The sequence below is a fragment of the Pseudorhodoplanes sp. genome (genome assembly GCF_035565795.1).
Classification (GTDB): Bacteria; Pseudomonadota; Alphaproteobacteria; order Rhizobiales; family Xanthobacteraceae; genus Pseudorhodoplanes.
This window is the reverse complement of sequence record NZ_DATMRV010000156.1, coordinates 1-57,671: the sequence shown is the minus strand read 5'-3', so window position 1 is coordinate 57,671 and position 57,671 is coordinate 1. Positions and strand designations below refer to the sequence as shown.

Here is a 57,671-nt window from a genome sequence, read left to right as displayed (position 1 = left end):
CTCGCGCAGCACCGTGAGTTCCTTCTCGGTCGGCGCGGGCGTCTCCGCGACCTTGTCGGCGTATCTGACGGTCCAGCCGGTATTTTCCTGGATCTGCTCGCGCGTCACGCCCGGATGGATCGATGTCACGATCATCTCCTTGGTCACCGGATCCGGCTCGAAGATGCAGAGGTCGGTCACGAGCTTGGTCGGACCCTTGGTCTTGACGCCGAGACGCTCGCGATGATCGCCACCCTCGCCGTGGCCAAGCGAGGTCACGAAATCGAGCTTGTTTACGAACGAGCGCTTGCCCTGCGCCATGATGATGAAGATCTCACCGCAGGACGTCGCGATCTCCGGCGCACCACCGCCACCGGGGAGACGCACCTTCGGCTTGTCGTAGGGACCGACAACCGTGGTGTTGAGATTGGCGTATTTGTCGATCTGTGCGCCACCAAGGAAGCCGACGGTGATGCGTCCACCCTGCAGCCAGTAGCGGAACATCTCCGGCACCGACACCGTCGTCAGCGCGGTCTCGCACAATTCGCCGTCACCGATCGAAAGCGGCAGCACGGTCGGCTTGGTCGCGAGCGTGCCGGACTCATAGATCAGCGTGATGTCCGGAGCATGGGTCAGGCGCGCAAGGTTCGCAGCGGCCGACGGCATGCCGATGCCGACGAACGTCACGTCGCTGTTCTTGAGCGCACGTGCGGCGGCGATGGTCATCATTTCATTGGGCTTGTAATTCATCGCACTTACTCCGCTGCCGTCCGCAAACCTTCGACGTGACGGGCGAAATCCTCCGGCTTCTTGTCGAGGACGTTATCCTTCATCCAGGCAAGGAAGCTGTCGCGATCGCGCGCGATGCCGTCCCATTGCTTGTAGAAAGCGTTGAAGCGCTTGTAATAGCCCTGCGCATAGGACGGGAACGCGCCACCCGGTACGACCGCAATCGCACCCAAAGCCCAACCCGGAATGATCACCGCGTTTAGGTTGCGCGGACCGAAATCGTCGACGATCTCTTCGACCGTCACGATCGATTTCTTCGCGGCCAGCACCGCTTCCTTCTGCACGCCGAGAATGCCTTCGAGCAGCACATTGCCTTCCTTGTCGGCGCGCAGGGCGTGAATCACCGCAACGTCCGGACGATGCGCGGGCACGGTCGCGAGCTTCTCTCCGGTGTAGGGGCATTCGATGAACTTGATCGCCGGGTTCACCTTCGGCAGATCGGTACCGATGTAACCGCGGAAGACGGTGAAGGGCAGGCCGGCCGCGCCGGCCGCATAGGCATTCGCCATCGCAGCATGCGAATGCTCGACGATCTCGATCTTGTTGGGCCAGCCATTCTCGACCGCGTCGCGCAACCGGTGCAGCGAGCCGACGCCGGGGTTGCCACCCCAGGAGAAGATGACCTTGTCGGCGCAGCCCATGCCGATCATCTGGTCGTAAATCAGATCCGGCGTCATGCGCAGAAGCGTCAGATGCTTCTTGCCCTGCCGGATGATCTCGTGGCCCGCGGCATGCGGGATCAGGTGAGTGAAGCCTTCCATCGAAACCGTGTCGCCATCCTTGATGGTCGATGACACAGCTTCTGCGAGCGACATAACACGCGACATATCGGACGATTCCCCTTGCACGCTCAGGCGTGCAACCTTCCACTTTTCAATTTACGGAGCCGGTTTCGGAGGTTCAAATGCCAGCGAATCCGCGCCAAGTCCAATATTTTTGGCCGCGGATCGTCCGCCCACACCGAATGCCCGCCACCCGGATTTAACATGGACCTGATCTCCCGCGACCCGATCCTGCACGTCCACGCCGAGCTTGCCGACATCCTGCAATTCGGGGCCACCCCGATCGGGGAACGGCGCGTCATCAATATTCTTGGTGGCACGGTAACCGGAAAGTTGACCGGCAAAATTTTGCCCGGCGGGGCCGATTGGCAATTCATCCGCGCCGACGGCGCCGCCCATGTCGAGGCCCGCTACACCATCCAGAGCGACAGCGGCGCGCTGGTCCTAGTCTACAGCGAGGGCATCCGCCATGGGCCACCGGACGTCCTGGCCCGGCTGCTGACCGGCGAGGCGGTCGACCCCTCTCTTTATTATTTTCGGACCTGCATGCGGTTCGAAACCGGCGACAAGGGCCTGGACTGGCTGAATCGTGTCATCACCATCGCGCGTGGGCAGCGCGAAAAGAACGCCGTGAAACTGGACGTGCACGAGATATTGTGAGGCCCCGTTGGGCGGGCGCAACGGCTGTCCAGCCGCTTGCGGGCGATGGGAGGTAAATGCGTCCGACGGGCAGAAGCCCTGCATTTTCGCGCTTTTTTGGTCCATACCTGTAAGGATGGGGATTGACCGCGGGCGGGTTTTCGGGAATTTGTTGTCAACGACAACAATTAAGCCAAAGGCCGGAGAGGCCGTCTCGGGGACCGATGCCAAGGACCAAGATCGACATTCCGAACCTGCCCGCCTCCATCACCGCCGAACGCGACGGTGAGATCGGATTCCTGCGCCTGTCGCGCCCGGAAAAGCGCAACGCACTGAATGACACCCTCGTGATGGGCATCGAGGCGTACTTCAACGGCCTGCCTTCGGACATCCGGGCGGTTGTGCTCAGCGGCGATGGCGACCACTTCTCCGCGGGCCTCGATCTGTCCGAATTGACCGTGCGAGGAACGGTCGAATCGGTCCATCACTCGCGCAACTGGCATCGCGTGTTCGATGCGTTCGAATTCGGCAAGGTGCCGGTGATCGCGGTGCTGCACGGTGCGGTCGTCGGCGGCGGACTTGAGCTTGCGTCCGCCTGCCATGTGCGCGTGTCCGAAAAGTCCACCTATTTCGCGCTGCCGGAGGGCGTGCGCGGCATCTATGTCGGCGGCGGCGGCTCGGTGCGCATCCCGCGCCTGATCGGCGCATCGCGCATGATGGACATGATGCTCACCGGTCGCACCTATGGCGCCGAAGATGGGCTGGCGATGGGCCTGTCCCACTACCTCGTCGACAACGGAACCGGCCTCGACAAGGCGATCGAGCTTGCCAAGCGCGTCGCCGCCAACACGCCGATGACGAATTACGCCGTCATGCACGCGCTGCCACGAATTGCGGACATCGACCGTCCGGGCGGCTATATGATGGAAGCGCTGATGGCTGCGATTTCCTCCGGAAGCGAGGAAGCGCAGACTCGGCTGAAAGACTTCTTGGAAAAGCGGGCGCCCAAGGCTCTGCACAAGGGCTGAACAAAAAGCGCCGCGCAGGGTGGAAGCAAACCAATGGCGCAAGCGCCTCAGATCAAACATTCCGACATGTCGGCCCCGACCCGACCGGTAAAGCTCGAAAAGCCGGAGATCGACATCGAACGGCGGCCAGACGGCACCTTGCTGATCCGGTCGCGTTATCCGCTCGACGATTATCCGCGACGCATCACCGACCGCCTCGTGCATTGGGCGAACAAGACACCCGACCGCACGTTCATGGCGGCACGTGACGAGAAGGGCGAATGGCGCCACATCACCTATGCGCAGGCGCTGCAATACGCCAGGTGCATCGGTCAGGCCCTGTTGTCGCGCAATCTGTCCGCCGAGCGGCCGGTCGCAATCCTGTCCGGCAACGATCTCGAACACGCAATGCTCGCGCTCGGGTGCCTCTATGTCGGCATTCCCTATGCGCCGATTTCGCCAGCCTATTCGCTGATCTCCTCGGATTTCGGCAAGCTGCGTTACATCGTCGATCTGCTCACGCCCGGACTGGTCTTCGCCTGCGACGGCCAGCAATATGGCAAGGCGATCGAAGCCATCATTCCAGAAGACGTCGAGCTCGTCTTCACGCGCAACCCGATGCAGGGGCGAAAGACGGTCTCCTTCGATGACCTCGCAGCAACTGTGCCGACCGACGCCGTTGAAGACGCGCATGACAAGGTAGGCCCCGACACGATCGCGAAGTTCCTGTTCACCTCCGGCTCAACCGGCATGCCGAAGGGCGTGATCAATACCCAGCGCATGTGGTGTTCGAACCAGATCATGGTGCGCTCGGCGTTGCAGTATCTGCAGGACGAGCCGCCGACGATCCTCGACTGGGCGCCATGGCATCATACGGCAGGCGGCAACCACGACGTCGGCCTCGTGCTCTATAACGGCGGCACCTTCTATATCGATGAAGGCAAGCCGCTGCCGGGCGCGATCGAGCACACGGTCCGCAACCTCAAGGACGTCGCGCCGACCTGGTATTTCAACGTGCCAAAGGGCTTCGAGGCGCTGCTCCCCTTCTTCCGGACCGACGAACAGCTCCGCCGCAACTTCTTCTCGCGTCTGAAAGTGCTGTGGTACGCGGGCGCCGCGATCGCACAGCACGTGTACGACGAGTACCAGCAACTCGCAGTGCAGACGTCGGGAGAACGCGTGCTGTTCCTGACCGGCCTCGGCTCGACCGAAACAGCGCCCTTCGCGATGAGCCGCATGTGGGAGAGCGCTCACGGCGTCAATCTCGGCCTGCCCGCGCGTGGCTCGACGCTGAAGCTTGTACCCGTCGACGGCAAGCTGGAAGCGCGGTTCAAGGGGCCGCACATCACGCCGGGTTACTGGCGCCAGCCGGAGCTGACCGAAAAGGCGTTCGACGAGGAAGGCTACTACAAGATCGGCGACGCGCTGAAATTCGAGGACGAGAACGACCCCATCAAGGGCCTGATGTTCGATGGCCGCATCGCCGAGGACTTCAAGCTTGCCACCGGGACCTGGGTCAGCGTCGGTCCGTTGCGCGCTTCGTTCATCTCGCACTTCGCTCCCTTCGTCCGCGACGTCGTGATCGGCGGCGCCGACCGTGATTACATCGCCGTCCTCGTCGTTCCGGACGTCGACGCGCTGCGTCCCTTCGCGCCAGACGTCGCGAACGACGCTTCCGCCGCGGACGTCCTGGACCATCCGGGCGTGAAAGCGAAGTTCAAGGAACTGCTTTCAAGCTTTGCGCAAACGTCGACCGGTTCATCCAACCGCGTGCTGCGCGCGATGCTGCTCGCCGAGCCTCCTTCGCTCGATGTAGGCGAAATCACCGATAAGGGCTCGATCAACCAGCGAGCCGTGCTAAGCCATCGCAAGGCGCTGGTGGAGGAAATGTATTCCGACCCGCCATCCGCACGAGTTATCACTACCGACAAGAAGGCTTGATATGTCCGACAAAATCCCCGGCATTGGCGCAACATTCACCGACGCGTGGCTCGTCGAGGGAGTGCGGACCCCGTTCGTCGACTACAATGGTGCGCTTGCTGCGATCTCTCCGACCGATCTCGGCATCAAGGTCGGTCGCGAAGTGCTCAAGCGCGCCGGTGCGAAGGGCGAAGACATCGACACCGTCATCACCGGCAACATGGCGCAGGCAAGCTTCGACGTTTTCTGTCTGCCGCGCCATGTCGCGCTTTACTCGGGCGCACCGATCGACACCCCGGCGCACCATGTGCAGCGCGTCTGCGGTACCGGAATCGAGGTTCTGTCGCAGGGCGCCGACTCGGTCTCGCTGGGCCGCGCCGATCTCGCGCTTTGCGTCGGCACCGAATCGATGAGCCGCAATCCGGTTGCCTCCTACACCGCCCGCGGCGGCTTCCGGCTGGGACAGGTGGAGTTCAAGGATTTCCTCTGGGAGGCGTTGCTCGATCCCGCCGCGAAGGTGACCATGGGCGACACCGCCGAAAACCTCGCGCGGCAGTATCAGATCACCCGGAAGGAAGTGGACGAGTTCGCCGAACGCTCCTTCGATCGCGCGCTTGCCGCGCAGAAGGAGGGCTTCCTCGACGGCGAGATCGTTCCGGTCACGACCGAGACCTTCGAACTGGAAGGCTATGAGCCGCGCGGGATCAAAATGTCGCGCAAGACCCCCGAGGTGAAGACCGACACGCATGTGCGCCCCTCACCGATCGACACGCTCTCGAAGATTCCGCCGGCCTTTGGCGGCGTGCAAACCGGCGGCAATTCCTCGGCCATTGTCGACGGCGCAGCAGCGGCGCTGGTCGCGAACTCGAACTACCTTAAGAAGAACGGCAAGAAGCCTCTCGCCCGTATTGTGGCGTCGGCTGCCGTCGGCGTGCCGCCGGAGGTGATGGGTATTGGCCCCGTGCCGGCGATCAAGGCTGTGCTGGAACGTGCCGGTCTGAAGCTGTCCGACATCGACCGGATCGAGATCAACGAAGCCTTCGGCGCACAGGTCATGGCCTGCGCACGCGAACTCGGCATCGACGAGGACAAGCTGAACGTCAACGGAGGCGCGATCGCCATCGGACACCCGCTTGGCGCGACCGGCATCCGCATCACCACAACTCTGGCGCGCGAGCTCAAGCGCAAGGGTCTGCGCTACGGCATCTCCTCGGCCTGCATCGGAGGCGGCCAGGGCATCGCGATGCTGATCGAAAATCCGGACGCAGCGAAGAACTAGTTTTTCCGTTCGTCCCGGCGAAGGCGGGGACCCAGCACGATAGGTGGCTGGATTCCCGCTTTCGCGGGAGTGAGCGGAGGAGAGAACGAGACAGGCGCATGGATATCAACGGACAGGTTGCAGTCATCACCGGCGGCGCGTCGGGCCTCGGCGCGGCGACCGCGCAGGCTTTCGCCAATGCGGGCGCGAAGGTCGCTCTGCTCGACGTCAATCTTCCGGTCGCGCAGCAAACCGCGGACAAGATCGGCGGCATCGCAGTGAAATGCGATGTCACCGACGAGCAGAGCGCGACCGATGCGCTGTCGGAAGTGCAGAAGAAATATGGGGTCGGCCGCGTACTGGTGAATTGCGCGGGCGTCGGGCCGCCCAAGCGCATCGTCGGCCGCGACGGTCCGATGCCGCTCGCCGACTACAAGAAGGTGATCGACATCAACCTGATCGGCACCTTCAACATGATGCGGCTGTTCGCAGCGGCGCTGTCGAAGGCCGAGCCGCTGGACGGCGGCGAACGCGGCGTCATCATCTCGACCGCGTCGGTCGCGGCGTTCGAGGGCCAGATTGGGCAAGCCGCCTATTCGTCATCCAAGGGTGGTGTTGTGGCACTGACCATGCCCGCGGCACGCGAATTTGCCCAGTTCGGCATTCGGGTGATGACGATCGCGCCCGGCATCTTCTTCACGCCGATGCTGTCAGCACTTCCGGAAGAGGCGCAGAAGAGCCTCGGTGCCTCGGTGCCCTTCCCGCCGCGGCTGGGACGCCCCGAGGAATACGCCGATCTCGCGATGTTCATCGTGCGGAACGGCTACATGAACGGCGAGACGATCCGCATCGACGGAGCGCTCAGGATGGCGCCCCGCTGACGGCATCGCGCGGGCTTGACCCGCGCGACCATCGCAGGAATAGCTCTCCTCGAAAGAGTTGATTTGCCGTGTCACGCCGTCAGCGGCGCCTCGGCAATTGCGAGGTCAAGGTCAAGGAATGCTCAGTAACAGTCGCAGCGTCAGGATCGAGTGGGGTGATTGCGACCCCGCAGGCATCATTTTCTATCCGCGCTATTTCGCCATGTTCGACCATTCGGTGACGATGCTGATCACGGCGGCCTCCGGCGTCAGCAAGGCTGAATTACTGAAAAGATTCGACTTCGACGGCTATCCGCTGGTGGCTACGCAGGCCAAGTTCATCACGCCGACCCGATTCGGCGATGACGTAATCATCCAGTCGACATTCATGCGGGTCGGCCGGTCGAGCTTCGAGATCAAGCATCAGATCAGGAAGAACAACCAGATCGCGGTCGAGGGCCAGGAAACGCGAGCCTGGGTGAAGCGCGACCCGAACGACCGGACCAAGATCAAGTCGCATCCGCTGCCGGAGGAACTGGCGGCACGCTTCCGCGGCGAATTCTAGCTCACCCGAGCGCCGCCGATATCTTTCTCAGCGTCTTGACGAATTGCGCGCGCTCGCGCGGTCCGACGATCGCGTCGAGTTCGCTCTCGTGACGCTGCGCCAATTCCTGCATCGCCCGGACCGCGCGCCGTCCCTCGTCCGTAAGGGACAATTCGTAAAGCCTGCGGTCGCTGCGTGTCCTCACACGACTGATCAGGCCGCGCCTGACCAGATTGTCGAGCACCGGCGTGAGCGTCGACTTGTCGCTGCCGATCGCACGCGCGAGCGCGGTCTGGCTAATGCCCGGATTGCGATCGATCAGGATAAGTGCAGCAAAGCGTCCGGGACTTAAGCCCACAGACTGCGTGTGACGCGCGAACGACTGGAAGGACGCGATCTGCGCCATGCGCAGGCGGAACCCGATCCAGTCATCGAACGGACCGAAGTCGAGCGCGTCGTCTGACGAGACGCGCGTGGTGGCTTCGCGTTCCTCGCTGCGCAGTGCGGCAGTATCGCGCGCCACTTCGGCCCCCATTGACCGGTCAGAAGATCAATCGAAAATTGTTTTATCTCCAACTATTCTCCCCTACAATGGTCGCAAGCCTTTCGCAGTTGCGAAATAAAGGCATCAGATTCCAAATAATGTCAGGGAGAAATCGTCGACATGATCCGCCCCACTTCCATTCGTGCAATTGCCGCCGCGAGCGCTCTCGCGGTCCTGGCGCTTCCCGCGTTCGCGCAGGACAAGACCTTTGACCTGAAGCTTGCCCACTGGGTCCCGCCGTCCCACCCGCTGCAGAAAGCCCTTGAGGACTGGGGCTCGTCGGTGGAGAAAGCGTCGGGCGGCACGATCAAGTTCAAGGTCTATCCGTCACAGCAGCTCGGCAAAGCGTTCGACCATTACGACATGGCGCGCGACGGCATTGCCGATCTCACCTACGTCAATCCCGGATACCAGCCCGGCCGCTTCCCGATCATCGGCGCCGGCGAATTGCCGTTCCTCGTGTCGAACGCCAAGGGCGGCTCGCAGGCGTTTGACGCCTGGTACCGGAAATACGCCGCGAAGGAGATGAAGGACGTCAAGTTCTGCCTCGCCTTCTTCCACGATCCCGGCTCCTTCCACTCCGTGAAAAAGAAGATCACCGTGCCCGGCGACATCAAGGGCATGAAGATCCGCCCCGCCCACGCGACCATGGCGACCTTCGTGTCCCAGCTTGGTGGATCGAACGTGCAATCGAGCGCGCCCGAGGTGCGGGATATTCTCGAGAAGGGCGTGGCCGAAGCGGTCACCTTCCCCTGGGGTTCGGTTCCGCTTTTCGGCATCGACAAGGTGACGAAATATCACATCGACGCGCCGCTCTATGCGACCACCTTCGCCTTCGTGTTCAGCCCGGTGACCTACAACCAGATGTCGGCTGCGCAGAAGAAGGTGATCGACGACCACTGCACCAACGAGTGGGCCTTGCGTGTCGCAACGCCGTGGGCAGACTACGAGCATGCCGGCATCGGGAAGCTGAAGGCCGATCCCGCCCACGAGGTTTATCCGCTGACGGCGGATCAACTCGCGGAGTGGAAGAAAGCCGCCGAGCCGCTGCATAAGGCTTGGGCCGCCAACGTCAAAAAGGCCGGTGGCGATCCGGATGCGATCATGAAAGAGCTGAAAGAGTCTCTTGCAAAGTTCAACGCGGCCTATTGATCGCGTCGAGGCAAGAGGTTGAAATGCAAATGACGGCGGGAGAAACATTTCTCCCGCCGTCATGCCAAAAAGACCAAGAAATTTACGCGCTCTTTATACGGCGCCGTGAGGTTGGGGGATGAGCAGAACAACGCGATGGATGGACGGATTCATCGATTCGATCGAATGGATCGCGGCCTTCTTCATTGGCATCGTTGCGTTCGACGTGTTCGTGTCGGTGCTGCTTCGCTACTTCTTCGGCTACACCATCCCGGACGCCTATGACTTCGGCCAGCTGCTGCTCGGCATCCTGATCTTCTGGGGCATCGCCGCAACGAGCTATCGCGGCACGCACATCACGGTGGACCTCGTCTGGGCCAACGCGAATGCCTACTGGAAGCGTGTGATCGACGTGTTCGCGACACTCGTGCTGCTGTTTGTCGTATCGGTGCAGACCTATACGCTGTTCGACAAGGTCTCGACCACATACACAGCCAACGTCCAGACCTTCGACATGCGCATTCCGGTGTGGCCGTTCTTCGCGATCGCCTGGATCGGCGATGTCGCCGCGGTGCTGCTGATCGCGGTCCGCACCTACCGGCTGATTTTCCATCCTGAATTGATCAAGCCCGTCGACGAAGCGTCGAAGTCGGGCGAGTGAGAGAAATCCAATGTCTACCGACGCAGTCGCCGTAATTGGGTTCGTCTCGCTCTTCACGCTGATGCTGCTGCGGGTGCCGATCGGGATGGCGCTCGGCCTCGTCGGCGTCACCGGCTTCGGCTATCTCACCAGCATGGGGCCGGCCCTCAAGATCGTCGGCCACACCACGATGCGCACGGTGACCGACTTCAACTATGCCGTCGTGCCGCTGTTCCTGCTGATGGGTTCGTTCGCGACCAGCTCAGGCATGAGCCGCGAACTGTTCCGCGCCGCCAATGCTTTCATCGGTCATCTGCGGGGCGGCCTCGGCATCGCGACCATCCTCGCATGCGGCGGCTTCGCCGCGATCTGCGGTTCCTCCGTCGCGACCGCCGCCACCTTCTCTCGCGTGGCCTATCCGGAGATGCGCCGGTTCAACTATCCGGAGAGCTTCTCCGCTGGAGTCATCGCCGCAGGCGGCACGCTCGGCATCATGATTCCGCCAAGTACGGTGCTTGCGATCTACGGCATCATTACCGAGCAGGACATCGGCAAATTGTTCATCGCGGGCGTCATTCCCGGTATTCTCGCGGTGTTCATGTATGTCGCCACCGTGTCGATCATCGGCTGGACGCGACCTGGCTTTCTCCCGGCCGGTCCACGCGCAAGCTGGGCTGAGCGGGTCGACAGCCTGAAGCACGTCTGGGCGACGCTGCTGCTGTTCGCTTTCGTGATCGGCGGCCTCTATGGCGGCATGTTCACGGCGACCGAAGCTGCGGGCGCAGGCGCAGGCGGCGCCTTCATCATCGGCATCGCCCGCCGGCGGCTGTCCGGCAAGCAGATCCTGGAATGCCTGCTGGAGACCACGCGCACCACGGCCGCCGTGTTCACCATCCTGATCGGCGCGCTGCTGTTCGGTTACTTCCTGACCATCACCCAGACCCCGCAGAAGGTCACCGCGTTCCTGACCGGGCTCGGCATCGGCAATTACGGCGTGCTGACGCTGATCCTGATCATGTACCTGCTGCTGGGCTGCCTGATGGACGCGCTGGCCATCGTCATCCTGACCGTGCCCATCATCTTCCCCCTGATCAAGGAAATGGGCTTCGACCCAATCTGGTTCGGCATCATCATTGTGATGACGGTGGAACTCGGCCTCATCCATCCGCCGGTGGGCATGAATATCTTCGTCATCAAGAGCGTGCTCGAGGACATCAAGATATCGACCATCTTCGCCGGCGTGATCCCCTTCATCGTCACGGACATCATCCGGCTGATTATCCTGGTCCTCTTCCCGATTCTGGCGACCTGGCTGCCGTCGCATATGTAGGCTCGCGATCAGCCCCTCCATTGCATATGTAACCGGATTGCAATTGTTGTAGACTGAGACCGGCCGGGGGTTCCGGCCGGACAGGAAGCTCATGGAACGTTCATTCAAAAAGGAAGTGCAGTCCCTGCGTCTCGGTGACGGCGAGACCTTCCACGGCGAAGGCATTCTCGCGGTGACCAAGGCGTTGCTGCAATCCGGGGTGTCCTATGTCGGCGGCTATCAGGGCGCGCCGGTTTCACATCTGCTCGACGTGATGGTCGACGCGGAGGACTACCTCAAGGAACTCGGCGTCCATGTCGAGGCCTGCACCAATGAAGCCTCCGCCGCGGCCATGCTCGGCGCCTCGATCAATTACCCGATCCGCGGCGCGGTCACCTGGAAGGCGATCGTCGGCACCAATGTCGCATCGGACGCGCTGTCCAACCTCGCCTCGCCCGGCGTCATGGGCGGCGCCATGATCATCGTCGGCGAGGATTATGGTGAAGGCGGTGCCGTCATCCAGGAGCGCTCGCACGCCTATGCGCTGAAGTCCTCAATCTGGCTTCTCGATCCCCGGCCCAACCTGCCAAGCATCGTGCGCACCGTGGAAAAGGGCTTCGAGCTTTCGGAAGCAAGCCAGGCGCCGGTGATGCTCGAATTGCGCATTCGCGCCTGCCATGTCACCGGCTCCTTCGAGGCAAAGAACAACATCAAGCCCGCGATCTCGGAACTCAGCCGCACCTCGCCTGCCCCGCATAACTTCGCCCGCCTGTCGCACCCGCCCGTCACCTTCGTGCACGAGAAGCTGAAGATCGATCAGCGCATGCCGGCGGCGCGCGATTTCATCCTGCGCGAGAAGCTTAACGAAATCTTCGGGGGCGACCTCAACGATATCGGCATCATCGTGCAGGGCGGCCTGTTCAACGGCACGCTGCGCGCGCTGGAACGGTTCGGCTTGGCCGACACGTTCGGCGAGACCCGTGTGCCGATATTGTGTCTCAACGTCACCTATCCGCTCGTACCGGAGGAGATCCGCTCCTTCTGCGCCGACAAGAAGGCGGTGCTGATCGTCGAGGAAGGCTTCCCTGAATATATCGAGCAGATGGTTGCAACCGATCTGCGCCGCGGGGACATCCAGACCAGGCTCTACGGCAAGGATGTGCTTCCGCCGGCCGGCGAATATACGCAGGAAGTGCTGATGCGCGGCATCGCGCAGTTCCTGATCGAGGCAAAGCCCGCAAGTATCGACACCGCGGCAATCAGCGATCGCCTCAACAAGCTCACCGCGCACCTGCCTGCCGTCCAGCAGTCGCTGCGCGATCTGCCGCCGCGTCCGCCGACATTCTGCACCGGCTGCCCCGAGCGGCCGGTCTTCTCCGCACTCAAGCTGACGCAGGCCGATACGGGCAACCGGCACATCTCCGCCGATATCGGCTGTCATTGCTTCGGTCTGTTCGCGCCCTTCAGCATGGGCAACTCGGTCCTCGGCTATGGCATGTCGCTCGCGAGCGCGGCTGCGGTCGGTCCGAATATCGAGAAGCGTCCGATCGCTGTGATGGGCGATGGCGGATTCTGGCATAACGGCTTGATTACCGGCGTCACCTCGAACCTGTTCAACAAGGGCGACGGGCTGCTGATTGTCTTTCAGAACGGCTACACCTCCGCGACGGGGCTGCAATACATGCCGTCCTCGAAGGCGAGTCGTGCCGGAGAGGGCCAGACCGCCGATATCGAGCAGACGCTGAAGACCATGGGCGTCAAATGGCTGCGCAAGGTGCGCACCTACTCGGTCGGCAAGATGATGGCGACCGTGAAAGAGGCCCTGGCCAGCGCCGAGCACGGCCTGAAGGTCATCATTGCCGACGGCGAGTGCCAGCTTGCACGCCAGCGCCGCGTGCGCGCGGAAGACGCCGGCAAGCTGGCGCGCGGCGAGCGCGTGGTGCGGACCAAATTCGGCGTCGATGACGAGATCTGTACCGGCGACCATTCCTGCATCCGGCTTTCCGGTTGCCCGTCGCTGTCGGTGAAGCCCTCGCCCGATCCGCTGCGCACCGATCCGGTGGCGACCGTGATCGAATCCTGTGTCGGCTGCGGATTGTGCGGCGAGGTCGCGCATGCGGCGGTGCTTTGCCCGTCCTTCTACAAGGCCGAGATCGTACGCAACGCCACCTGGTGGGATCGCACGCTGTTCAGGATTCGCAAGACGGTGATCGGCTGGTTCGGCGGCCGTGCGCGCGACAGCGCGATCCCCGCAGGCGCAGTGCCCGCTGCCGCACGCGAACAGGTGACGGCATGAGCACACAGCAGCGTCCCGTCACCATGCTGATCGCCGCGCTTGGCGGCGAAGGCGGCGGTGTTCTCACCAACTGGATCATGGCGGCTGCGGCCGATCTCGGCCTGCCGGCGCAATCGACGTCGATTCCGGGTGTCGCGCAGCGCACCGGCGGCACCACCTATTATATCGAGATCTATCCGACGCCATGGCGCGACCTCGGCACGCGGCGTCCGGTGCTGGCGCTCGCGCCGGGCATCGGCGACATTGATGTGCTGGTCTCGTCGGAATTCATGGAAGCCGGACGCTGCATCGCGAACGGATTCTGCACGCCCGACCGCACGCTCCTCATTTCCTCGACCAGCCGCTTCTTTGTCATCAACGAAAAGATGGCGATGGGCGACGGTCGTTTCGACGAAGCCCGGCTGCTCGACGTCGCGGAAAAGAATGCGAAGGCGCGTATCCTGTTCGACATGGAGGTGGTCGCAAAGGAAGCCGGCGCCATGATCAACGCGGTCATGCTCGGCGCCATCGCCGGCTGCGGCAAGCTACCGATCCCTGTTGAAGCCTTTGAGAAGGCTATCCGCGCCGAGGGCAAGGCGGCAGAAGCGAATCTGCGCGGCTTTCGCGCCGGGCTCGCAGCCGCGCGTTCCGAAACCACGACGCTCCGCCGGCCGGTCGAAGCCAAGCGCCGAGAGAAGCCGCGCAACGACCTTGCTAGCCTCGAACGCGAAATTCGCGAGACCATGCCGCAACAGTCGCAGGACGTGCTGATTGAAGGCGTGCGCCGGCTGGCGCGGTTCCAGGACGACAATTATGCGCGCATGTTGCTCGATCGTGTCGCACCGATCCGCGATCTCGAAGCGCAACTGCACGGCGATGGAAAATTGCTGCGCGAGACCGCGCGGCATCTCGCCGTCCGCATGTCCTTCGAAGACCTGATCCGTGTCGCGCAGGCCAAGATCGATCCGGCCCGCATGCAGCGCATCGAGCAGGAGCTTAATGCCAAGGACGGCGAACCCTATACGGTCACCGAGTTCCTGAAGCCCGGCATCGAAGAGATGTGCCAGGTACTGCCGCCCGCTCTGGCGCGACGCATCATTGCGTTTTCCGAAAAGCGCGGCTGGCTCGATAGCGTGCACGTAGGGATGTACGTGAAGACCACATCGGTCACGGGCTATCTGCGCTTCTGGATACTCGCGAAGCTCCGGCCGCTGCGGCGCTTCATGCATCGTTATGTCGAAGAACAGGCGCAGATCGAGTCCTGGCTCGGCATGATCATGCAGGCGGCCCGCTTCTCGCCGGCGCTCGGGCTTGAGGTTGCCGAATGCGCGCGGCTGATCAAAGGATACGGTTCGACGCACAAGCGCGGAACCCAGAATTTTCAGACTATCGAAACACGTCTGATCCGGCCGGCGCTGCAAGGCCAGATCCCTGTGCAGGACGCGATCGATGGTATCGCCAGCGCGCGTACCGCAGCGTTGCTCGATCCCGAGGGCAATTCGCTTGCGAAGTGCCTCGACGAATTCGACGCGCGCCTGTCATTCCGCATCGCGGCGGAATAGCCCGCATTCCCGCCCGGCATTGTAAGCGCCGGGCTGGTCCGCTATGCGTTTGCTCGACTGAAATCCCGGAAAAAGTGTCCGTTCGTCCCTGCAAAAGCAGGGACCCAGAAAGGGCTGGTTCCCGCTTACGCGGGAAGAACCAGAAAAGTGCGAGGAAACGTGATGTCAGTGCCATCCGGCGCCAAGCAAAGCACCCGCTCGCCGATCGCGGCCGAGATCTTTCTGAAGACGCTGGCCGAGCACGGCGTCGATTACTTCTTCTGCAATCCGGGCACTGACTTTCCTCCTATCGTCGAAGCTTTCACGCGTGCGCAGGGCAGCAACGCCAGGCTGCCGCAGCCGGTGCTGGTTCCGCACGAGAACCTCGCAGTCGCGATGGCGCACGGCGCCTATCTGATGACCGGCCGGCCCCAGGCGGTGATGGTTCATGTCAATGTCGGGACGGGCAACACGATCAATAACATCACCAATGCCGCGCGTGACCGCGCGCCGCTGATCCTCGCCGCCGGCCGGACACCCTTTACCGAAAAAGGCAGCTTCGGATCGCGCAGCCGATCGATCCATTGGGCGCAGGAGATGTTCGACCAGGCCGGCATGCTCCGCGAATTGGTGAAATGGGACTACGAGATGAAAGTCCCGGAGCAGGCGGCCGACGTCGCCGCGCGCGCCTACGAGATGACCATGACCAGCCCGCGCGGACCGGTTTATCTCGTGCTGCCGCGTGAGCCGCTGTCCGCGCCGGTGTCGGAAACCTTGTCGTCTGCGCCTCGTGAACTGCCGTCTCTCGGATATCCCGATCCGCGAGCAATCGAAACGCTCGCTGAATGGATCGCAGCGTCGCAATCGCCGCTCATCATCACCTCGTCGGATGGCGATCCGCGCGCCGTCGCCGCGCTCGCCAAGCTCGCAGAGGCTTACGCGCTGCCGGTCGTCAACCACAACCCGCGCGTCGTGACTCTGCCGTCGAGCCACCCGATGCATGCCGGATACGATTCCGGCCCGCTGGTGCCGGAGGCCGACCTGATCATCAATGCCGAATGCGACGTGCCGTGGTATCCACATCTCGACAAGGTGAAGAGCGGCTGCAAGGTCGCGCATATCGGCGAAGATCCCGTCTATCAGCGCTATCCGATGCGCACATTCCCGAGCGACCTGTCGCTTGCGGCGCGCTCGGCAGATGCCTTCGAAGCGCTATATGCGGCGTTGGAGAAGCATCGCTCTCGCATGACACCGGCGATTGAAGCGCGGCGCAAGCACGCCGCCGAGCGCCGCAAGGCGCGAACCGAAAAGGCGGCGAAAGAATCCCGCGGCGCCACTGACAAGATCACGCCGCATTATCTCAGCCACTGCATCGGCGAGGCGTTCGGCACCGATGCCGTGATCTTCAACGAATATCCGCTCTCTCTCGAACATTGCCCGCGCGAGAAGGCGGAGACGTTTTATTCGCTCGGACCGGCAGGCGGACTCGGCTGGGGCCTTGGCGCCGCAATCGGCGCGAAGCTGGCCGCGCCGGAGAAGCTGATCGTCGCCACGCTCGGAGACGGCAGCTACATGTTCGGCAATCCGACCGTCAGCCACTGGGTGCAGCAGAAGTTCAGCTTGCCGATCCTGTCCATCGTCTTCAACAACAGCCGCTACGGCGCGGTGCGCAGGGCCACATTGTCGATGTTCAAGGACGGCGTCGCCGGAGAAACCGATGGCCGCTTCCTGGCCGATCTCGACCCTTCTCCGCCCTTCGACGAATTCGTGACGTCGCAGGGCGGCCACGGCGAGCGTGTCGAGCGTCCCGAGGATGTTCCTGCAGCCCTGAAGCGCGCGCTGGACGCCGTGCGCTCCGGCAAGCAGGTCCTGCTCAACGTCATCACGCCTTACTGACTTCCTGAGTCCCGTCGCGACAACGAGGTTTGATCCGCATGCGTATCGACGCCTTCAACCACTTCTTCCCGAAAAAGTATTTCGACAAGCTGCTCACCAGCGGCTTGCCGGACATCGGCAAGCGCGTGACCGAACTGCCGGCCCTGCATGACGTGGACTTCCGCCGCAAGATCATCGGCTCCTTTCCCGACTACAAGCAGGTGATCTCGCTCGCGGCACCCTCGCTCGAACTCCTGTCGAAGGGCGACCCCGATCTCGCGGTGGAATACGCCAGGATCGGCAACGACGGCATGGCCGAGCTGTGCCAGAAATATCCCGATGAGTTTTGCGGCTTCGTCGCGCAGACGCCGCTGACCGCGAAGGATGCCGGCGTTGCCGAGACCGAGCGCGCCATCAAGGAGCTCGGCGCTTGCGGCACGCAGATCTTCACCAATGTCGGCGGCAAGCCCCTCGACGCGCCGGAATTCCGGCCGTTCTTTGCGGCAATGGAAAAGCTCGACAAGCCGATCTGGACGCATCCGGCGCGCGCCGCCAACTTCCCGGATTATCTCACCGAGAAGAAGTCGCTATACGAAATCTGGTGGACCTTCGGCTGGGCCTACGAGACCGCCGCGATGATGTCGCGCCTCGTGTTCTCGAAGATCATGGACGATCATCCGAAGCTGAAGGTGATCGTGCATCATTTCGGCTCGATCGTGCCGACGCTTGAAGGGCGCGTCGGCCCCGGCTGGGACCAGCTCGGCTCGCGCACCTCGGATGAGGATTACGGCGCGCTGCTGAAGAGTCTGAAGAAGCGGCCGCTCGATTACTTCAAGCACGACTTCTATCCGGACACCGCGACCTTCACCTCGGAAGGCGCGATGAAAATCGGCTTCGGCTTTTTCGACCTCGACAAGGTCATCTTCGCGTCGGACTGCCCGTTCGACCCCGAAAAGGGCACGATGTATATCCGGGAGACTCTGCGCATTCTCGACGATTACGGCATGCCGAAGGCCGATCTCGACAAGGTGTATTACAAGAATCTGGAACGGATCACCGGAATGAAATTTGTCTGATTACCGGCTCGTCCGGGATCGGAGGCGGCCGCAGAAGCTGCTCTGTTGAAGACTCGCCGGGGTTCGCCCCGGCGATTTCTTTTTCCGCGGACGGTTTGGTAGTTTGCGCCCGATGGATGCCGAACTCACCCGCCCGCCGCACAAGCCTGCCGACGAGACCGCCCGCGCCACGCCCAAAGCGACCGACGACGCCGTTCGCGTGACGCCGATGATGGAACAATTCATCGAGATCAAGGCGGCCAATCCGGATTGCCTGCTGTTCTACCGGATGGGCGATTTCTATGAATTGTTCTTTGAAGACGCTGAAATAGCCTCGCGTGCGCTCGGCATCGTCCTGACCAAGCGCGGCAAGCATCTCGGCAACGACATCCCGATGTGCGGTGTCCCGGTCGAACGGTCGGACGAGTACCTGCACAAGCTGATTGCGCTCGGGCATCGGGTCGCGGTCTGCGAGCAGCTTGAAGACCCGGCGGAAGCGAAGAAGCGCGGCGGCAAGAGCGTGGTCCAGCGCGGCGTGGTGCGCCTGGTCACTCCCGGCACGCTGACCGAAGACACCCTGCTCGACGCGAAACGCAACAATTATCTCCTCGCGCTCGCGCGCGCCCGCACGTCGTCGGACGACGCGCAGGCCCGTTTCGCGCTCGCCTGGATCGACATCTCGACCGGCGAATTCCGCGTCACCGAAAGCGAGGCCGGTCAGCTGGCCGCCGAGATTGCCCGCATCGAGCCGGGCGAAATCATCGTACCGGACGCGTTATATGCGGACATTGCGCCGATGTTGCGCGGCTTCGAGCATGTGGTGCCGCTCACGCGAGACATCTTCGATGGGGCGACCGCCGAACGCCGGCTGTCCGATTACTTCAAGGTCGCGACCACAGAAAGTTTCGGGCCGTTGTCGCGACTTGAGCTGACCGCCGCCGCGGCCTGCGTCACCTATGTCGAGCGCACCCAATTCGGCAAGCGCCCGGCGCTGTCGCCACCTTTGCGGGAGGACGCCGGCGCGGCACTCGGCATCGACGCCGCAACGCGCGCAAATCTCGAACTGATCCGCACGCTCTCGGGCGATCGCCGCGGCTCGCTGCTCGCCGCTATCGACCGTACCGTGACGTCGGCCGGCTCGCGCTTGCTGGCGCAGCGGCTAGCCGCTCCGCTGACCGATGCTGCCGCAATCGGACGACGGCTCGATACGGTGACACTTTTCGTGGACGATCCGGCTGCACGCGGCGACATACGCGCAAACCTGAAGGCAGCACCCGATCTGGCGCGAGCGCTGTCACGCCTCGTCATCGGACGCGGCGGCCCGCGAGACCTCGCCGCGATCCGCGATGGCCTCGCCGCCGCGTCTGCGCTTGCAGGCAGGCTCTCCGCGCTCGACGCGCCGCCACACGACATCATCGCCATCGCCAGCGCACTGAAGCGTCCGTCGGTGAACCTGCTCAACGAACTCACAGCGGCGCTCGCCGACGAATTGCCGGCATGGAAGCGCGATGGCGGCTTCATCCGTGAAGGCTACGACGCAGCACTCGACGAGACGCGCGCGCTGCGGGACCGCTCACGTAAAGTGATCGCGGAATTGCAGGCGCGCTATGCCGAAGATACCGGCATCCGCATCCTCAAGATCCGGCACAACAACGTGATCGGATATTTCGTCGAGGTCACGGCGCAGCACGGCGACAAGCTCATGGCACCGCCGCTCAATGCTCGCTTTATCCATCGCCAGACGCTGGCCGGGCAGGTCCGCTTCACAACCATGGAACTCGGCGAACTCGAGGCGAAGATCGTCAGCGCTGCTGACCGCGCGCTCGGCCTGGAAGGCGAGATCTTCGATCGATTGGCGTCTCAGGTCCAAGCGGCAAGCGCGGACATCATGGCCGCTGCCGAGGCGCTGGCGGCCCTCGACGTCGCCTCGGCACTGGCAGCGCTCGCGGTCGAACGCGACTACGTTCGCCCGGTCATTGATCGATCGCTTGCCTTCGTGATCGAAGGCGGCCGCCATCCCGTCGTCGAACAATCGTTGAGCGAACCGTTCATTGCCAACGATTGCGACCTCTCCGCCCCGGCCCCGTCACCGGCAACGACCAAGAAAGCGACGAGCGATAGCGGCGCTGCCGGACGGATCTGGCTACTGACCGGACCCAACATGGCCGGCAAATCGACGTTTCTTCGTCAGAACGCTCTGATCGCCATCCTCGCGCAGACAGGCAGCTTCGTGCCGGCCCGGCGCGCCGAAATCGGCATCGTGGATCGTCTGTTCTCACGCGTCGGCGCTGCGGACGACCTCGCGCGCGGACGCTCAACCTTCATGGTCGAGATGGTCGAAACCGCGGCGATCCTCAATCAGGCAACCGAGCGCTCGCTCGTGATTCTGGACGAGATCGGACGCGGCACGGCGACCTTCGACGGACTATCGATCGCATGGGCGAGCGTCGAGCACCTGCATCAAGTCAATCGCTGCCGGTCGCTGTTCGCGACGCACTTCCACGAACTGACGGCACTGGCCGCCAAGCTGCCCCGCATCCATAACGCAACCATGCGGGTCAAGGAATGGCAGGGTGAGGTCGTGTTTCTGCACGAAGTCGTGCCGGGCGCTGCCGACCGCTCATACGGCATCCAGGTCGCAAAGCTCGCCGGTCTTCCGGCCAGCGTGATCGAGCGGGCAAAGGTGGTGCTGGCTGAGCTGGAAGCCGATGACCGTGGCAAGCCGATGCGCGGCTTTGAGGATTTGCCGCTATTCCGATCGGCACGGCCAGTGCCTGCTCCCGCTGAACCCTCGCCGCTCGACGCAGTGATCGCGGCGCTTGAAGCTCTGCACCCCGACGAAATGTCCCCGCGGGAAGCAATGGAGGCGCTGTACGCACTCAAGGAGAAACTTGCTGCAACTCGCTGACTACAAGCTCAACCTTATTCCATCGGCAGTCTTGCCGCGAGTTGCGTGCGCCAGGTCCAGAGGACGATGTTCCAGACGATCGAGGCCATGAGTGCGATCAAAAGCGCCCACCATACCCCAAGCGGTATCGTGAGCAGGTAGACCGCAATAAAGGCCGGGATCAAACCGAGCATCGGCACCTGCGCGTGAGCGATCACGTTGGACGTCGCCGGCCCACCGATGCGGTTATGCAGAATAACAATGAAGCTGGACATCGCGATGGGAAAAACCGCGAACACACCCGACGCGAATGCTCCGATCGAGTGGCTCAGCGTGGTGACGATGATGACGAATGCGGATACGGCTGCCGCACGCAAGGGAATATCGTAAGCACGCCGTACGATGGCCGCCTTGGGAAAGCTCGCCGCTCTCGCCTTCGCCGTCGCCCAGATTGCAACAGCGGCCACCGCGAGGTTGAGCGCAATCGCGGACGACAGCGTGAAGTCGATCTGCCGCAATGCCGTGGCGCAAGCCAACCAGATCAGGAGCGCCCCGCCAAGACCGACGAGCAACGAGTTTTTCCGGGCGAGCAGCGCATAGGCGGCCGCGAAGGTGACACCGGCCGCATTTGCGGTCAGGCTGCCAAGAGCGGAGTTCGAGATGAAGTCCGGCGAATGCTCGATCGCCATGACGATGTAGGCCGCACCGACCGATGTCGGCAGCGACGCAATCATCGCGCCAAGAAACGGCCCGCCACGCTCGACGATCAGCGACGCCGTCACAATGATCGTGGACGTCAGCGCTGCCTTGAGCAGAAGCGAGAGCCAGAAATAGTCGGGAGGGGACATGCGGCGGCTTGTAACCGGAAGTTGTTGTTGTGTACCGGAGTCGCGGCACCCGCGCCAGCCCTTGTTCGCCGGCTGGCATGGATATGGACATAGTGTGGGCTTACGGAAACTCAATTCGGCGCGAGCACGACGCGACCGATGACGTTGCCGTCTTTCAGATCGTTAAGACTTGCGTTCACGCTATCGAGCGGGCGAACGTCCACGGGCATGTAGGGCATCGGCGTTTTGCGCAGCAGCGCAATGAGCTCATGAAGCTCTGGTAAGCTGCCCGTATACGATCCCTGGATCGTCATGGCCCGCATCGGGATATACGGCGTCGGCATCGTGATCTCGCCGCCGAACAAGCCGACCACGACAAGGTGCCCACCCTTGGTTAACAGATCGGTGCCGAGGCTTACTGTGGAGCCCGATCCCACAAAGTCGACCACCGCCCATATCCGATCGTTCACAATCGCCTGGACTTGCGCCACCGCGTCGACGGCACGGCCGTCGACCACCGCGAGCGCGCCGGCCTTCATCGCCGCTTCGCGCTTCTTCGCGTCAATATCGATGACGATTGCGCCCTTCGCCTCCATCGCCCGGAGGATCGCAAGCGCCATGAGTCCGAGGCCGCCCGCACCGATGATCACCACCGGCTCGGCTTTCAGAAGATCGCCGAATTTCTTGAGGGCGCCATAGGCCGTCACGCCGGAACAGGCGAGCGGCGCGGCCTGCTCCGGCGCGAGATCCCCGTAGTCGATCAGATAGCGCGGATGCGGCACCAGGATGTGGTCGCTGAACCCACCGGGGCGGAAGGCGCCGACAAATTGCGGCTTGAGGCACAGCTGTTCGTCACCTCGCCGACAAACGGCACACTCGCCGCAGCCGATCCAGGGATAGACCAGCCGGAGATCGCCTACATTCACGCCTCTGGCCTCGGGTCCGGCCTTGACCACGCGCCCGACATTCTCATGCCCAAGCCTCAGGGGCAGTTTCAGCCCGCGATCGGCGAGCTTCATCACCTTTCCGCCGCCGATATCGTAAACGCCCTCCCAGAAATGAATGTCGCTGTGGCAGATGCCGGCCGCGGTAACTTCCAGCAGCACTTCCGTTCCAGCCGGCTCCGGGGTGGGCTGCTCGCGCAATTGCAGCGGCGCTCCGCATTCGCAAACTTCGTATGATTTCATTGTTGCCTCCCTTGGCCGGAAGCTTACCCACTTCGGAGCGCATTTCATCCAGTTACGTTAACCATTGAAAAAACAGGACTTTTCAACCTCCCCCGGGTTGATGCGCCGAATTAAACTTCGGCAATCGGCGCGCCGGGGGCCGTGACAGGCGCGATGGGCTCGGCTATCCCCATTCGCCATGCTCTCGCCCGACCAGACGCCACGAGCCGCAAGCGAGCTTTTCGACGCCGACGCCGCGGCGCAGGAGCTCGAAGCGCTGGCCGCTGCCTATTCGGGTCGGGACAGGGAATTGCGGACCGCCGTCGCCCAGTTCATGAAAGGCGAGCTGACGCGCGGGCGCGAAAAGGCCGAGCAACTCCTTCTCAAGGAGCGACAGGGCCGCCGCTGCGCAGAGCGCATTTGCGCGATGCAGGACGAAATTATCCGCGTCCTGTTCGAATTCGCCGGCAAGCGGCTTTATCCGTCCGACAACCCTTCCGAAGCCGAGCGCATGGCCGTCGTCGCGACCGGCGGCTATGGTCGGGGCCTGCTCGCACCGGGCTCGGATATCGATCTGCTGTTCCTGCTCCCGTACAAGCAGACCGCCTGGGGTGAATCGGTTGCCGAAGCCATTCTCTATTGCCTCTGGGACATGGGGCTGAAGGTCGGGCACGCGACGCGTTCTGTCGACGAGTGCATCCGGCAGGCCAAAGCCGACATGACGATCCGGACCGCGATCCTGGAATCGCGTTTCCTGAAAGGCGATCTCGCACTGTTCAATGAACTCGTCGATCGCTTCGACCGGAATGTCGTTCAGGGTACCGGCGCCGAATTCGTTTCTGCGAAACTTGCCGAACGTGAGGAGCGGCTACGCCGTACCGGTCAGTCGCGGTATCTCGTCGAACCCAACGTCAAGGACGGCAAGGGCGGCCTGCGCGACCTGCACACGCTGTTCTGGATCGGCAAATACGTCTATCGCGTCCGCAACGTCGAGGAACTCGTCGATCACGGCGTGTTCGACAAGGACGAACTGAAGTTGTTTCGACGCTGCGAGGATTTCCTGTGGTCCGTTCGCTGCCACATGCACTTCCTCACCGGACGACCCGAGGAACGCTTGTCGTTCGACATCCAGCGCGAGATCGCGGTCCGGCTCGGCTATACCGAGCATCCCGGCATGCGCGACGTCGAACGCTTCATGAAGCACTACTTCCTGACCGCAAAGAATGTCGGCGACCTCACCGCCATCCTGTGCGCAGCGCTCGAAGCCAATCACACCAAATCCGCGCCGATGCTTGGACGGATCGTCGCGCGCTTTCGACCGAATACGGGCCGGCGCGCTTTCGCGGAATCGGACGATTTCATCGTCGACAATAACCGCATCAACATCGTGAAACCGGATGTGTTCGAGCGCGATCCGGTCAACCTGATCCGGATCTTCTATCTCGCACAGAAACACAACCTCGCCTTCCATCCGGATGCGATGAGGACGGCGAGCCGCTCGCTGCCGCTGATCGACAAGGGCGTGCGCGAAAGCGAGGAGGCCAACAGGCTGTTCTTCGAAATCCTCACGTCGCACCACGATGTCGAAACGGTGCTGCGGCGCATGAACGAGGCCGGCGTGCTCGGCGCTTTCGTGCGCGCATTTGGCCGCGTCGTCGCGATGATGCAGTTCAATATGTATCATCACTACACGGTCGACGAGCACCTGATCCGGTGCATGGGCGTGATCTCGGAGATCGAGACCGGCACCAACGATGAATACGGGCTCGCCAACGACCTGGTGAAGAAGCTGACGCCGCGGCAGCGCGCCCTGCTGCGGATCACGATGTTCCTGCACGACATCGCCAAGGGACGCGTCGAGGATCACTCGATCGCCGGGGCGCGCGTGGCGCGTCGCTTCTGTCCGCGGCTCGGGCTGACCAATGCCGAGACCGAGACCGTCGCCTGGCTGATCGAAAACCATCTGGTGATGTCGACGGTCGCGCAGTCACGCGACCTGTCGGACCGCAAGACGATCGAGAACTTCGCGAACATCGTCCAGTCGCTCGACCGGCTGAAGCTGCTCTCGATCCTGACCACCGCCGATATCCGCGCAGTCGGCCCCGGCGTCTGGAATGGCTGGAAGGCGCAGCTGTTGCGCACGCTCTATTACGAAACCGAGCCTGTGCTGACCGGCGGCTTCTCCGAGGTCAATCGCGAACGGCGCGTGGCGATGGCGCAGGCCGAATTCCGTGAAGCGATGAAGGACTGGTCCGAAGCCGACCTCAACAATTACATCGCACGGCACTATCCGGCTTATTGGCTCAAGGTCGATCTGCCGCACAAGATCGCGCATGCACGATTCCTGCGTGAGGCCTGGAGCGCAGGCAAGACGCTCGCGACGCAGGTTTCTTTCGACCCGGCGCGCGGCGTGACGGAACTGACCGTCATCGCACCGGACCATCCCCGGCTCCTGTCGATTATCGCCGGTGCGTGTGCTGCTGCCCTTGGTAACATCGTGGACGCGCAAATCTACACGACCACGGACGGACTTGCGCTCGATACCATCGCGCTGACGCGCGAATTTGAGCGTGACGAGGACGAGGGACGCCGGGCCGGCCGGATCGCCGACACAATTGAGAAGGCGCTACAGGGCGAGATCAAGATGCCCGAGATCGTGGCGCGCAAGGCTGGACCGAAAGGCCGCTTCAAGGCTTTCGCGCTCGAGCCGGAGGTCAATATCAATAACGAATGGTCGAACCGCTACACCGTGGTGGAAGTCACCGGGCTCGACCGGCCAGGTCTGCTGTATGAATTGACCGCGACCATCTCCAAGCTGTCGCTCAACATCACCTCGGCGCATGTCGCCACCTTCGGCGAGCGCGTCGTCGACGTGTTCTACGTCACCGACCTCCTGGGGGCGAAAATTGCCTCGCCGACGCGGCAGGCCGCGATCAAACGCGCCTTGCTTGCACTATTTTCCCGGCCCGCGGACCACGCCGGAAAATAGACCGGCGTAACGGACACAACCGGAAACATTCAAAGAAAGAGGCGCCGAAGCCTTGCCTCGGCGCCTTGAACGTCCTGCCAAGCGGCCGATTACTTCTTCTTCGCCGGCGCGACGACCCAGATGCTCTGCCAAGCATAATAGGGCTGCATGAACGCGTTGTAGACGAACTTCTTGCCGGCTGCATTCGGGTCAGCCGGAGCCTTGGCCTTGGCGGCGAGAGCAGCGGTCGGAGCGGCAGCGATCATGACGGCCGCGAGCAGAAGAGCGCTTTTGCGCATTGTTCAATCCCCAGAGTTAGAACCGCCGGTTAACCCGGCCGGGCGCGGATCATGCACAAAACCAGCCGATTGAAAATGGCAAGAACCCTTATTCCATAAGCCTTTTTCAGTCATTGCGCCGATGCGTCGCAGCCTCGCAACAGCCGCCCTCCCTTAACCGCGCCTTAAACCGCCTCCCGTAGCGTCACTCCTCGACCCCGCGCGCCTGCGCCCGATGCGCGCGGTGTCCGGCGGGGGAGCGCTTTGGGACGGCGAAGCAAGTCCGTACGCCGCGAGCCAAACTTCGACGTCGGCGTTCCCAACCGCGAGTTGCGCGCTGATTCTCGGGACCGGCTTGCTGGCACCGACAATGACGAGCGCCGCGTTACCAAGGGTGCGCGCAAGCGAACCCGTGCCGCCAATCCGGCGCCGGAGAAGCCCCAACCACGAACCGCCGAGAAGAAGGGCCGACGCCGCTCCGTGTTCGGCCGCATGGTCTACTGGAGCGCCGTGCTCGCGCTTTGGGGGGTCATCGCCGGGATCGCCCTGGTCGCCTGGGTCGGCGCCCATCTTCCCGCGATCCAGTCGCTGGAAGTCCCCAAGCGCCCACCCTCGATTCAGATCGCCGGTACCGACGGACGCATTCTCGCGGTCCGCGGCGACAGCGGCGTATCGGCCAAGGTCAAGGACCTGCCGCGATATGTGGCGCAGGCCTTCATCGCGATCGAAGACCGCCGCTTCCATTCGCATTTCGGCGTCGACCCCATCGGCATCGCGCGCGCGGCAATAGCCAACCTGCTTCGCCGCGGCGTGTCGCAGGGCGGTTCAACCCTGACACAACAGCTCGCCAAGAACCTGTTCCTGACGCAGGACCGCACCTTCACCCGCAAGCTGCAGGAACTGGTGCTGGCGCTTTGGCTGGAGCGCAAATTCACCAAGGACGAGATCCTCGAACTCTATCTCAACCGTGTGTATTTCGGCGCAGGCGCCTATGGCGTTGAGGCCGCAGCGCAGCGCTATTTCGGCAAGCACGCGCGCGACATGAACCTGCAGGAAGCGGCCATGCTGGCGGGCCTCGTGCGCTCGCCGTCACGGCTTGCGCCAACACGCAATCCGAACGGTGCGGAACGGCGCGCGCAGGTCGTGATTTCGGCAATGGCCGATGCGGGCTTTATCAGCGACAAGGCGGCCAAGGTCGCGATCGCGCAGCCGGCCCATGCGCTGAAGCAGAAGACTACAGGTTCGATCAACTATGTCGCCGACTGGATCATGGACGTGCTCGACGACATGGTCGGCCGGGTCGAGGACGATATTGTGGTCGAGACCTCCATCGACCCCGCCCTGCAACTTCTCGCCGAACAGGCGCTTTCGGAAGAACTTGCGATGCGGGGCGGGAAATTCGGCGTCGAACAAGGCGCGATCGTTGCCATGTCTCCCGATGGCGCGATCCGCGCCATGATCGGTGGGCGAGACTATTCGGAAAGCCAGTTCAATCGGGCGGTCGCGGCCAAGCGGCAGCCCGGCTCTGCTTTCAAGCCGTTCGTCTATCTGACGGCGCTTGAGCGCGGCCTGACGCCGGAAACAGTGCGCGAAGACAAACCGATCGTGATCAAGGGATGGCGGCCGGAAAATTACACGCGCGAATATTATGGGCCGGTGACGCTCACGCAGGCGCTGGCGATGTCGCTCAACACCGTCGCGGTGCGGCTCGCACTGGAGTTCGGCCCGACTGCGGTGATGCGCACGGCGCATCGCCTCGGCATCGCCTCGAAGCTCGAGCCCAACGCATCGCTCGCACTTGGCACGTCGGAAGTATCCGTTCTCGAAATGGCGTCGGCCTTCGCGACCTTCGCCAATAACGGCATGGCGATCGCCCCTCATGTTGTGGAAAGCGTTCGCGGCAAGGACGGCAAGGTGCGTTATCAGCGCCGGCCGCAGAGCCTCGGACAAGTGATCGAGCCGCGCTACGTCGCGATGATGAATGTCATGATGCAGGAGACGCTGCTCACCGGCACAGGACGCAAGGCCGATCTTGCAGGCCGCCCGGCTGCCGGCAAGACGGGCACGAGCCAGGACTTCCGCGACGGCTGGTTCGTTGGCTACACCGCGCAACTCGTCACAGCGGTCTGGCTCGGCAATGACGATTCCTCGCCAACCAAGAAGATGACGGGCGGCGGACTGCCATCGGAGATCTGGGCGCGCTTCATGAAAAACGCGCACCGCAACGTGCCGGTCGCCAGTCTGCCGGGCGTACACGGCGGCATCGCCCTGCCCTATCCGGGCTCGCAGACGCAGAGCTATGGACAGGGCGCTCCGATCCCGCCGGGCTCAATCGAAAAGCCCGTCCCGCCAGGTTCGATTCCCGGACGCGCAACGCCGGCATCCGCTACGCGCAACGATGGCATGGACAGCTGGCTGCTGGATCGCCTGCTCGGGCGACGATGACTCCTAGCGCGCGCGCTTGAAGCGCAGCGGCAGCCACAATACGAGCGCCAGCACCGCAGTCGCCAATACCGCAAGCGCAGCCGGCCACGCGTCTGACGTGATCTTCGATACGACCCATGCGCTGAGTATTGCAGCGCTGACCTGCGGTGCAAATCCAAGGAGCGACGATGCTGCGCCGGCGCGTTCGGCCGAGCAGGATAATCCGCCCGCAATGGTTTGCGGAAACAGGAGACCGAACCCGGCCAGATTGAGCGCAACCGCAGCCGTGACCCAGATGACCGACTCCGGGTCGAGCGCAACAGTGGCGCAAATCGCGAGCGCGCCTGCGAGCATCACCGCGGCGCCAATTCCCATTGTCGATACGATCCCGGTGCGGACCACGATGCGGGTCGCGATCGAAGTGCCGATCAGATAGCCCGTCGCGCTCGCCGAAATCGAGAACGACAGCATGAGCGGCGTGAGTCCGAAGCGGCTTTGATAGATGAATGGCACCGCTGCCAGCCACCCGATGAGCCCCGTATAGGATGCAGCGCCGATCAGCAGAAACAGATTGAAGTCGCGGATGCGGACAAGATCACGATAGCCGGTCATCAGCGACGACAGCGACATGCGCTCGTCGGGTTTTTCGGACAACGTCTCCGGCAATTTGCGGGCTACCGTCACCGCAAGCACCAGCCCGAATGCAAGCAGCGCGGCGAAAGCGGAGCGCCAGCCAAACAATGCGTGCAACAGGCCACCGATCAGTGGCGCGGATACCGGGCCGAACGCCATGACGAGGCCCATCATCGACAATTCCCTGCCGGCGCGCGCCCCGCTGTAGAAATCGCGCACCACCGCCCGCGCCAGCACGATCGCGCCCGATCCGCCGAACGCCTGCAACACCCGCGCGCCGATCAGGACTTCGATGGACGGCGCGAGCAGGCAAATCAGACTGCCGGCGCAATAGCAGCACAAAGCGACGAGCAGCCCGGATCGCCGGCCATACCAGTCCGAGATCGGGCCGTAGCCGATCTGCCCAAGCGCGAATCCGACGAGGTAGGCGGCCATCGTCAATTGCACCTGCGACGGAGAGACGCCAAAGGCGCGACCGATATCGGGCAGCGTCGGGAGATAGAGATCGGTTGACAGCGGCGCCAACGCGGTCAGCGCGGCGAGCAGCGCTGTGAGCGCGAACGTGTTGGGCTTTAACATGGACTATTGCGGCGGTCTCAACGCCGCGATGGGCGCCTTCCATTGACCGGCACGTCCGGCTCGGTCCGGGTGCGCGGCAGACCGTAGCGGTGAAGCTCGGTGCCATGCATGTCAAGCCACGCTTTTGCACGCCTCACATTCGGGCAGAGCCGATCCACGAGCCGCCAGAAGCGCACCGAGTGGTTCATCTCGACAAGGTGGGCGACCTCATGGGCGGCAAGGTAATCGAGCACGAAGGGCGGCGCGAGAATGAGCCGCCAGGAATAGGACAGAACCCCGGTCGTGGAGCAGGATCCCCAGCGGCTCGACGGATCGCGGATCGATACGCGTCCGATGGAAACGCCCAGGCGCTCGGCAAAGGCACGGCTCGCGCTCTCGAGGTCGCGCCTCGCCTCCCTGCGCAGAAAATCGCCGATCCGCCGATCGATGTGCGGCGTATCGCCGGCGACGCAGAGCTTGCGCTCGCCGTCGTCAGTACCCTCGACCCACACGGTGCCGCGCTCGCCCTTGCGATGGACGATCCGGTGCGGATGGCCCCGGAGCGGAACGATGGTGCCGTGCTCGAACGGCTGCGCCTTGGGCAAATGGTGGAGGCGGGACGCAATCCAGCCGCCGTGCTTCTGGGCGAACTCCTTCGCCTCCTTCAGGCAGCCGCGCGGCGGCATGGTCAGCACGACCTCGCGCGTCGCCGCCTGGATCCGCAACGTGTAGCGGCGCGCCTGCCGGTGCCGGCGCACGCGCACCAGATAGATGTGCTTGTCGTGGACGACCTGGATCGCCTTTGGTTCGGTCGGCCGCCGGTACAGGAGCGCGCGGAGCGGCATGGCTACCTCGACTGCTTCGGCCTCCCATACTGCCATAGTCCGGTTTCCGAACATCACCTTTCAGAAAATAAAGTGCCTACACAATCTGTTGGGGTACGGTGGACGGCAGACCACTACCAAAGCCACTGAACAAATGAACCTATAATCATTTGTTTGCGACACCGCTTTACGGAGGGCCAATCATCGCGCCCCCCGCAAGTGGAAAAACGGAAGAAAAATCAGATAGTTGAGATCAAACCGGCGTAGTTTCCGGGCTTTATCACCGCGGACTGATTCGCGCGTCCGATCCCTAGGCCACTGCCCTTGGAACCGGGCGCACCCCCTTGGCGCGGCCGGTCTGGCTGGTCAGCACGAAATCCGAGATGCGCGGCGCGATCTCGGACCGGAAGCGCGAGCCGTTGAACACCCCGTAATGGCCGACGCCCGGCTGGACATAGTGCGCCTTGCGATCCGGCGGGATATTCGTGCAGAGCCGATGCGCGGCCTCGGTCTGGCCGAGCCCGGAGATGTCGTCCTTTTCACCCTCGATGGTGAGCAACGCGACGTTCCGGATGGCCGACGGATCGACCTTCAAATCGCGATGCATCATCTCGCCCTTCGGGAGAGAGTGCTTCACGAACACGGTGTCGACCGTCTGCAGATAGAACTCTGCGGTCAGGTCCATGACGGCGAGATACTCGTCGTAGAATTCGCGGTGCTTCTGGGCGGAGTCGCCGTCGCCCTTCACAAGGTTGAAGAACAGCTCCTTGTGCGCATCCAGGTGACGGTCAAGATTCATGCTCACGAAGCCGTTGAGCTGCAAGAAGCCCGGATAGACATCGCGCATCACGCCGGGATGCGGGAACGGCACCTTGGTGATCACATTGCGCCGGAACCAGTCGACGCCCCGGTATTCGGCGAGCTTGTTGACCGCGGTCGGATTGACGCGTGTGTCAATGGGACCTCCCATCAACACCATCGAATGCGGCACATAAGGATCGCGCTCGGCTTCCATGCGCGCGACGGCCGCCAGCACCGGCACCGAAGGCTGACAGACCGCGACGAGGTGACAATCGCCGCCCAGCGCATGCAGGATGGAAATAACGTAGTCGATGTAATCGTCGAGATCGAAGCGGCCTTCCGACAACGGCACCAGACGCGCGTCCGTCCATTCGGTGATGTAGACGTCGTGGTTCGGCAGAAACGCCTCGACCGTGCCGCGCAGCAGCGTCGCGTAGTGTCCGGACATCGGCGCAACGATCACGACCTTCGGCTGCGCCCGGCGCGGCGGCGTCTTCAGCACGCGCTCGAAATGGAGAAGCCGGCAGAACGGTCGTTCCCAGACCGGCGTGATGTGCACATCGACCCGCTCGCCACCGACCATGGTCTCGTGAATGCCCCACTCCGGCTTGCTGTAACGGCGCGTGAAACGTTCGAACATTTCTGCGGAGGCCGCGAGCGTCTTGCCGACCGTGGTGTGCGACCACGGATTGAGCGGGTTCTTCATGTAGAGGCGCGTCACATCGGCAAAGGCGCGCGCCGGATTGAGGGCTGCGTGGCTCATCTCGTAGAGCCAATACATGCCGTTGGAGAGGACCGGCCCGCCTTCAGTCGGCAGGGCGGGTGCACCACCAAATTCGCCAATTGCCATTTTGTCGCGTTCCGGCATCCTATTGCAACGCAACATCAAGCCTTTTGTTCGCGCCGTCAATATAGGCGAAAGTCCTTCTCAACTGATTAGATAACCGTCACTCGCCCGTCTGCATCAGCGATCCCACTGTCCGGGCGCTGCGCAGCAGGGCCAAAAAGGCAATAACAGCGGCGAAAAAGTAGGCTGCATTGAGCCCGAAGGCCCAGACCATCAGGTCGCCGCGGAAGGTATGATCGATCAGCAAAGCCCGCATGCCCTCGAAAACATAGGTCGGCGGCAACGCCCAGGCGACCGGCTGCAACCAGACCGGCAGGACCGAAACGGGATAGTAAACGCAGGTCAGCGGCAGCAGCAGGAACATGATCGTCCAGGCCATGCTCTCGGCGCCCATGCCGTTGCGCAGCACTATTCCCGACACAAAAATACCGACGGCCCAACTCGTCAGGATCAGGTTCATGAAGAACACCGCGAGCGCGAAGCCAAAGCTGTAGAGATTGAAGTTGAAGAAACCGATGGCGAGGATCGTCACCGGAACCATGCCGATGGCAAGACGCACGATGCTCATGATCATCAGCGCGCAGATGAATTCACCCGGTCGCAGCGGGCTCATCATCAGATTGCCCATGTTTCGGGCCCACATCTCTTCAAGAAACGAGATCGAAAAGCCCAGCTGACCGCGGAACAGGATATCCCAAAGCAGCACCGCGCCGATGAAAGTGCCGCCAGCCTTCGCGAAGAAACCGGCATTCTCCGATACGTAGAGCTGCAGGAAGCCCCACATCAGCATCTGCACGGCCGGCCAGTAGATCAGCTCAAGCAATCGCGGCCACGAAGAGCGCAGAAGATACCAATAGCGGAGGACCATCGCGAAGATGCGGTTCGGTGAGAACGCAATCGCCTCGGGCGCCGGGTGTTGACGGGACTGGAGATTCACGGTGCGACCTCGGACACGTCTTGCGCCGTTCTTCGGCCGCGCGCGATATCGAGAAACACGTCCTCCAGATTTTCGCGACCGTAGCGCGCAAGCAACCTGTCAGGCGCCGCATCGTCGACGATTTCGCCGCGCTTCATCATGATGACGCGATCGCACAGCCGTTCGACCTCAGCCATATTGTGGGACGCAAGGAGAATGGTGGCGCTGCGCTCGGCGCGATAGCGCTCCAGCTCGGCGCGCACCCAGTCCGCTGTGTCGGGATCGAGCGAGGCGGTCGGCTCGTCCAGTAGAAGAATCTCCGGATGGTTGAGCAAAGCCTTGGCGAGCGAGACGCGAGTCTTTTGTCCCGACGAAAGCTTGCCGGTCGGACGGTCGAGGAAATCCTTGAGGTCGAATTGCGCGCCAAGCTCCCGGATGCGCTCATCAAGATCGGACACGCCGTAGAGCTTGCCGAACACCGTGAGGTTCTGCCGCACCGTGAGCCGCATCGGCATGTCGACATACGGGCTTTCAAAATTCATGCGGTGCAGGACACGATGGCGCCGGCGCGGCATCTCCGCGCCCAGCACAGCCACCCGTCCGGAGGTCGGCGTTACCAGTCCCATGATCATGGCAATGGTAGTGGTCTTGCCTGCGCCATTGCCGCCGAGCAGCGCCGTGACGGAGCCAGCCGCAAGCGCGAACGAAATGCCGTTCACCGCCATGCCGCCCTTGTAGATCTTGACGGCGCGATCGAGCGAAATGGCAGGTTCGGTAGCGGGCATGGATAGTCCGGCAGGATCAGGCCGCCGGTTTTGCGCTTCCCCTCCCGGAAGCGCAAGCCCGGCCCCCTCCGGCCGTTTGACGCTGCGCGCAAAAGCGCAGTTTCATGTGACGCCCCACCTGACTAGAACCTGAGGCATGTCAGCGATGGATCTCGACCGCCTGCCAATGCCGCGCCGCAACCTGCGGCTCGATACGCTTGTGCGCCTGCGGTGGCTTTCGATCATCGGCCAGACCGTTGCCGTGCTGGTGGTCTATTTCGGGCTGGAATTCGACCTGCCGATCTACGCGTGCCTTGCCGCGATCGTGCTGTCGGCCTGGCTGAACATTGCCCTGCGGATCCGGTTCCAGCAGGCGCGACGACTGGAACCCAGCCGCGCGGCATGGCTGCTCGCGTTCGATATCGGCCAGCTCGGCGTACTCATGTATCTCACCGGCGGCCTCGATAACCCGTTCTCGTTCTTCTTCCTCGGCCCGGTGCTTCTGTCTGCGACCGCGCTGCCGGCGCGCATGACCATGCTGCTCGGGCTGTTCGCGATTGCATGCATGACCATGCTGATCTTCTTTCACGAGCCGCTGCCATGGTCGGAGGATTACGGGCCGATGCCCGTTCTTCCCAACACTTACATGCTCGCAGTCTGGTTCTCGATCCTGCTCGCGATCCTGTTCATCAGCCTCTACGCGTGGCAGGTCAGCGAAGAATCGCGGCAACTGGTCAACGCCCTTGCCGCAACCGAACTCGTGCTGGCGCGCGAGCAGCACATCACGCAGATCGACGGACTTGCCGCTGCGGCCGCGCACGCACTCGGCACGCCTTTGTCGACGATCACGCTGATCGCCAGCGAACTCGAACGTGAAATCGATCCGAAATCGCCGCATGCCGACGACGTCCGTCTGTTGCGCGAGCAGGCGCAACGTTGCCGCGATATTCTCGCCAAGTTCAATGAACTGCAGGCCGAAGGCGTGCCCTTCGACGGACTGCCCCTGTCTTCCCTGCTGCAGGAGGTCGCCGAACCACACAGGCATTTCGGCATCGCCATCGACGTGAAGATGCCGCCGGGACAATCGTCACCGGTGGCCCCGCGCAATCCCGCGATACTGTATGGGCTCGGTAATCTGGTCGAGAACGCCGTGGATTTTGCGCGCGAGAAGGTCGAGATCACCGCGGAGTGGACGGCCGATACCGTGTCGATCGTGATCAGCGACGACGGACCGGGCTTCGCGCCGGAGATTATCAGCCGGATCGGGGAACCTTATGTCCGCAGCCGCAAGTTGCGCCGGATGTACGCAACAGGCGACACCGGCATGGGGCTGGGCTTCTTCATCGCGAAAACTTTGCTGGAGCGAACCGGCGCAAAGTTAACTTTTGTCAACAAAGCCTTCCCGGAGTCCGGTGCCGTGGTTGCGGTTCGCTGGCCACGCGAGGATTTCGAGTTCAAGGGCCCGTCCGAGCTTGAGCCCAAGGCTGCGAACGCATAGTTAGGGGCGAACAGGCGTCTTTGGAGAGTTCCATGACCTTGCAACCGGCCATACCCAGCGAGCGCTCGCTGCTCATCGTCGAGGACGACAAGTCCTTCCTGATGCGGCTCGCCCGCGCCATGGAGGGCCGCGGATTTGCCGTCACTACCGCAGAGTCGGTTTCGGAAGGTCTGATGCAGGTGGAGCGCTCGGCGCCCGCCTTCGCGGTCGTCGACATGCGCCTCGGCGACGGCAATGGCCTCGACGTCATCTCGGCCCTGAAGCGCCGACGCCCCGAAGCGCGCGGTATCGTTCTCACAGGCTACGGCAACATCGCCACTGCAGTGAACGCCGTGAAGCTTGGCGCGGTCGACTACCTTGCCAAGCCCGCCGATGCCGACGACGTGGTCAACGCGCTTCTCTCTGTCGAAGGCAAGAAGCCCGAACCGCCGGAAAATCCGATGTCCGCGGACCGCGTTCGCTGGGAGCATATCCAGCGCATTTACGAATTGTGCGGGCGCAACGTGTCGGAGACCGCACGGCAGCTCAACATGCATCGCCGTACGTTGCAGCGGATCCTGGCCAAGCGCGCGCCGCGGTAAACGTCCCGCCGGCGCGTCGGCTACATCTCGTTGCCGTAAGGCCCTGCTGGATCGATCAGCGACTGCAGTCGCAACGACGCACATTGCGCGATCCGCAATGTCATCACCTTGCGCGTCGGCGCCGGCAAGCGGTGCTCGGGAGCGTCACAGACAAACTCTCCGCCGAAGCCATCGGCAACGATCAGCCCGGTATCCTTCGGGAAGATGTTGCACGGCACCTCGACCGTCGTCGCGAAGAACAGACGGTCGCAATGCATCCGGTAATCCATCCATTTCTGGTCGGCGCGGAAATCCGCAATCGATGACTTGATCTCCACGATCCAGATCTCACCGCTGCGCCCGATGGCGACAAGATCCGCGCGCCGGCCTGACGGCAGCGGCAATTCGCTGACGCAGGTGAACCCGTGGGACAGAAGAAGCCGCATCGTGCCCCGCGCGATTGTCAGCGCGGTCTGAGACTGCCGGCCGTCGACCGGCATCTCCGCGATGCGACGGATCAACTCGCTCATTCGGCCGCCTCACGCTTGTGCCGCCGCGAGGCGTGATCCGGGAACGTGCGCTCCAGCGCTTCGCGCGATGCCTCGATCACTCCGCGTTCGGTGATGAGGCCGGTGACGAGACGCGCCGGTGTCACGTCGAAGGCGGGGTTCGCAGCAGGTGATCCGTCCGGAACGATCGTCACGGTCCCGATCCGGCCGTCCGGGGTGCGGCCGGACATGGCAGTCACTTCAATTGCGCTGCGCTGTTCGATGGGAATCTCGGCAACGCCATCATCGAGCGCAAAGTCAATCGTCGGCGAAGGCAGCCCGACGTAGAACGGCACGCCATTGTCGCGCGCCGCAAGCGCCTTCAGATAGGTCCCGATCTTGTTACAGACGTCGCCACGTCCGGTCGTCCGATCGGTTCCGACGATGACCATGTCCACCTGACCATGCTGCATCAGATGCCCGCCGGCATTGTCCGCGATCACGGTATGCGGCACGCCGTGTTGGCCCAGTTCGAACGCCGTGAGCGAGGCCCCCTGATTGCGCGGTCGCGTTTCGTCGACAAAGACATGGACGGGAATGCCGCCGTCATGAGCCGTGTATATCGGCGCCGTCGCAGTCCCAAGATCGACGGTCGCAAGCCATCCGGCATTGCAATGCGTGAGGATGTTGACGGGCTCGCCCGGCGCCTTGCGCGTGGCAATGGCTTCGATCAGCGGCAGCCCATGCCGTCCGATCGCTTCGTTGATCGCGACATCCTCGTCGCAGATCGCAGCAGCGCGCCGGTAAGCCGCTTCGACACGGTCGCTCCGCGAATGCTGGCGGACAAAGGCCGACACATCGTCCAGCGCCCACCGCAGATTGACTGCCGTCGGGCGCGCCGCGAGCAGCATGTCATAGGCGCTGGCGAGGTTATCGTCCGAGGCATCCGCCCGCAGCGCCAGCGCGAGCCCGTAGGCAGCGACCGCACCGATCAGTGGCGCACCGCGCGTCTGCATGCTGGCAATCACATGCGCCGCGTCGGCGGCGCTGAGCAATTGCAGCCGCACGACCTGCCAGGGCAGCAATGTCTGGTCGATTATCCCGACCGACCAGCCGTCGGGTTCGAGCCAGACGCTCCGGGTTGCGACGCCGTTGAGCTTCATGGATGACAGATAAGCCGGTTTGTCAGCACCGCGAAAGCGAATTTGCAACGCTGCCATGAACCGCCGATCCGCCCCTGCCGATCAAGCCCTGATCGCTTGCGCTTGGAGCGCGGCTGACGCAATGTCCGGCCGGTTTTTTCAGGGGTCCGGCGAGGGTACCATAATGTCGACCGACAACAGCGCAGCCTACAACAACCGTGCGGCCGTTGCGGACTTCCCGATCATCGTCGCCCAGTGGCAGCGCGACGCGGCGGCCTATCGCGACATGATGGCCAAGGAGGGCCGCGCGGAGCTCGACATCCGTTTCGGGCCGAGCGAGCGGCAATATATCGACCTGTTCAAGTCGAATGACGCCGATGCCCCGCTCGCCCTGTTCATCCACGGCGGCTATTGGCGCGCCATGAGCCCGAAGGAGCACAGCCATCTGGCGCGCGGGCTGACGGCGAATGGCGTCTCGGTTGCGGTTGCGGGCTATGACCTCACTCCGCAGGTCTCGATCGCAGAGATCATCGAGCAGATGCGCGCGGCGGTGCTGTTTCTGTGGAAGCGCTTCGGCAAACGCATCATGGTCTATGGCCACTCGGCCGGTGGACACCTCACAGCCTGCATGATGGCGACCGACTGGCCAAGCCTCGACAAGACAGCGCCCGCGGACCTGGTCCCGGCCGGCTACGCGATATCCGGCGTGTTCGACCTCGCCGGGCTCGTGAACACGGACATGAACGTCGACTTCAAGCTCGACGACGCCTCGGCTCATGCGATTTCGCCGCTGTTCTGGCCCGCTCCCAAGGGCCGCGTGCTGGACCTCGTGGTCGGCGGAGACGAACTGCCGGAATTCATCCGGCTGTCCCATGTCATGGCCGATACCTGGGGCGCCGCCGGCGTAAAGACACGCTACGAAGCCATCCCTGGGACACACCACTTCAATGTCGTGGCGCCGCTTGCCGATCCGCTGAGCGCGATGACCGGACGGGTCGTGGAATTGTGCGAACTGACGCGGGCCTGAGGCGCCGCGCGCCTCAGAACCAGTAGCGCCACGCATAGACTGCGGTGAGGATCACACCGATCGCAGTCACCACCCATCGCATGATCTCTTTCGGCGCGTAACGTGCGATCCGCGCGCCGATGAACGAGCCGATCAGTGCGCCGCCCATCATGCTGAGTGCGGCCGGCCAATTGATGCTTCCGTCAATCGCGAACACCGCCATCGCGACGGACCCGTTCAACGCCGCGACCAGGTTCTTGGTGGCGTTGGCCGGCCGGTACTGGCCCGATGTCGCGAGCTGCAGAACGGCCACCAGCAACACACCGACGCCCGCAGCGAAATAGCCGCCATAGACCGAAACCGGCAGCAGCATCGGAATGGACGTGAGCTTGATCTCGGGCTCGCGACCATGCTTGGCGAGCGAGCGGGCGCGCAGCGCGTTGCTGATCTGCTCGCCGAACGCGAACAGCACCGTGGCAAAGCCAATCAGCAACGGCACCAGAATTTCGAAGGTCCGGCTTGGCGTGAGCATCAGCAGGACCGCGCCGATGCCTGCGCCAACCACCGATGCGAACACCAATCCGACGAACCCGCGATCGAATGGCGGCAATTGCGAGCGGTCGGACAGCGCGGCCGTAAAACTGCCCGGAGTCAGCGCTGCGATATTGGTCGCAATCGCTGCGACCGGAGTAAGTCCGACCGCCATGAGGCTCGGAAAGGTGATCAAGGCCGCACCGCCGGCAAGGCTTGCGATCGTGCCGCCCGCAAGTCCGGCAGCAATCAGCAATGCTACGGCTGCAAAATCCATTGTTCCCCAGCACCCGCCGCGATCCCGACGCTCGCGCCAGAGCGGCGCGGCAGCATCAGCCAGTGCCACGGGCATCCAACCAGCCTGCGTGACCCTGTAAAGACGTTGATGCCCGGCACCAAGGCCGGGCATCACAGACGAGCTATGCGCTCACAAGCAGGCAGCAGGCGATCAGAAGAACGCCTGGATCCCGGTCTGTGCGCGTCCGAGGATCAGCGCATGAATATCGTGCGTGCCCTCGTAGGTGTTGACCGTCTCGAGATTGGCAACATGGCGCATCACGTGGAACTCGTCGGCAATGCCGTTGCCGCCGTGCATGTCACGGGCGACTCGGGCGATGTCGAGCGCCTTGCCGCAATTGTTGCGCTTCATCAGCGAAATCGACGGCGGGGCCGCACGGCCCTCCTCGATCAGACGGCCGAGGCGCAGCGCGCCCTGCAGGCCAAGCGCGATCTCGGTCTGCATGTCGGCGAGCTTCTTCTGCACGAGCTGGTTGGCGGCGAGCGGCCGGCCGAACTGCTTGCGGTCGAGCGTATATTGACGCGCGGCGTGCCAGCAGAACTCGGCGGCGCCCATGGCGCCCCAGGCAATGCCGTAGCGCGCGTTGTTGAGACAGCCGAATGGACCCGCGAGGCCGGACACATTCGGCAGCAGCGCATCTTCCGGCACGAAGGCATTGTCGAGCACGATTTCGCCGGTCACAGACGCACGCAACGACAGCTTGCCTTCGATCTTCGGGGTGGAGAACCCTTCGGTCCCGCGCTCGACGACGAAGCCGCGGATCTTGCCATCGAGCTTCGCCCAGACGATCGCGATGTCGGCGATCGGGGAGTTCGAAATCCACATCTTGGCGCCGGTCAGCCGATAGCCGTTCGGCACCTTCTCCGCGCGCGTCACCATCGATCCGGGATCGGAACCGTGGTCCGGCTCGGTGAGGCCGAAGCAGCCGACCATCTCGCCCGAGGCGAGCTTCGGCAGATATTTCTTCTTCTGCGCCTCGGTGCCGTAGGCGTAGATCGGGTACATCACGAGCGAGGACTGCACCGACAGGGTCGAGCGATAGCCCGAATCGACCCGCTCGATTTCGCGTGTGATCAATCCGTAGGCAACGTAGCCAAGGCCGGCGCCACCATATTCTTCCGGGATGGTCGGGCCGAGCAGCCCGAGCGCGCCCATTTCCGGCAGCAGCGCGCGGTCGACCTTCTCGTCACGGTAGGCCTCGATCACCCGAGGCATCAACTTATCTTGTGCGTATCCGCGCGCGGTGTCGCGGACCATACGCTCCTCTTCGGTCAATTCTCCTTCGAGGTTGAGCGGATCTTCCCAATCAAAGTGGGCGTCCTTGATGGACCCCGGGCGCTGGACGTTAAGTTTTTCTGCGGCTTGACTCATGGTGCTCTCCCTGCAGGAGCCGATCTGCCCGCTATCGGTCAGATATTTTCCGTAAATGCAACACTAACGATCCGAATGCTGGCGTCCGGGCGGGCTCGGATGACCGCAGAAGTTGCATCCACTAACATTATGTTCGGATTCGGGACCTAGAATGCGGGTTTCCGGTGGCGGGGATTTAGACCGTGTATAGCCAGAGTTCGGTTTTCGGCGTGTTGAAAGCAGCGCAGTTCACGGGCGTCAGCCTGATCGCTCTGGTTGCGGTGGCGGGGTCAGCCCGGGACGCGGCGGCCCAGAGCGGCTTCTTCGGCCGGGATCCCTTCTTCCAGCGCTTCGACGAACCGCCGCCGCCACCGCGGATCGAGCCCCAGCGGCCGGACCGCGCGCGCCGCGCGCCGCGTCAGCCCCAGAAACATGACATCAAGCCGGTGGAGCGGATCAAGGACGCGCCGCCGCCCCCCGGACCGCACATGCTGATCGTATCGGTCAAATCCCAGAACGTGTCGTTCTATGCCAACGGCAAGCTGGTCTCGCAGTCTCCTGTTTCGACCGGCAAGGCCACGAACCCGACCCCGCACGGCGTCTTCAGCGTGATTCAGCGCAACCGGCACCATCGCTCCAATATCTACAGTGGCGCGCCGATGCCCTACATGCAGCGCCTTACCTGGTCGGGCATCGCCCTGCATCAGGGCGCGTTGCCCGGCTATCCCGCCTCGCATGGTTGCATCCGTCTGCCGGAGCAATACGCTCACTATCTCTGGCGCACGATCAGGATGAACACACGCGTGATCGTCTCGCGCGAGGACGTTGCGCCGGTCGACATCACGCACGCGATGCTGTTCCAGCCGAAAGCGGCGCCGACCGTCGAATCCGTGCCTGAACTGCGCAAGACATTCGATACGACCACGCCACCTGTCCGCACCGCTCTTGCGGAAACCTTCGCGACCGACGGTGCGGGCGACCGCCCGGAGGGTGACGCGGCAAAGCCGGCGATGCGCGACCTCACCTCCTCGGTCGAGCAGATCAATTCAAGCGATGCCCCGAAAGCCGACATCGCCGCGCCTGTGCAGGCCGAACAACGCGTCCAGTCCGAACCGGCGAAATCGCAACTTGCCGAACCATTGCAACAGCCGAGCCTGCCATCGGGTCCCGAACTCGCTGGAGACAAGAGCGACACCACCGCCTCCGTCTATCCGCAGCCGGCAGATATCCCGGAACCGATCCTTGCGAGTTTCGCTCAGTCGCTTGAGGCCAAGCAGAAGAGGACGGTCCCCAGCGGGGCGATCACGGTGTTCATCAGCAAGAAGGAAAAGCGGCTTTATGTCCGCCAGCACTTCATTCCGCTGTTCAGCGCACCGGTCACTTTCAAGGACGAGACGGCAAATTTCGGCACGCATGTCTTCTCCGCCCTCGCGACGGACGGCAGCAAGGACCTGCGCTGGACGGTGGTCAGCATGCCGCAGGAATTGCCCAGGACCGAAAAGGTCCAGACGCGGATCGAGCTCGATCGCCGCGGCCGCCAGATCGAAGTCCCGGTGAAGCCGCATGGCAAGGCGCCATCGCCGATTCCGAGCCTCGGCGCTGCCGCCGTCCTCGATCGGATCGAGATTGCGCCCGAAGTCGTCGAGCGCATCTCCGAATATGTCTCCGCCGGGGCGTCGCTGATCGTATCCGATCATGGTCTCGGCAACGAGACCGGGCTCTATACCGATTTCATTGTTGTGACGCGGTAAGCGAGATCAGCCGAATTCCGGCCACGCTCGATCTGCGTCAGACATCAACCCGCACATCCGCACCGACAAGCCCGCGATCCTTCGCGAGCTTTGCGGCAATCGCGGCCACCGTATCGAGCGTCGGTGTCGAGAGCTTTGCGGCACGCGCAAATGCGAGCGGCGCAAGCATGATCTCGGCGATTTCCATCGGCCGTCCCTGCTCGTAATCCTGCAGCATCGACGCCTTGTGATGGAGCAGCTTGGCGATCAGTTGCTCGGGATCAAGCCCAAGCTCGTAGCCATGGGCGGAGGCAATCGCCATCATCTCGCGCGCAAGCCGCCGGTAGATTTCCGACATGGCCCTGTCCTTGCGCGCACCATCCGACGGACTGGAGGTGACAAATCCGAGACCAGATCCGCTGACATTGGTGACGAGTTTCGTCCAGACCGCGGTGCGGATGTCGCCTGGATCGGGAGAGAGGATTCTGGCGCGCTCGAATTCCTGCCGAAGCGCAGACAGTGCCGGCACCTCGCGTCCGGCGATCGCAGCGACTTCCAGCCTGTTGTGTTCGGGCGAGTTGTTCTTGATGACACCCGACGCCTCGACCTCGTTCGCCGAGTAGATGATCCCGCCGATCACCTGATCCGGCCTCATCGCCGCGAGGAACGTCTTTGCCAGATCGAAAATCGGAAGCGCGGGCGGCGTCGGATGCGACGCCGGCAAGCCGACCGGATACCACCACGTCATCCCGTTCTGCGGGAAAATGACCAGCGTGTCCTTACCGACAAGCGGCGCGATCTGAGTAGCGATCGCAGGCAGCGCGGTCGCTTTGGTCGCGACAATCACGACGTCCTGCGGACCGAAATCACCCGGTGTGTCGCTGGCAGCGACATTGGCGGACAATTCCTCGCCGCCCGTCCGAAGTTTCAGGCCGCGGTCGCGGATGGCCGCAAGATGGGGGCCGCGTGCGAGCACCGACACATCGTGGCCGGCGCGCGCAAGGCGAACGGCGAAATGCCCGCCACTCGCACCGGCTCCGAAAATGCAGACTCGCACGGTCCGTCCCTATTGCTTCTCGATCTTCGCCGTCTCGACCGCACCACGCCAGAATTTCAGATCTTCGGCAATCACGCGGTCGAATTCGGCCGGTCCCTGCGGCACCGGGACCATTCCGAGCGCAATCATCTTTTCTTTCACGTCCGGCATGCGCAGGGCGTCATCAAGGATCTTGTAGAGACGTTCGAGGATGTCTTTCGGCGTGCCGGCCGGTGCAAACATGCCCACCCAGGCCGTCGACACGACACCCGGCACGGTCTCGCTGATCGTCGGCAAATCTGGCATGCCGTCGTAGCGCTTCGGCTCTGCGAGCGCGACGAGACGCAGGCGACCGTCCTTCACCAGCGGCATCACCGACGGCAGAGTGGCAAAGCTCATGTCGATATGCCCGCCAACGAGAGCCTGCACCGCCGGCGCACCGCCCTGGAAGGGAACGTGATTGATCGAGATTCCGGCCTTGGTGCTCAGAAGCCCGCCGGCGATCTGATGCGCCGAGCCGACGCCTGCGCTACCGAACGTCAGCTGGCCGGGCTTCTCCTTCGCAAGGCGAATGAGATCCGCGATTGACTTGATCGGCGATTCGGAGCGCACCACCAGCGCAAGGTAGGTTTCGCTCAGCAGCGCGACACCCGACAGCGCCTTCACGGGGTCGAATGGATAGTTCTTCTGAATCGCGGGCGCCATCACCACCGGCGCGTTGACCGTGACGAGGAGCGTGTATCCATCCGGTTGCGCTCGGGCGACCTGCGCCGCGCCGATCACGCCTCCGGCACCGCCACGGTTTTCGATGATGACCGATTGTCCGAGCGCTTCGGTAAGCTTCGGCTGGAGGATGCGAGCGGCAGCGTCCGACAAGGCGCCCGCCGGGAACGGCACGATGATTGTGATCGGGCGTGTTGGATAGCTTTGCGCATGCCCGGTCAGAGTTCCGGCCAAGGTCATGCCAATCACGATCATCGATGCCAGCAGGCGTCTCATCGGTCCGTTTCCTTTTAGTTCTGGATTTTCTTGGTTCGGGGTTTCTTAGGCTTTCAGTTCTTGAGCGAGTGCGCGAGGCACGCTCACCTTCATTTCCAGCGCCATCTGGCCGAAGGCCTTGCCTTGCGGATCGATGCGGCGCGAGGCCATGCCGCCGCCGCCGAGAGCGTCTTCAAGAAGGAAATTGAACGCATTGATGCCGGGCGCCTCGAACCGAGTGACCTTGCCATGGACGAGGCCCTCGAAATGCGCAGCCATCTTTTCGGTCGTGACCTCACGACGGATCAGCGGCACGTATTTCGGATCGCGCGCGATGATTGCGATGTTGGAGCCGTTGCCCTTGTCGCCGGAGCGGGCGACGGCAAGTGACCGCAGATCAACCTCAACGAGAGCATCACCGGCGGCGGGCTCTGACGGCTGCTCCACCACGGGCTTCGGCGTATAGCCGCCCTTTGTCGGCACATTGACGGCGTCAGGCGCGGCGTCGCCGATCTGAACCGTCGGCGCAGGCATGGCCGCCTTGTCGATGAAGAACGTGAACAGCCGCACCACCGGCGTGGGCTTCGGGCGCCCGGAGAAAATCCCGGTCGTGCCTTGCGCAAAGCCAAGACCCACAGAACCGAGTTCGCGGGCGAAGATGTCGATCGCCTCACGATCCACATGATCGACGACAAGCCGCATCAGCACTTCGCGCGTGTGCCGTGCATTGGCCTTCGAAGCGTAAGCCGACTCGGAGCCAAGCGCCTCGATATGCGTCGCAGTGAAATCCGGAAGCTGGCGCTGGCGGAAATGCATCCGCGCGCGCGCGAGCAGCGCCTCGGCGGTTCTTTCAGCCTTGCGTACCGCATCGGGTCCGACGATCGAAACGACGGCAACGCCGCGCCAACCATCCTGGAACGTGGCGGAAACCTTGTATTGCGATGTCGGCGCATAACCCTTCGCGCCGGACACACGGACGCGGTTCTCGCCGACCTGCTCCAGCGTGACGCCGGTGAAATCGGCGACCACGTCGGGAAGCATATAGGCGGCAGGATCGCCGACCTCATAGAGCACCTGTTCGGCAACCGAGGCCGGCACGATCAGGCCGCCGGTATTGTCGGGCTTCGACAGCACGAAGCTGCCATCGCTTTTGCAGGAGGCGATCGGATAGCCGATATTGTCCCAACCGGGCACCTTCTCCCAGTCGGTGTGCACGCCGCCGGTCGACTGAGGCCCGCATTCGAGAATGTGGCCGACCAGGCTGCCCGCTGCGAGCCTGTCATAGTCGTCGGCCTTCCAGCCGAATTCGTGCATCAGGATGCCGAGGGCGAGCGCAGAATCCGCACAGCGGCCGGTGATGACAATATCCGCACCGCGACCGAGTGCCTCCGCAATCGGTAATGCGCCGAGATAGGCGTTAGCCGTCAGAAGCTTTGGCGGCAGTTCCTCGCCGGTCGAGGCTTCGCGCACGGTCGCACGCAACGCGTCGATGCGCGGCAACACATCGTCGCCTTCCACCACTGCGATCTTCAGCGAAAGACCAAGTTCCGCGCAGGCGGCGTCAAGTGCGCGCTTCGCACCCTGGGGATTGACCCCGCCGCCATTGCTGACGACCTTGATCCCGCGCTTGGCGATCTCCGGCAGAGACCGCTTGAGATAAGCCACGAAGTCGGGCGGGAAGCCCGCATTCGCATCCTTCATCCGGGCGCGCGCCAGGAGCGACATCGTCACTTCGGCGAGATAATCCATCATCAGATAATGGACATCGGCTGTCAGCAATTGCGGGATCGCCATGGGGCTGTCGCCCCAGGCGCCCGATGCACCGCCGATATTGACAATCTTCTCGGCCACGCCAGTGCTCCGCGTCAGTAGGATTTCGGCAACCCGAGTTCACGCTCGGCGATGAAGTTCAGCACCATCTCGCGCGACACCGGCGCAAGCCGCACCACCACGGCCTCGCGGAAATAGCGCTCGACGTGGAATTCAGCGGCATAGCCCATGCCGCCATGCGTGCGCACGGCCTGATCGGCGGCCTTGAAGGCGGCATCCGACGCAAAATACTTCGCCGCGTTCGCCTGCGAGCCGCAGGGCTGTCCGGCATCGTACAGCTCGGCCGCATGCAACGTCATCAACTCGGCGGCCAGCAGCTCGGACCAGTTCTCCGCAAGCGGATGCTGGATGGACTGGTTCTGTCCGATCTTGCGGCCGAACACCACGCGCTCGCCGGCATATTTCACCGCACGCTCAAGGCACCGCCGTCCGATGCCAATCGCTTCGGCGGCATTGAGGATGCGCTCCGGATTGAGGCTGTCGAGGATGTAACGGAAGCCGTTGCCATCCTCGCCGATGCGATGCTCCACCGGCACTTCGAGGTTGTCGTAGAAGGTCTGGTTCGAATTGACCGCGTGCCGGCCCATCTTCAGGATTTCGCGCACTTCGATCTTGGAGCGGTCGAAATCCGTATAGAACAACGACAGGCCATCCGTCGGCTTCTTGCACTCCTCGATCGGAATGGTGCGCGCGAGCAGCACGATCTTGTCGGCCTGCTGCGCGGTCGAGGTCCAGATCTTCTGGCCGTTGACGATGTAGCGGTCGCCCTTTCGCACCGCACGGGTCTTGATCTTCGACGTATCGAGGCCGGCATCCGGTTCGGTGACGCCGAAGCAGGCGCGCGCCTTGCCGCTGATGATGTCCGGCAGCCACTTCTTCTTCTGCTCCTCGGTGCCATGCTTGACGATCGAGTGCAGTCCGAAAATGTTGATATGGATGGTCGAGCAGGCGGCGAACGCGCCGGCCGAATGCGCGACCTCCTGCATCATGATGGCGGCTTCAGTGACGCCGAGACCCGCGCCGCCGAACTCCTCCGGCATCGCGATGCCAAGCCAGCCGCCATCGGCGATCGCCTTGGCGAATTCGAACGGGAAGGAATGAGTCTTGTCCTTCTCGAGCCAGTACTCATCGTCGAACTGATCGCAGATCGCTCGGATCGCATCGCGGATTTCGCGCCGTTCCGGCGTAGAACAAAGGGCGTCGAAGGTTTTCACGGGTCAGCTCCCAGTGCTGGTCTTGGTCTTGGTTGGTTGGGCTTCGGATGTCTGCGCGTGCTTTTTCTTGCGCGCCGGCAGGATTTCCTCGGTGTGTTCGCCGAGATTTGGGGCAAGGCAGCGGATCGAGGCGGGTGTCCGCGAAAACTTCACGGGGAACCGCGCAACCTTTACCCGGCCTTCGGTCGGATGCTCCATTTCGGAGAACATCTTCACCGCCTTGAGATGCGGATCATCGAACAGATCTTCGATCTTGTTCACAGCATGCACTGGAATATCGGCTGCGCGCAGCGCTTCGATCCATTCCGCCGTCGTCTTCTGCGGCAGATGGTCCTTGAGGTAGTTCCCAATATCCTCGGCGTATTGCGTGCGCGTTTCCGGCGACTTGAAGCGGGGATCGGTATCGAGGAGGTCGGGCTGGCCAGCCATGGTCGAGAACGCACGCCAGTGCTTGTCGGAATACACGACGAGCGCGAGGTACCCGTCCTTTGTCGGATAAGGTCCGCGCACGCGCGACAGCAGACGCTTGTACCCCATGTTGCCGATCGGCGGGACAAATGCACCGCCGCCCATGTGATCGGCGAGCACGAATTGCGCCATGGTCTCGAACATAGGCACTTCGATCTCCTGGCCTTCGCCAGTCACCGCGCGATGATGCAGGGCGCTGATGATGGAGATCGCGAGATAGAGGCCAACCACACGGTCACTGATGTTGACCGGTGCGTAGCGCGGTGCTCCGTCAATCGTCTGGAACAGACCGGCGATGCCGGCGGCCGCCTGCGTGAGATCGTCGTAGACCGCCTGACCCGCATTCGGACCATCGGAGCCGTAACCGACGGCAAGGCAATAGATGATGTTGGGCTTCACCGCCGAGATCGTGTCGTAGCCAAGGCCCAGCCGCGCCATCGCCTGCGGGCGCACATTGGACACGAACACGTCTGCATCCGGCAGCAACGAGAGCAGCGCCTCACGATCGTCCGGATTCTTCAGGTCGAGGACGACGCTGCGTTTGTTGCGATTGGCATTGAGATAGAGCGGACCCATGCCCTCGGTGCGGTTCGGCCCGATCCAGCGCATGGAATCGCCGCCCGCGTTTTCAATCTTGATGACGTCCGCGCCGAGATCGCCAAGGATCTGCGTCGCCGACGGCCCCATCACCACCGTCGTCAGATCGATCACGCGGATTCCCGACAGCGGGCCACGCGATGTGGGTGTTCCGGATGCTTTCATCCGGCGCCTCCGATTTCGCTATACCGAAAATAATGTCGCTATTTCGAATTTCTTCTATGGCCGCTCGCGCGCAGAGTCAATCTGACCCCTGCCAACTTTTGTTGGAGACGGCCGCCGGAAAGCGCCTTAGCGCGCTCCGCCCTCGCCGAGGGTCTTGCAGGCATCCGTCACAAGCTTGATCGCCTGATCGAGCTTCGCGCCCATGCGGGAAGTGGGGCCTGCGATCGTCACGATGTAGTCGGCGCCATGCCAGCGAAACAGCGAGGATACCGTCGTCGCATCCTCGACACTTTCAGCCCGATTGAGGAAATAGCCGCGGCGCTTCGAGGTCTCGATGTCGCTGCGCAAGGCCTCTTTCGAGCGAATGGTGTTTGCGGTCATAGGCGTGAGCTTCGCAGCCTTCAGCCAGCCCTCGAATTGATCGGACGGAAGGCTTCCGAGATAAGCCTTGCCTGCGGACGTCGCGTGCAAGCTGCGAACCTGGCTGCCGGCATTGACAATGAACCGCAGCGGATGGCTTGGCTCCAGAACCAACAGATACGTAGCGCTATTTTTGCTGCCCTTGGCCAGCGACACTGACTCGTCGATGGTGTCGCGAATCTTGCGCATCAGCAGTTCTGCGCGGACAAGGATAGGATCGTGCTCGGAGATGATCTTCGCGAGATTGAGCAACCGGACGGTCGGATAGAAACCTGCGCGCGGCCCCATCTCATAGAGATATCCACGCGCCACCAGCGCACGCAGTACATCATGGCAACTCGATGCCGGGATGCCCAGCAGCCGCGAGATATCGGACAGCGACAGCGGCCGGCGTTCAGCCGCAAACAATTCGATGAAATCGAGCGTCCGCTCAACGATCTTGGACATTCTCTCAGCGGCCCCCCGGAAGTCTTTCGCGCTGCATACAACGGTTCCCCGTGCGGAGCAAAGACGAACAATATTGTATTGCGGCCTGTCGCGAAGGATAATGCGCCATGACGTCCTCTACCGCAAAATCCGCACAACGCGCTTTTGAGATCCTGGAACTGTTCGGCGAACGACGAACGCCCTTGTCCGTCATGGATGTCGTGCGCGCACTCGACTATCCGCAATCCAGCACGTCAATGCTGCTCAAGGGGCTGCATGCGTTCGGGTATCTGAACTACGACAGCCGGCAACGCCGCTATTCCCCGACAGCGCGCGTGGCGCTTCTGGGAGCGCAGATCACCCGCGGCTTCTTCTTCTCCGGCGACCTTGCCAAGCTCGCCTACGACCTTCAGGCGCGGACCGGAGAAGAAGTGTTGTTCGGCATGCAGAACGGCGTGCACGTGCAATATATCCAGACACTGGAATCGCCGGCCTATGCGATGCCGTTCCATCATCGCTCGGGAACGCTGCGCCCGATCGGCCGCACCGCGACCGGGAAGATGTTGCTCAGCCTGAAATCGAATACCGAGATCGGCGCGCTGGTGCGGCGGATCAATGCCAACGATCGGAAACCGTCAGTCAATCTGACGGTGCTGCTTGCGGAGATCGAAGCGATCCGCGAATGCGGATACGCGGTTTGCCATGAAGAGGCGACACCGGGCGCAAGCGGCCTCGGCATGCTGATGCCTCCGCTCCCGGATCATCCGCCAATCGCCATCGGCATTGCCGGACGCACGGAACGCATCCGTGCGCGCCAGTCGTCGCTGATCGATGAATTGCGCGAAGCGGTTCAGGGCTTCGCAGAACAATCCGGCAAGACCGGTGGCGCCTCTGAAAGACAGCGTCCCGGCCGCGGCAATCACGCCGGGCTGTAGAGCCCCTTGTCAATCGCAAGCCGCGCGGTGATCGCCGCGAGTGCATCATAGGTCGGAACAGCTATGTCCGCGGCGCGCGCAAAATCGATCAGCGACACGACCATTTCGCCGATCTCCATCGGCCGCCCCTGCTCATAATCCTGCAGCAGCGATGGCTTGTGATCGAGAAGGCCTTGCAGCATCTTGTCCGGATCAAGTTCGCGGGCCAGCGGGTAACCATGCGCGGCCGCAACGGCCAGCAATTCGCGGACGATACGGATATAGACACCGCCGAGCGCGGGATCGGTCTTCGAGATTGCAGCCTTGTTGCGGGTCGCGAGCGAGATCGTTGAGCCGCTCGCAGTGATCAGCAGCTTATGCCAGACGGTCTGCCGGATGTCGTCAATCTCCGGCGCTTCAAGCCCAGAGCTTGTGAACGCGTCACGCAGCGGCGCGAACACGCCGGGCGCGCGTCCGTCAATCGGGCCGAAGTCGAGCCTGTTGCGGGCTGGCGAGTTGTTCTTGATGACGCCGGGCGCTTCCACTTCGTTCGCCGAGTAGATGATGCCGCCGGCAATCTGCGCGATGGTCATATGCGGCAGGAACCGGTCGGCCAGCGCAAAGACCGGCACGCGAGGCGGTGCCGGCTTGTCGGCCGGTAGCGCGAGCGGATACCACCAGCTCATCCCGTTCTGAGGGAACACGACCACCGTCTCCGGCCCGATGAGTGGCGCGATATTGTCTGCGACGGCGGCGAGTCCGGTCGCCTTTACGGTCACGATGACGGCGTCCTGAGGTCCGAGCGTCGCCGGATCGTCGGTCGCAGCCACCGACGCTTGCATGACCCGGTCCTTCAGCTTCAGCGTCAGTCCGGATGACCGGATCGCCGCAAGATGTGGGCCGCGGGCAACAACCGACACCGCATGACCGGCATTCGCCAGCTTCACCGCGAAATGCCCGCCGCTCGCTCCAGCGCCGAAAATACAAATGCGCAAGATCGGTTCCTCCTGTTTTCCTGCCCGTACGGGCCCCAAGCGGCGCCTTAATGTCAATCGCGACCGCGCTCCATCACTCCACTGATATCCGCTTCGCCGCACTCGCGGCATCCGCTTCTATTGATAGGGTGCCGCCTCCCGATTGCAGGAGTGCGACCCGATGCTGGTTTACGAGGCCGTCGCCAAGGCCTTTGTCGATGAGGGCTGTGAAGCCGTGTTCGGACTGATGGGGGACGGCAACATGCCGTTCTGGGGCGCGCTCGCACGCTTCCCCAATGTCGCGATCTATTCGACGCGGCACGAGGCAGCGGCCGTAGGCATGGCCGACGGCTATTTCCGCGCCACCGGAAAGCTTCCGATCGCAACCGTTACATGGGGACCGGGACTGACCCAGGCGGCGACGCCGCTGACCGTCGCCTGCCGCAATCGCACGCCGATGATTCTTGCGCTGGGCCAGCAGGGCAAGAATCCGAAGGACCGGACACAGTTCGTCGATCATCGCCGTTTCGGCGAGATCTGCGGCGCGCGCTATCAGGAAGTGACCAGCGCCGATACGGCCGAGGCCCAGATCGCGGAAGCATTCTACGCCGCGCGCGTACATCGGATACCGGTTCTCCTCGATATTCCGATCGATGTGCAGTTCAAGACCCTCGATTTCGATTTCGATTACAAGCCATCGCGCAATTTCATCCAGCCCACCGATCAGGTTGTCGCGACCGAAGAGTCGCTGCTGCCGATCATGGAAGCGCTGATGGCGGCAGAGAAGCCGATCATTATCGCCGGACGCGGCGCCCGCTGGTCCGGCGCGCGTGACGAAATCATCGCGCTCGGCGAGAAGAGCGGCGCATTGCTTGCCACCACCTTGCCGAACAAGGGCTTCTTCACCGGCGCCGACTACGACATCGGCGTCGCAGGCGCTTTCGCCAGCGCACCGACCGAGAAGCTGTTTGCCGACTGCGACTTCGTCCTCGGTATCGGCGCGGAGCTCGGCTATTTCACCACCGAAGGCGGCTTGCTGTTCCCCTCCGCCAATGTCGCCCGTATCGACATCAAGCCGGCACCCGACGAGATCGGCCCCCTGCCCGGCCTGTTCGCGCGCGGCGACGCCAGGAGCGCAGCGGCCACGCTGACCGGCATGCTGGAAGCGCGACAGGTCCGCAAGGCCGGCTATCGTTCCGCGGACACGCAGACGATCATGAACACGAGCCCCAAGCAGCTCGACAAGCCGACCGATGGTGTCGATCCACGCGGCCTGATGCAGAAGCTCGGCCGCGCGCTTCCGCCCGACGTTCGCATCGTCACCGGTGTCGGGCACTATCTCGGCTTCGTCGTGATGTATCTGCCTCTGCCCCGACAGGCCGAACAGATCATCACCTACCAGTTCGGCTCGATCGGACAGGCCCTGATTCAGGCTGTCGGCGTCGCGGCCGCGAAAGACGGCCGGCCTACGGTTCTGATCGAAGGCGATGGCAGCCTGATGGTGCATGTGCAGGAACTCGAAACGGCGCAGCGCGAAGGTTTGTCGCTCACCGTTGTCGTGATGAACGACAACGCGTTCGGCGCCGAAGTCCACAAGCTCCGGGCCAAGGGCTTCGAGCCATCGCTGGCCAAATGGTCCAACCCCGATTTCGTCGCGCTGGTCCGCAGCTTTGGCGGCGATGGCGTAGTGCTGACCGCCGAAGACGACATCGGCGCGGCGCTGAAGGCCGGCATCGCCAAAGGCGGCGTGTTCGTGATCGACGCGCGCATTTCGCCGAGCACGGTCAGCGATACCTATCGCAAGCTGCATTTCGGCCTCGAAAACCTCGCACCGCTGTTGCGTCCGTCATGAGGTGGGAGGGTGACATCACCGTTCCCGGTCGGCCGGAGGAGGTAATTGCTGCCTTCGCCGACATCGAGCGCATGGCGCAGTATCTGCCCGGCGCTTCGATCGAAGGGCGCGGCGATGACGGCAGCTATATCGGCGCGATCACCGTGACGTTCGGGCCGAAGCGGCTGGTCTTCCGCGGCAAGATGACGTCGGAGATGGATACCGCGGCGAGGACCGGTGCATTGCAGGGCCAGGGCTCGTCCGATCAGCGTGCCGCCCGCTTCAAGGTGCGTGTCACTTATGCCCTCCATGACGCGAGTAACGGCGCGGCGCAGCCATCGACCCGCGTCAACATCGTGTCGGTTGCGGAGTTGCAAGGCGTCCTGGAGGACTTCGCCCGTACGGGTGGTCCCGCCGTGGCCAAGGTCATCCTCGATGAATTCGCATCCCGTTTCGCCGCAGGCATGGCGGCAACCCAAGGCGCCGCCTCGGAAACGGCAGCGCCGGTCCCGACGCAAGCATTGTCGGGACCGGCACTGATGCTGCGCGTTGCAGGCGCGATGATCGCGCAGACTTTGGAGCGCCTGCGCAAGTTGTTCGGGGGGTGAATTAAGGCTGGATCATTTGTCTGTCATTGCGCGGAACGTCAGCGACGAAACAATCCATCTCACTTCACAATGCCGGATTGCTTCGCCGCGCTCACAATAACGTTCTATTGCGCAAGCTTGATCGTGACCTGCTTCAGGTAATTCGCCCAACGGTCGCTGTCGGCTTTCAGGCGTGCCCTTGCCTCCGCCGGGCTGGTCGCCACCACAGTCTCGGCCGTCTTCGCCAGCTTGTCGACGATGTCCTTCTCCTTGATCGCCTTGATCAGGTCGGCGCTGAGCCGGTCGGCGACAGCCTTTGGTGTACCAGGCGGAGCGAAAAAGCCGGACCAGGTCGCGACCACGATCTCGGGATAGGTCTCCGCGATCGCCTGCACATCCGGCAATTGCTTGAATCGCTCCTTGCCGGAAACACCGACGACCCGGATCGAGCCCGAGCCGACATGCGGCAGGATCGAGGTGATGGTCGCAACCACGACGTTGATATGTCCGCCAACGAGATCGGTCATTGCCAGTGCGACGCCCTTATAGGGCACGTGCTGCATCTGGACGCCGCCCAGCCGGTTCAGCATCTCACCGATGATCTGCTGCGGCGCGCCCGACGTGCCGAACGTGACCTTGCCGGGGTTGGCCTTTGCGTAGGCGATCAGCTCCGGAATGTTCTTCGCCGGAACCGAATTATGCACCGCGACCCCAACCACCGTCTCGGTCGACAGCGTCAACGGTGTCGCGGCCGCGGGATCGAAGCCCACATTCGGATACAGGAACGGATTGAGCGTCATCACGCCGTCGGTCGTAAGCACGAACGTGTGTCCATCGGGGGCGGATCGCAATGCCTGCGCGGTACCAAGATTGCCGCCACCGCCCGGCCGGTTCTCGACCACAACAGGCTGCCCGAGCATCGGCTGAAGCTTCTGCTGCACCATGCGCGCGAGTGAATCGATCTGTCCGCCCGGCGGATAGGGCACGATCAACGTCACAGGCCCATTGGGATAGGACTGCGCCTTCGCATCGGCCGTGACCGATAACGCGAGCGCGATCATCATCAATGCGGACAGACTGGATTTCACGTCGTCTCCTCCGGGAAACTGTCGCGCGCCAGGTGATTGACGGCGGCAGAAGTCTCTTGTTGTGTGGTCTCAACAGCCGCCGACGATCAGCGGGGCTCGATACAGTACGGTCGTTCCGGCGCGGCAGATATCATAATGCTGATATGTCGGAACGGCGCGCGGGAGGTGAACGATGAGTGCGCGAATGCAGGTCTCCTACATCGGCGGTTATATCGATCCGGGTTTTGACCGCACGATCGAAGCCTGCCCCGACCTGTCTCTGGTGCGGATCGACAAGTCGCAGAGTTTTGCCGCACTGCACAGCACACTCGCCGCATCGCATGCGATCCAGATCGATTCAGCACGGCTCGATATCCCGGAGCATCTGCGGATCGGCCGTGAATTCCTCACGCAATGCCCGCAAATCCTGGTGGTTTCGGCAAGCGGCGCCGGTTTCGATGCCATCGACGTCTCGGCCTGCACCGATGCCGGTGTGATTGCGGTGAACCAGACCGGGGGCAATCGCGAAGCCGTAGCCGAGCACACGCTCGGCATGATGCTGTCCCTGACCAAGCGCATCGGCGAGACGGACAAGGCGCTCCGCACCGGCGATCCTGTCGATCGCATCGCGTTCATGGGCGACGATCTGTATGGAAAGACCGTAGGCATTGTCGGCTTCGGCAACACCGGCACACGCGTCGCCGAACTCTGCGCCGGCCTGTTCGCGATGACGGTCCTTGCCTACGATCCGTATGTCGGTGCGAACGCCATCACCGCGCGCGGCGCGCGAAAGGTCGAGCTGGACGAACTGCTTCGGGCATCCGATTTCGTGTCACTGCATTGTCCGTTGACTGCCGAAACGACGCGCATGATCGGACAACGCGAATATGCTGCGATGAAACCGCGCGCATTCTTTGTCACCGCGGCGCGCGGCGGGATCCACGATGAGGCGGCGCTATACGAGGCCCTGAAATCGGGTCACCTCGCAGGCGCGGGCCTCGACGTCTGGGAACAGGAGCCGCCGCCCGCGGACCATCCGTTGCTCACGCTGCCGAACGTGATTGCAAGCCCGCACACGGCCGGCGTGACCCATGCCGCGCGCCGGCGGCTTGCCCTGATGGCGGCAGAGCAACTGATCGACATCCTGCGCGGCGGCCAGCCGCAGCGCATGCTCAATCCCGAAGCGTTGCCGCGCTTCCGTGAGCGTTTCGACAAGGTGCTGGCGCAGAGGTAAAGCCCAGCACTCGATATTTTCACGAATTACGCGCATCGCGTCAGGAGCGATTGATGAAGGCTGGCATTGCATCACCGAACGGGGTTGTCCTTCAGGATGTGCCGGAGCCAACACCGGGGCCGCACGACCTCCTCGTGCGCGTAAAGGCAGCGGCCCTGAACCGCGCCGACCTGGCGGCGGCAAAGAGCGGCCCTGGCGCCGACGCAAAGCCGATCGGAATCGAGTTTGCAGGCGAAGTCCTGGAGGTTGGCGAAGCAGTGCGTGACTTCCAGCCTGGCGATCGCATGATGTGTCACGCGACCGGCAGCCACGCCGAACTTGCCCTGTGCGACCACCGCCGGGCGCTGAAGATTCCCGATGCCATGAGCTTCGAGCAGGCCGCGATCCTGCCTGTCGGGCTCAACACGCTCCACAACGCACTCGTCACGGCGGGCCGCCTCAAGGCCGGCGAGACTGTGCTGGTGCAGGGCGCAAGCTCGGGCGTCGGGATCATCGGCCTGCAGATGGCCAAGCTTCTTGGCGCAAGGCTTGTGATCGGCACCTCAACCAACGACGTGCGGCGCGCACGCCTGAAGGAATTCGGTGCGGACCTTGCTCTCAACACCGCCGACCCGGATTGGCCGGAGCAGGTTCTGGAAGCGACGGGAGGCGAAGGCCTGCAGGTGACGGTCGACATGCTGTCGGGCCCGACCGTGAACCAGACCATGCGCTGCACCGCCGTGAAGGGCCGGATCGTCAATATCGGGCGGCTCGCCGGCGCCAGGGCAGAGTTCGACTTCGAACTGCACGCACGCAAGCGTATCGACTATACAGGCGTCACCTTTCGCACCCGCAGCATCGAAGAGGTGCGCGACATCATGCTCGCGATGAAAGACGACATCTGGGATCATGTGATCTCGGGCCGCATTCGCGTGCCGATCGACAGCAGCTTCCCGCTTTCGCAAGTCCAGGAGGCGCACGCCTATGTGCGCGCGAACAAGCATTTCGGGAAAGTGCTGCTGCTGCCGTAGCGGCTCGTCATGCGCACAGTGAGAGTAACGTTAACGCGCGCTGGTGTTGGAATGAGCTGGGCTCGATCGGTATGGCTTGCCCATCGATGACCGAACGCGATCGCCCAACCGTCCATCCATGACTGCCCGAGACAACGCGCCCGCTCTCAAGGCGCAGACCGAACAGGACACGTATTACTGCGTCGATAGCGGAGACGGGACGCGGACGAATCCATTCTGGCTGACGGATATCTCGGCAGGCGGCGCACGACTGATGGGGCGCAATGTCGCGAACAT

The 57,671-nt window shown here is 63.0% G+C and carries 48 protein-coding genes (1 of these 48 running past the window's edge); 25 read left to right on the top strand and 23 right to left on the bottom strand.

The genetic code is table 11. The features are described from left to right. Together VNZ93_RS14095 and VNZ93_RS14090 are read right to left on the bottom strand one after the other, a co-directional pair. Nucleotides 1–729: the 5' portion of a CoA-transferase subunit beta gene (locus VNZ93_RS14095; protein WP_325706036.1), read on the bottom strand. The gene continues 42 nt to the left of window position 1, outside the view; the window shows 729 of its 771 coding nt (coding positions 1–729); it begins with the start codon at nt 727–729; its stop codon lies off the left edge, out of view. Nucleotides 730–734: 5 nt separating this feature from the next. Further along, nucleotides 735–1,595, bottom strand: coding sequence for a CoA transferase subunit A (locus tag VNZ93_RS14090; RefSeq protein WP_325706033.1), 861 nt, complete (start codon nt 1,593–1,595; stop codon nt 735–737). A 159-nt stretch (nt 1,596–1,754) separates the two neighbouring features. Between VNZ93_RS14090 and VNZ93_RS14085 the strand changes: the two genes are divergently transcribed. The 6 genes from VNZ93_RS14085 to VNZ93_RS14060 all read left to right on the top strand — a co-directional run bounded on the left by VNZ93_RS14085 (nt 1,755) and on the right by VNZ93_RS14060 (nt 7,799). Continuing rightward, entirely contained in the window at nt 1,755–2,210 is a 456-nt protein-coding gene (locus VNZ93_RS14085) for a DUF3237 domain-containing protein (RefSeq protein WP_325706030.1), read from the top strand. A 203-nt stretch (nt 2,211–2,413) separates the two neighbouring features. Further along, nucleotides 2,414–3,217, top strand: coding sequence for a crotonase/enoyl-CoA hydratase family protein (locus tag VNZ93_RS14080; RefSeq protein ID WP_325706027.1), 804 nt, complete (start codon nt 2,414–2,416; stop codon nt 3,215–3,217). A 33-nt stretch (nt 3,218–3,250) separates the two neighbouring features. Beyond that, nucleotides 3,251–5,137 (top strand): feruloyl-CoA synthase, encoded by a 1,887-nt coding sequence (locus VNZ93_RS14075; RefSeq protein ID WP_325706024.1) that lies wholly within the window; start codon nt 3,251–3,253, stop codon nt 5,135–5,137. A 1-nt stretch (nt 5,138) separates the two neighbouring features. After that, the gene (locus VNZ93_RS14070) at nt 5,139–6,395 is read left to right on the top strand and encodes a thiolase family protein (protein WP_325706021.1); all 1,257 of its coding nucleotides are present in this window, start codon (nt 5,139–5,141) and stop codon (nt 6,393–6,395) included. Nucleotides 6,396–6,493: 98 nt separating this feature from the next. Further along, nucleotides 6,494–7,255 carry an SDR family NAD(P)-dependent oxidoreductase gene (locus VNZ93_RS14065; RefSeq protein WP_325706018.1) on the top strand — a complete coding sequence of 254 codons (762 nt, stop codon included), beginning with the start codon at nt 6,494–6,496 and terminating at the stop codon, nt 7,253–7,255. Nucleotides 7,256–7,373: 118 nt separating this feature from the next. Next, entirely contained in the window at nt 7,374–7,799 is a 426-nt protein-coding gene (locus VNZ93_RS14060; protein ID WP_325706016.1) for a thioesterase family protein, read from the top strand. Between the two features lies 1 nt (nt 7,800). On the opposite strand, the gene VNZ93_RS14055 is transcribed toward VNZ93_RS14060, so the two are convergent. Then, nucleotides 7,801–8,301, bottom strand: a complete 501-nt coding sequence (locus VNZ93_RS14055; protein ID WP_325706014.1) for a MarR family transcriptional regulator — start codon at nt 8,299–8,301, stop codon at nt 7,801–7,803. A 159-nt stretch (nt 8,302–8,460) separates the two neighbouring features. On the opposite strand from VNZ93_RS14055, the gene VNZ93_RS14050 reads away from it, so the two are divergent. From VNZ93_RS14050 to mutS, 8 genes are all read left to right on the top strand, one after another. Beyond that, nucleotides 8,461–9,474, top strand: coding sequence for a TRAP transporter substrate-binding protein (locus VNZ93_RS14050; RefSeq protein WP_414710078.1), 1,014 nt, complete (start codon nt 8,461–8,463; stop codon nt 9,472–9,474). A 118-nt stretch (nt 9,475–9,592) separates the two neighbouring features. Beyond that, nucleotides 9,593–10,114, top strand: a complete 522-nt coding sequence (locus VNZ93_RS14045) for a TRAP transporter small permease (protein WP_325706009.1) — start codon at nt 9,593–9,595, stop codon at nt 10,112–10,114. Between the two features lie 10 nt (nt 10,115–10,124). Then, nucleotides 10,125–11,423 carry a TRAP transporter permease gene (locus VNZ93_RS14040; RefSeq protein WP_325706006.1) on the top strand — a complete coding sequence of 433 codons (1,299 nt, stop codon included), beginning with the start codon at nt 10,125–10,127 and terminating at the stop codon, nt 11,421–11,423. A 91-nt stretch (nt 11,424–11,514) separates the two neighbouring features. Continuing rightward, on the top strand, nt 11,515–13,698 hold the full coding sequence (locus VNZ93_RS14035) for an indolepyruvate ferredoxin oxidoreductase subunit alpha (protein ID WP_325706003.1): 2,184 nt from the start codon (nt 11,515–11,517) through the stop codon (nt 13,696–13,698). Continuing rightward, entirely contained in the window at nt 13,695–15,239 is a 1,545-nt protein-coding gene (locus VNZ93_RS14030) for an indolepyruvate oxidoreductase subunit beta family protein (protein WP_325706000.1), read from the top strand. Before VNZ93_RS14035 ends, VNZ93_RS14030 begins: the two co-directional genes overlap by 4 nt. 162 nt (nt 15,240–15,401) lie before the next feature. Next, nucleotides 15,402–17,114: a thiamine pyrophosphate-requiring protein gene (locus VNZ93_RS14025; RefSeq protein ID WP_325705997.1), complete on the top strand. Its 1,713-nt coding sequence runs from the start codon at nt 15,402–15,404 to the stop codon at nt 17,112–17,114. Between the two features lie 38 nt (nt 17,115–17,152). Beyond that, nucleotides 17,153–18,169, top strand: coding sequence for an amidohydrolase family protein (locus VNZ93_RS14020; RefSeq protein WP_325705994.1), 1,017 nt, complete (start codon nt 17,153–17,155; stop codon nt 18,167–18,169). 112 nt (nt 18,170–18,281) lie between these two features. Continuing rightward, complete coding sequence (gene mutS, locus VNZ93_RS14015; RefSeq protein WP_325705990.1) at nt 18,282–21,056, top strand: DNA mismatch repair protein MutS; 2,775 nt, start codon at nt 18,282–18,284, stop codon at nt 21,054–21,056. A gap of 14 nt (nt 21,057–21,070) precedes the next feature. On the opposite strand, the gene VNZ93_RS14010 is transcribed toward mutS, so the two are convergent. Both VNZ93_RS14010 and VNZ93_RS14005 read right to left on the bottom strand, forming a co-directional pair. Then, entirely contained in the window at nt 21,071–21,883 is an 813-nt protein-coding gene (locus tag VNZ93_RS14010) for a hypothetical protein (protein ID WP_325705987.1), read from the bottom strand. A gap of 110 nt (nt 21,884–21,993) precedes the next feature. Continuing rightward, nucleotides 21,994–23,049: an alcohol dehydrogenase gene (locus VNZ93_RS14005; RefSeq protein ID WP_325705985.1), complete on the bottom strand. Its 1,056-nt coding sequence runs from the start codon at nt 23,047–23,049 to the stop codon at nt 21,994–21,996. A gap of 178 nt (nt 23,050–23,227) precedes the next feature. On the opposite strand from VNZ93_RS14005, the gene VNZ93_RS14000 reads away from it, so the two are divergent. Further along, nucleotides 23,228–26,017 (top strand): [protein-PII] uridylyltransferase, encoded by a 2,790-nt coding sequence (locus VNZ93_RS14000; RefSeq protein WP_325705983.1) that lies wholly within the window; start codon nt 23,228–23,230, stop codon nt 26,015–26,017. Between the two features lie 89 nt (nt 26,018–26,106). Here the strand turns inward: VNZ93_RS14000 and VNZ93_RS13995 are convergent, their stop codons facing one another. Beyond that, entirely contained in the window at nt 26,107–26,295 is a 189-nt protein-coding gene (locus tag VNZ93_RS13995; RefSeq protein WP_325705981.1) for a hypothetical protein, read from the bottom strand. A 243-nt stretch (nt 26,296–26,538) separates the two neighbouring features. On the opposite strand from VNZ93_RS13995, the gene VNZ93_RS13990 reads away from it, so the two are divergent. Further along, nucleotides 26,539–28,719, top strand: coding sequence for a penicillin-binding protein 1A (locus tag VNZ93_RS13990; protein ID WP_325705979.1), 2,181 nt, complete (start codon nt 26,539–26,541; stop codon nt 28,717–28,719). A 3-nt stretch (nt 28,720–28,722) separates the two neighbouring features. Here the strand turns inward: VNZ93_RS13990 and VNZ93_RS13985 are convergent, their stop codons facing one another. From VNZ93_RS13985 to VNZ93_RS13965, 5 genes are all read right to left on the bottom strand, one after another. Further along, complete coding sequence (locus tag VNZ93_RS13985) at nt 28,723–29,910, bottom strand: multidrug effflux MFS transporter (protein ID WP_325705977.1); 1,188 nt, start codon at nt 29,908–29,910, stop codon at nt 28,723–28,725. A 17-nt stretch (nt 29,911–29,927) separates the two neighbouring features. Further along, the gene (locus VNZ93_RS13980) at nt 29,928–30,734 is read right to left on the bottom strand and encodes a SprT family zinc-dependent metalloprotease (RefSeq protein WP_325705974.1); all 807 of its coding nucleotides are present in this window, start codon (nt 30,732–30,734) and stop codon (nt 29,928–29,930) included. Nucleotides 30,735–31,023: 289 nt separating this feature from the next. Beyond that, complete coding sequence (locus VNZ93_RS13975; RefSeq protein ID WP_325705970.1) at nt 31,024–32,364, bottom strand: polyhydroxyalkanoate depolymerase; 1,341 nt, start codon at nt 32,362–32,364, stop codon at nt 31,024–31,026. A gap of 97 nt (nt 32,365–32,461) precedes the next feature. Beyond that, nucleotides 32,462–33,229, bottom strand: coding sequence for an ABC transporter permease (locus VNZ93_RS13970; protein ID WP_325706143.1), 768 nt, complete (start codon nt 33,227–33,229; stop codon nt 32,462–32,464). 65 nt (nt 33,230–33,294) lie between these two features. After that, nucleotides 33,295–34,062, bottom strand: a complete 768-nt coding sequence (locus tag VNZ93_RS13965; protein ID WP_325705967.1) for an ABC transporter ATP-binding protein — start codon at nt 34,060–34,062, stop codon at nt 33,295–33,297. A gap of 136 nt (nt 34,063–34,198) precedes the next feature. Here VNZ93_RS13965 and VNZ93_RS13960 point away from each other — a divergent pair, with 136 nt between their 5' ends. Continuing rightward, nucleotides 34,199–35,539 carry an ActS/PrrB/RegB family redox-sensitive histidine kinase gene (locus VNZ93_RS13960; protein ID WP_325705964.1) on the top strand — a complete coding sequence of 447 codons (1,341 nt, stop codon included), beginning with the start codon at nt 34,199–34,201 and terminating at the stop codon, nt 35,537–35,539. Nucleotides 35,540–35,571: 32 nt separating this feature from the next. Then, entirely contained in the window at nt 35,572–36,120 is a 549-nt protein-coding gene (locus VNZ93_RS13955; protein ID WP_325705961.1) for an ActR/PrrA/RegA family redox response regulator transcription factor, read from the top strand. A gap of 20 nt (nt 36,121–36,140) precedes the next feature. Here VNZ93_RS13955 and VNZ93_RS13950 read toward each other — a convergent pair whose 3' ends face one another. Further along, nucleotides 36,141–36,629 (bottom strand): MmcB family DNA repair protein, encoded by a 489-nt coding sequence (locus VNZ93_RS13950; RefSeq protein WP_325705958.1) that lies wholly within the window; start codon nt 36,627–36,629, stop codon nt 36,141–36,143. Then, entirely contained in the window at nt 36,626–37,750 is a 1,125-nt protein-coding gene (gene mtnA, locus VNZ93_RS13945) for an S-methyl-5-thioribose-1-phosphate isomerase (protein ID WP_325706140.1), read from the bottom strand. The genes VNZ93_RS13950 and mtnA overlap by 4 nt, the downstream gene beginning before the upstream one ends. Nucleotides 37,751–37,913: 163 nt before the next feature. On the opposite strand from mtnA, the gene VNZ93_RS13940 reads away from it, so the two are divergent. Beyond that, nucleotides 37,914–38,756 carry an alpha/beta hydrolase gene (locus VNZ93_RS13940; RefSeq protein WP_325705956.1) on the top strand — a complete coding sequence of 281 codons (843 nt, stop codon included), beginning with the start codon at nt 37,914–37,916 and terminating at the stop codon, nt 38,754–38,756. A 13-nt stretch (nt 38,757–38,769) separates the two neighbouring features. On the opposite strand, the gene VNZ93_RS13935 is transcribed toward VNZ93_RS13940, so the two are convergent. Together VNZ93_RS13935 and VNZ93_RS13930 are read right to left on the bottom strand one after the other, a co-directional pair. Continuing rightward, nucleotides 38,770–39,543 carry a sulfite exporter TauE/SafE family protein gene (locus VNZ93_RS13935; protein WP_325705954.1) on the bottom strand — a complete coding sequence of 258 codons (774 nt, stop codon included), beginning with the start codon at nt 39,541–39,543 and terminating at the stop codon, nt 38,770–38,772. 171 nt (nt 39,544–39,714) lie between these two features. Beyond that, nucleotides 39,715–40,935, bottom strand: coding sequence for an acyl-CoA dehydrogenase (locus VNZ93_RS13930; RefSeq protein ID WP_325705951.1), 1,221 nt, complete (start codon nt 40,933–40,935; stop codon nt 39,715–39,717). A gap of 182 nt (nt 40,936–41,117) precedes the next feature. On the opposite strand from VNZ93_RS13930, the gene VNZ93_RS13925 reads away from it, so the two are divergent. Further along, the gene (locus tag VNZ93_RS13925) at nt 41,118–42,665 is read left to right on the top strand and encodes a L,D-transpeptidase (RefSeq protein WP_325705948.1); all 1,548 of its coding nucleotides are present in this window, start codon (nt 41,118–41,120) and stop codon (nt 42,663–42,665) included. Nucleotides 42,666–42,702: 37 nt separating this feature from the next. Here VNZ93_RS13925 and VNZ93_RS13920 read toward each other — a convergent pair whose 3' ends face one another. The 6 genes from VNZ93_RS13920 to VNZ93_RS13895 form a co-directional block, all read right to left on the bottom strand. Further along, complete coding sequence (locus VNZ93_RS13920) at nt 42,703–43,701, bottom strand: 2-dehydropantoate 2-reductase (protein ID WP_325705945.1); 999 nt, start codon at nt 43,699–43,701, stop codon at nt 42,703–42,705. A 9-nt stretch (nt 43,702–43,710) separates the two neighbouring features. Further along, nucleotides 43,711–44,679 (bottom strand): tripartite tricarboxylate transporter substrate binding protein, encoded by a 969-nt coding sequence (locus VNZ93_RS13915; protein WP_325705943.1) that lies wholly within the window; start codon nt 44,677–44,679, stop codon nt 43,711–43,713. A gap of 45 nt (nt 44,680–44,724) precedes the next feature. Continuing rightward, nucleotides 44,725–46,509: an acyclic terpene utilization AtuA family protein gene (locus VNZ93_RS13910; RefSeq protein ID WP_325705940.1), complete on the bottom strand. Its 1,785-nt coding sequence runs from the start codon at nt 46,507–46,509 to the stop codon at nt 44,725–44,727. 14 nt (nt 46,510–46,523) lie between these two features. After that, the gene (locus tag VNZ93_RS13905) at nt 46,524–47,702 is read right to left on the bottom strand and encodes an acyl-CoA dehydrogenase family protein (RefSeq protein ID WP_325705937.1); all 1,179 of its coding nucleotides are present in this window, start codon (nt 47,700–47,702) and stop codon (nt 46,524–46,526) included. A 3-nt stretch (nt 47,703–47,705) separates the two neighbouring features. Beyond that, the gene (locus tag VNZ93_RS13900) at nt 47,706–48,932 is read right to left on the bottom strand and encodes a CoA transferase (RefSeq protein WP_325705934.1); all 1,227 of its coding nucleotides are present in this window, start codon (nt 48,930–48,932) and stop codon (nt 47,706–47,708) included. Between the two features lie 126 nt (nt 48,933–49,058). After that, on the bottom strand, nt 49,059–49,799 hold the full coding sequence (locus VNZ93_RS13895; RefSeq protein WP_325705930.1) for an IclR family transcriptional regulator: 741 nt from the start codon (nt 49,797–49,799) through the stop codon (nt 49,059–49,061). A 107-nt stretch (nt 49,800–49,906) separates the two neighbouring features. On the opposite strand from VNZ93_RS13895, the gene VNZ93_RS13890 reads away from it, so the two are divergent. After that, the gene (locus tag VNZ93_RS13890) at nt 49,907–50,713 is read left to right on the top strand and encodes an IclR family transcriptional regulator (RefSeq protein ID WP_325705927.1); all 807 of its coding nucleotides are present in this window, start codon (nt 49,907–49,909) and stop codon (nt 50,711–50,713) included. Here the strand turns inward: VNZ93_RS13890 and VNZ93_RS13885 are convergent. After that, a complete protein-coding gene (locus VNZ93_RS13885) occupies nt 50,698–51,687 on the bottom strand; it encodes a 2-dehydropantoate 2-reductase (protein WP_325705924.1) in 990 nt (329 codons plus the stop codon). The genes VNZ93_RS13890 and VNZ93_RS13885 overlap by 16 nt on opposite strands. Before the next feature lie 160 nt (nt 51,688–51,847). Between VNZ93_RS13885 and VNZ93_RS13880 the strand changes: the two genes are divergently transcribed. Beyond that, nucleotides 51,848–53,518, top strand: a complete 1,671-nt coding sequence (locus tag VNZ93_RS13880; RefSeq protein WP_325705921.1) for a thiamine pyrophosphate-binding protein — start codon at nt 51,848–51,850, stop codon at nt 53,516–53,518. Further along, nucleotides 53,515–54,105, top strand: coding sequence for an SRPBCC domain-containing protein (locus VNZ93_RS13875; RefSeq protein ID WP_325705918.1), 591 nt, complete (start codon nt 53,515–53,517; stop codon nt 54,103–54,105). The genes VNZ93_RS13880 and VNZ93_RS13875 overlap by 4 nt, the downstream gene beginning before the upstream one ends. A 104-nt stretch (nt 54,106–54,209) precedes the next feature. On the opposite strand, the gene VNZ93_RS13870 is transcribed toward VNZ93_RS13875, so the two are convergent. Further along, nucleotides 54,210–55,172, bottom strand: coding sequence for a tripartite tricarboxylate transporter substrate binding protein (locus tag VNZ93_RS13870; protein WP_325705915.1), 963 nt, complete (start codon nt 55,170–55,172; stop codon nt 54,210–54,212). A gap of 172 nt (nt 55,173–55,344) precedes the next feature. On the opposite strand from VNZ93_RS13870, the gene VNZ93_RS13865 reads away from it, so the two are divergent. Beyond that, complete coding sequence (locus VNZ93_RS13865; RefSeq protein ID WP_325705912.1) at nt 55,345–56,385, top strand: hydroxyacid dehydrogenase; 1,041 nt, start codon at nt 55,345–55,347, stop codon at nt 56,383–56,385. Between the two features lie 53 nt (nt 56,386–56,438). Further along, nucleotides 56,439–57,395, top strand: a complete 957-nt coding sequence (locus tag VNZ93_RS13860) for a zinc-binding dehydrogenase (protein WP_325705909.1) — start codon at nt 56,439–56,441, stop codon at nt 57,393–57,395. Nucleotides 57,396–57,671 lie beyond the last annotated feature (276 nt).

Excerpts from the sequence above, each read along its gene's own strand:
- VNZ93_RS14090 (WP_325706033.1), bottom strand. The coding sequence starts at position 1,595 with ATGTCGCGTGTTATGTCGCTCGCAGAAGCTGTGTCATCGACCATCAAG.
- VNZ93_RS14085 (WP_325706030.1), top strand. The coding sequence starts at position 1,755 with ATGGACCTGATCTCCCGCGACCCGATCCTGCACGTCCACGCCGAGCTT.
- VNZ93_RS14080 (WP_325706027.1), top strand. The coding sequence starts at position 2,414 with ATGCCAAGGACCAAGATCGACATTCCGAACCTGCCCGCCTCCATCACC.
- VNZ93_RS14075 (WP_325706024.1), top strand. The coding sequence starts at position 3,251 with ATGGCGCAAGCGCCTCAGATCAAACATTCCGACATGTCGGCCCCGACC.
- VNZ93_RS14070 (WP_325706021.1), top strand. The coding sequence starts at position 5,139 with ATGTCCGACAAAATCCCCGGCATTGGCGCAACATTCACCGACGCGTGG.
- VNZ93_RS14065 (WP_325706018.1), top strand. The coding sequence starts at position 6,494 with ATGGATATCAACGGACAGGTTGCAGTCATCACCGGCGGCGCGTCGGGC.
- VNZ93_RS14060 (WP_325706016.1), top strand. The coding sequence starts at position 7,374 with ATGCTCAGTAACAGTCGCAGCGTCAGGATCGAGTGGGGTGATTGCGAC.
- VNZ93_RS14045 (WP_325706009.1), top strand. The coding sequence starts at position 9,593 with ATGAGCAGAACAACGCGATGGATGGACGGATTCATCGATTCGATCGAA.
- VNZ93_RS14040 (WP_325706006.1), top strand. The coding sequence starts at position 10,125 with ATGTCTACCGACGCAGTCGCCGTAATTGGGTTCGTCTCGCTCTTCACG.
- VNZ93_RS14035 (WP_325706003.1), top strand. The coding sequence starts at position 11,515 with ATGGAACGTTCATTCAAAAAGGAAGTGCAGTCCCTGCGTCTCGGTGAC.
- VNZ93_RS14030 (WP_325706000.1), top strand. The coding sequence starts at position 13,695 with ATGAGCACACAGCAGCGTCCCGTCACCATGCTGATCGCCGCGCTTGGC.
- VNZ93_RS14025 (WP_325705997.1), top strand. The coding sequence starts at position 15,402 with ATGTCAGTGCCATCCGGCGCCAAGCAAAGCACCCGCTCGCCGATCGCG.
- VNZ93_RS14020 (WP_325705994.1), top strand. The coding sequence starts at position 17,153 with ATGCGTATCGACGCCTTCAACCACTTCTTCCCGAAAAAGTATTTCGAC.
- mutS (WP_325705990.1), top strand. The coding sequence starts at position 18,282 with ATGGATGCCGAACTCACCCGCCCGCCGCACAAGCCTGCCGACGAGACC.
- VNZ93_RS14010 (WP_325705987.1), bottom strand. The coding sequence starts at position 21,883 with ATGTCCCCTCCCGACTATTTCTGGCTCTCGCTTCTGCTCAAGGCAGCG.
- VNZ93_RS14005 (WP_325705985.1), bottom strand. The coding sequence starts at position 23,049 with ATGAAATCATACGAAGTTTGCGAATGCGGAGCGCCGCTGCAATTGCGC.
- VNZ93_RS14000 (WP_325705983.1), top strand. The coding sequence starts at position 23,228 with ATGCTCTCGCCCGACCAGACGCCACGAGCCGCAAGCGAGCTTTTCGAC.
- VNZ93_RS13995 (WP_325705981.1), bottom strand. The coding sequence starts at position 26,295 with ATGCGCAAAAGCGCTCTTCTGCTCGCGGCCGTCATGATCGCTGCCGCT.
- VNZ93_RS13985 (WP_325705977.1), bottom strand. The coding sequence starts at position 29,910 with ATGTTAAAGCCCAACACGTTCGCGCTCACAGCGCTGCTCGCCGCGCTG.
- VNZ93_RS13980 (WP_325705974.1), bottom strand. The coding sequence starts at position 30,734 with ATGCCGCTCCGCGCGCTCCTGTACCGGCGGCCGACCGAACCAAAGGCG.
- VNZ93_RS13975 (WP_325705970.1), bottom strand. The coding sequence starts at position 32,364 with ATGGCAATTGGCGAATTTGGTGGTGCACCCGCCCTGCCGACTGAAGGC.
- VNZ93_RS13970 (WP_325706143.1), bottom strand. The coding sequence starts at position 33,229 with ATGGTCCTCCGCTATTGGTATCTTCTGCGCTCTTCGTGGCCGCGATTG.
- VNZ93_RS13965 (WP_325705967.1), bottom strand. The coding sequence starts at position 34,062 with ATGCCCGCTACCGAACCTGCCATTTCGCTCGATCGCGCCGTCAAGATC.
- VNZ93_RS13960 (WP_325705964.1), top strand. The coding sequence starts at position 34,199 with ATGTCAGCGATGGATCTCGACCGCCTGCCAATGCCGCGCCGCAACCTG.
- VNZ93_RS13955 (WP_325705961.1), top strand. The coding sequence starts at position 35,572 with ATGACCTTGCAACCGGCCATACCCAGCGAGCGCTCGCTGCTCATCGTC.
- VNZ93_RS13950 (WP_325705958.1), bottom strand. The coding sequence starts at position 36,629 with ATGAGCGAGTTGATCCGTCGCATCGCGGAGATGCCGGTCGACGGCCGG.
- mtnA (WP_325706140.1), bottom strand. The coding sequence starts at position 37,750 with ATGAAGCTCAACGGCGTCGCAACCCGGAGCGTCTGGCTCGAACCCGAC.
- VNZ93_RS13940 (WP_325705956.1), top strand. The coding sequence starts at position 37,914 with ATGTCGACCGACAACAGCGCAGCCTACAACAACCGTGCGGCCGTTGCG.
- VNZ93_RS13935 (WP_325705954.1), bottom strand. The coding sequence starts at position 39,543 with ATGGATTTTGCAGCCGTAGCATTGCTGATTGCTGCCGGACTTGCGGGC.
- VNZ93_RS13930 (WP_325705951.1), bottom strand. The coding sequence starts at position 40,935 with ATGAGTCAAGCCGCAGAAAAACTTAACGTCCAGCGCCCGGGGTCCATC.
- VNZ93_RS13915 (WP_325705943.1), bottom strand. The coding sequence starts at position 44,679 with ATGAGACGCCTGCTGGCATCGATGATCGTGATTGGCATGACCTTGGCC.
- VNZ93_RS13900 (WP_325705934.1), bottom strand. The coding sequence starts at position 48,932 with ATGAAAGCATCCGGAACACCCACATCGCGTGGCCCGCTGTCGGGAATC.
- VNZ93_RS13895 (WP_325705930.1), bottom strand. The coding sequence starts at position 49,799 with ATGTCCAAGATCGTTGAGCGGACGCTCGATTTCATCGAATTGTTTGCG.
- VNZ93_RS13890 (WP_325705927.1), top strand. The coding sequence starts at position 49,907 with ATGACGTCCTCTACCGCAAAATCCGCACAACGCGCTTTTGAGATCCTG.
- VNZ93_RS13880 (WP_325705921.1), top strand. The coding sequence starts at position 51,848 with ATGCTGGTTTACGAGGCCGTCGCCAAGGCCTTTGTCGATGAGGGCTGT.
- VNZ93_RS13875 (WP_325705918.1), top strand. The coding sequence starts at position 53,515 with ATGAGGTGGGAGGGTGACATCACCGTTCCCGGTCGGCCGGAGGAGGTA.
- VNZ93_RS13865 (WP_325705912.1), top strand. The coding sequence starts at position 55,345 with ATGAGTGCGCGAATGCAGGTCTCCTACATCGGCGGTTATATCGATCCG.
- VNZ93_RS13860 (WP_325705909.1), top strand. The coding sequence starts at position 56,439 with ATGAAGGCTGGCATTGCATCACCGAACGGGGTTGTCCTTCAGGATGTG.